The sequence below is a fragment of the Kitasatospora sp. NPDC004615 genome (assembly GCF_042873545.1).
In the GTDB taxonomy this organism is placed as follows: domain Bacteria; phylum Actinomycetota; class Actinomycetes; order Streptomycetales; family Streptomycetaceae; genus Kitasatospora.
In genome coordinates this window covers 226,143-282,645 of the sequence record NZ_JBIALQ010000002.1, presented here as the reverse complement: position 1 = coordinate 282,645, position 56,503 = coordinate 226,143, and the positions used below count along the sequence as shown (strand labels likewise).

Here is a 56,503-nt window from a genome sequence, read left to right as displayed (position 1 = left end):
GAAATGGTCGATGTGCAGCTGGCCGCGGGCCGCGCGGGTCTCGCCGTACGCCTCATGGCGGCCGAACTGCTCGGCCAGGTCCGCGGAGCGCTCGTACGCGGTGAGCATGATGCGCTCGGAGATCAGCGTGGAGAGCGCCTTCGCCTCGGCGGAGTCGAAGTCCAGCCGGAGCTTGAAGAAGACGTCCTGCAGGCCCATCACGCCCAGGCCGACCGGGCGCCAGCGGGAGTTGGACGTCCCGGCCTCGGTGGTCGGGTAGAAGTTGATGTCGATCACGCGGTCGAGGAAGGTGACCGCGGTGCGCACGGTGGCGTCCAGGCGGTCCCAGTCCATCGCGTTGATCAGGTCGTCCGCCGAGGCGCCCGGGGCGACGTGCGCGCCCAGGTTGACCGAGCCCAGGTTGCAGACCGCGGTCTCGGAGTCGTCGGTGACCTCCAGGATCTCGGTGCACAGGTTCGAGGAGTGCACCGTGCGGCCCGGCAGCGCGGTCTGGTTGGCGGCGCGGTTGGAGGCGTCCTTGAAGGTCATCCAGCCGTTGCCGGTCTGCGCCAGGGTGCGCATCATCCGGGCGTACAGCGTCTGCGCCGGGATGGTGCGGACGGCCTTGCCGGCCAGTTCGGCCTTGCGGTAGGCCTCGTCGAAGTCGGCGCCCCACAGGTCGACCAGCTCGGGGACGTCCGCCGGGGAGAACAGCGACCAGTCCTCGTTGGCGTTCACGCGGCGCATGAACTCGTCCGGGATCCAGTGCGCCAGGTTCAGGTTGTGGGTGCGGCGGGCCTCTTCGCCGGTGTTGTCGCGGAGCTCCAGGAACTCCTCGATGTCGGCGTGCCAGGTCTCCAGGTACACGCAGGCCGCGCCCTTGCGCCGTCCGCCCTGGTTGACCGCCGCCACGGAGGAGTCCAGGGTGCGCAGGAACGGGACGATGCCGTTCGACTTGCCGTTGGTGCCGCGGATCAGCGAGCCGCGGGAGCGGATCCGGGAGTAGGACAGGCCGATGCCGCCGGCGTGCTTGGACAGCCGGGCGATCTGCGCGTAGCGGTTGTAGATCGAGTCCAGGTTGTCCAGCGGCGAGTCCAGCAGGTAGCAGGAGGACATCTGCGGGTGCCGGGTGCCGGAGTTGAACAGCGTCGGGGAGCTGGTCAGGTACTCCAGGCGGCTCATCAGCTTGTAGAGCTCGGCCACCTCCAGCACCGACTGCTCGGAGTTGCCGACCGCCAGGCCCGCCGCCACGCGCAGCAGGAAGTGCTGCGGGGTCTCGACCACCTTGCGGGTGATCGGGTGGCGCAGCAGGTAGCGGGACTGCACGGTGCGCAGGCCGAAGTACTCGAAGCGGTCGTCGCCGGCGGCGTCGATCAGCGAGTCGAACAGCGCGGTGTGGGCGGCGACGAACTCGGCGGTCGCGTCGCCGATCAGGCCCTCGGCGTGGCCGACGGCGATCGAGGCGGAGAACGAGGTGACGCCCTGGGTGGCGGCCTCGTCGGCGATCTCCATCGCCAGCAGGCGGGCGGCCAGCTTCGAGTACTGCGGGTCCTCGGCGATCATCGACGCGGCGGCCTCCACGGCCAGCCCGCGCAGCTCGGCGAAGTCCGAGCCGGCGTGGCGGCCGCGCAGCGCGGCGGCGGCGACGTGGCCGGGGTCCACCTGGGGGAGGTCGGTGCTGCGGTCGGTGAGCAGCCGAAGCAGTGCCGCACCGGGGTCGGTGAAGGCGTCGGCGGAAGCCTGGGACGGCAGGGTGACTGAGGCGGCGACGGTCAAGGCGCACTCTCTCCTGTGGCGGCGGCGGACGTGGCTCAAGGTGTCCGGTGGCGCGCGTGCGGCAGGGGAGGACGGCACGCCGAAAACGCTTGATCGGCGCGCGAAAGACCCACCCCCGGCCCGCCCGCGAGGCCGGACGGCAAAACAGTGCTGCATGGCGTCTGCGGGGATGCCGTGTCGCACACCGTCGGTCAGGTCCTCGGACTGCGCGGGCGTTGCTACAGCCCGCTCACCGTTGCGGGGCAGTCCCGGATTCGCACCGGGTTCCCCTGCTTCGACAGCGAGGTCGAGCATACATGTTGTGGCGGCTGGAGCTGGCGGCACCAGATGTAGTAGCGCGTGTCGCGTTGGAGGTGCCGCGCGTAGACAACGGAAACCGCGCCGGAGCCGCCTCGGAACGGCCGCAGAACCGCCTCAGAACCGCATCGTGTAGACCATCAGGTCCACGCCCGGGGCCGCCTCCCAGTCCCGTCCGGGGGTGCGGAGGAAGCCCAGAGCATCGTAGATCCGGTGCGCCGCGGTCATCTCCGGCCGGGTGGAGAACGCCATCCCGGCCAGTCCCAGTTCCCGGCTGCGGTCCATCGCCGCGCGGACCAGCGCCCGTCCGACGCCGCGCCCGCGGGCGGCCGCGCCGACCGCCAGCATCCGGATCTCGCCCTCGTCTGGGAGCGCGACGTCCGCCCAGGGGGTGCCGCCTGCGGCGAACGTCACGCAGCCGAGGACCGTCCCGTCGCCGTCGACGGCGACCAGCAGCTCGGCCTCCCGGTTGCGGCGTGCGGTGTCCCTCAGCAGTTCGACGTAGCCGGACGCGGGGTCGGTGTGGCCGTCGCCGACGAAGGCTTCGATGCTGACCTCCCCGGCTCCGGCGAGGTCGTGGTCGAGGGCGCGGCGGACGATCGGGGAGTGCATCCGGACAGTGTGCCGGACCGCGTCCGGCGCGGGTCGGCCAGGTCCGGGTCGAAGGGGTAGCCGGTCGGGCGGTGCCGTTCGGGCCGGCCCGGGCGGCCGTTGCGGTTCAGGTCCCGGCCGACCAGAACGCCGAGGAGTCCGAAGCTGCCGATGAGGCCCAGCAGGGCGAGCGCGGAGGTCATGGCCCCACTCTCCGCGCCGCCGCACCCCGTCACGAGTGGCAGGAACGCAGCATTGCCACGAAATCCTGCCACTGCCATGCTGGACGGATGCTGAGGAACGTCGCGGTGATCGTGCTGGAGGAGATCCACCCCTTCGAACTGGGCGTGGCCTGCGAGGTGTTCGGCCTGGACCGCAGCGACACCGGCCTGCCGGTGTACGAGTTCGGCCTGGTCGGCGACCGGCCCGGCCCGATGCGCACGCACGCCGGCTTCGACGTCCACGTGCCGTACGGCCCGGAGCGGCTCGCCGAGGCGGACCTGGTGATCGCCACCGCCACCGGCATCCGCGACCACTACCCCGAGGCGCTCTGCGAGGCCCTGCGGGCCGCCCACGCGCGCGGCGCCCATACGCTGTCGATCTGCTCCGGCAGCTTCCTGCTCGGCGCCGCCGGCCTGCTCGACGGCCGCCGCAGCACCACCCACTGGCGGTACGCCGACGTGCTGGCCGAGCGCTTCCCGCTGACCACCGTCGAACCCGACGTGCTGTACGTGGACGACGACCCGGTGATCACCTCGGCCGGCACCGCCGCCGGCATCGACGCCTGCCTGCACCTGGTGCGCAAGGTGCAGGGCGCCGAGGTGGCCCGGGAGATCGCCCGCCGGATGGTGGTCGCCCCGCACCGCGACGGCGGGCAGGCGCAGTTCGTCACCCGCCCGCTGCCCGAGGGCGACGGCGAGTCACTGGCCGGGACGCTGGAGTGGATGCGCCACCGCCTCGACCGGGAGACCAGCGTGGACGACCTCGCCCGGCACGCCCACATGTCCCCGCGCACCTTCGCCCGGCGCTTCCAGCAGGAGACCGGCACCACCCCGCACCGCTGGCTGACCGGCCAGCGGGTGCTGTTCGCGCAGCGCCTGCTGGAGTCCACCGACGAGAGCGTGGACGCGGTCGCCGCCCGCTGCGGCTTCGGCAACGCCGCCACCCTGCGGCACCACTTCGGCCGCCGCCTCGGCACCACCCCGCAGGCCTACCGGCGGGCCTTCGGCGGGCCCGGCGGCCTCGGGCGGGCTGCCGAGCGGCAGCCCGCCTGACGGCCGCTCAGGACAGGTGCGAGGTCTGGTTCCAGCCGGACGGCCGCAGCCGGCCCTCGCGGGCCCGCCACAGGCTGGTCGAGCAGTTGCCCACCGGCGGCAGCGCCAGCAGCTCCTCCTCGCCCAGCCGGTCCAGCACGTGACGCAGCATCAGCACCGTGCAGTCGTGGGCGACCAGCAGCACCGGCCGGCCGGCCTCCTCCTCGTTCAGGTCGCGCAGCAGGCCGCGCACCCGCAGCGCCACGTCCAGCCAGGACTCGCCGCCGGGCGGCCGGTAGTACAGCTCGCCCATCCGCCGTCGGCGCTCCGCCTCGGCGGGGTGGTCGCGTTCGATGGCGGCCTTGGTGAGCATCTCCAGCACGCCCAGCTCGCGGTCGCGCAGCCGCTCGTCGTAGCGGATCGGCAGGCCCACCGGGACGGCGCCCAGCCCGGACGCCTGGGCGAGGGCGATTCTCGCGGTCTCCGCGGTGCGCACGTACGGGGAGCACCACACCGAGCGGGGCCGGTCGGCGGGCGGCAGGGCGGCCCACCAGCGGCCCAGGTCCTGGGCCTGGGCCTGGCCGCGCAGGGAGAGCGGGATGTCGGCGTCGCGGCAGGTGATCGGGACGGTCAGGGCACCGGTGGAGTCCGCGTGCCGGAACTCCACGTTGGCGGTGGACTCGCCGTGCCGGGTGGCGATCAGGACCGACGGCAGCCGCCGTCCGCCGTCGGCCTGGGTGCGGTGCCCGTTGCGTACCGTGGTGAGGTCGGTCATGGCGGTGGCTCCCCGTTGTCGGTGCTGCCTCGGTGGTGCTCGTCTCTCCCGTGTCTCTCCCGAAAAGGGCGGTCATAACAGATGATCGCGCCGTCACCCCAGTGTCGATCGAGGCAACGGCGCGACCCAAGGGCGCAAACGGGGGCGGGTTGCGCCCCCGCACGCGTCAGTGCGCCAGCGTGGGCTGCGGGGCACGCTCCACAGCCTCGTCACCGGCCTCCGCGGAGTAGTCGGCCTTCGAGGTCTCGTCGACGCCCTCCGGGGCCTTCAGGGCCCGCAGCACCAGCGTCAGCACCACCGCGACGAGCAGGTTCAGCACGAACCCGGTCAGGCCGATGTAGCCGATCTCGCCGATCACCGGGATCTTCGCGGCCGACCCGCCGAAGTGCTTGGTGGCCGGCGAGGACACCCCGTACGCCCGCCAGGTGCCGTAGATCATGCCGGTCGCCCAGCCCGCCAGCAGCGCCCAGCGGTGGAACCACCGGGTGAACAGGCCCGCCACCAGCGCCACCGCGGTCTGCAGGATCCACACGCCGCCCAGCAGTTGCATGTTGATCGCCGCCTGCTTGTCCATCACCAGCACGAACGCCAGCGCGCCGACCTTCACCAGCAGCGAGGCGATCTTCGCCACCCGGGTCTCGTCGGCCGGCGTCGCGTCCGGCTTCAGGAACTCCTTGTAGACGTTGCGGGTGAACAGGTTCGCCGCCGCGATCGACATGATCGCGGCGGGCACCAGCGCGCCCACCCCGATCGCCGCGAACGCCACCCCGGTGAACCAGCTCGGGAACATGTCCGCGAACAGCTGCGGAACGGCCAGCTGGGCGTTGAAGTGCTTGTCGCCCTTGCTCACCCCCGCGGCGATCGCCATGAAGCCCAGCAGCGCCAGCAGACCCAGCATCAGCGAGTACGTCGGCAGGATCGCCATGTTGCGGCGCACCGTGTTGCGGGACTTCGCCGCCAGCACGCCCGTCACCGAGTGCGGGTACATGAACAGCGCCAGCGCCGACCCGAACGCCAGCGTCGCGTACGACCACTGCCCGGCCGGCCCGACGAGCATCGACCCCGGGGCCTTGCCGGTCACCGGATCGGGCTGGAACTTGTGCGCCGCCGCGTCGAAGATGTGCCCGTAGCCGCCCAGCCGCATCGGAATGTAGATCACCGCGACCAGGATCACCACGTACACCAGGGTGTCCTTGACGAAGGCGATCAGCGCCGGCGCCCGCAGGCCCGACGAGTACGTGTACGCCGCCAGCACGCCGAACGCCAGGAACAGCGGCAGGTCCTTCAGGAACCAGTTCCCGGTGCCGCCCACGCCCAGCACGTCCAGTACGGCCTGGATGCCCACCAGCTGCAGCGCCACGTACGGCATGGTCGCCAGGATGCCGGTCAGCGCCACCGCCGCCGACAGCCCGCGCGACCCGTACCGTCCGCGCACGAAGTCCGCCGGCGTCACATAGCCGTGCACCCGCGACACCGACCACAGCCGGGGCAGGATCAGGAACACCAGCGGGTACGCGATGATCGTGTACGGCACCGCGAAGAAGCCCGCCGCGCCCGCGCCGTAGACCAGGGCCGGCACCGCGATGAACGTGTACGCGGTGTACAGGTCGCCGCCCAGCAGGAACCAGGTGATCCAGGTGCCGAAACTGCGGCCGCCCAGACCCCACTCGTGCAGGTGCTCCGCGTTGTCCGCCCGGCGCCAGCGCGCGGCCAGGAAGCCCATCACGGTGACCGCGGCGAAGAACAGCAGGAAGACCGTCATCGCGGTCCAGTCCACGTGCTTCACAGCTGCTCACCCCCGTCCGGCTGGGCGGGCACGGGGAGCGGCCCGGCCGAGGCGGCGGCCTTGCGGGCCGCCTCGTCACGGCGCAGCAGCAGGTACGCGGAGGTGGTGAACACCGCCGACAGCGGCACCCACATCAGCTGGTACCAGTAGAAGAACGGCATACCGCCGAGCGCCGGGTCGGTCTTGCTGTACGACGGCACCCACAGCACCACCACGATCGGCACCAGCAGGCACAGGCCGGCCAGCACCCGGGCGGGGGAGACCGCGGGCAGTGCGCCCGCGGATGGCGTTTGAGACGACACGAGCGGCTCCCGGATGACGAGGAGTCACCTCACTGGCACCGCACCGCACATTGCTGTACGTCCGCCGAGCAGCACCTTCGGTGATCGAAAGGTCTCCGCGAGAGTAGGGCAGGGGAGTGACTTGTGTCACTACCCTGTCAACTTCGTGTTACGCCGCGCCTATGCGGGCCGCTGCAGCCTGGTCGTGAACTTGTACCGGTCCCCGCGGTAGATCGACCGCACCCACTCCACCGGCGCGCCGTCCGCGTCGAAGGAGTGCCGGGACAGCTGGAGCATCGGCAGGCCCAGGTCGGAGCCGAGCAGGCCGGCCTCGCGCGGGTTGGCGAGGGTGGTCTCGATGGTCTCCTCGGCCTCGGCGACCGTCACCCCGTAGACCTCGCGCAGCGCGGTGTAGAGCGAGTTGTGCTTGGCGAGGTTGCGTCGGAGCGCGGGGAAGCGCTTGGCCGACAGGTGCGCCACCTCGATCGCCATCGGGTCGCCGTTCGCGAGCCGGAGGCGCTCGATCCGCAGGACGCGCCCGCCGGGCTTGATGTCCAGCAGCGGGGCGAGCCGCTCGTCCGCGGAGATGTACGCGACCTCGACCAGGCGGGAGGTCGGCTCCATGCCCTGGGCGCGCATGTCCTCGGTGTAGGAGGTCAGTTGCAGCGCCTGCGCGACCTTCGGCTTGGCGACGAAGGTGCCCTTGCCCTGGATGCGCTCCAGCCGGCCCTCGACCACGAGTTCCTGCAGTGCCTGCCGGACGGTGGTGCGGGAGGTGTCGAACTGGGCGGCCAGTGCCCGCTCCGGGGGCACCGGGGTGCCGGCCGGCTGGGTCTCGGTCAGCTGCAGCAGGTGCCGCTTCAGGCCGTAGTACTTCGGTACCCGGGCCGTGGTGGTGGCAGGGCCGGTCTGGATCGGCACCGTGGAGCCCTCGGCGAGCGCCGAATCCCTGTCGCCACTCATGGCAGCTCTCACTCCTCGTTGGAGACGGGTCCTTAAGGGACCCCTAAGTCCTATGTAACAGCACATGTTTGCACGCACGGGTGAGCAAGCGGGAGCACCTGCGGGCAAACCGGCATGCGACGGGCCCGGAACGGAGCGACTGGCGTCCGGCCCGGGCCCGTACCCGAGTGTCTCAGCCCGCGGTCGCCGCGGTCACCGCGAGTCCGGCCAGCGCCTCGGCCGCGGCTGTCCCGCCGACCCGCGAACCGCCGTACGTGGCAAGGGTGGTGACGCCGAGCGGGGCGAACAGCCCGGACAGCCCGTGGGCGGTGCCGATCTCCACCACGACCGCGTCGGGGCGGTGCTCCACCAGGGCGAGCGCGGCCCGGCGCATCCAGGAGTGGCGGTGCACGTCGCGCACCACCAGCACCAGCGGACGGCCGATCGCGGCGCCGAGCAGCGGGGCGGTGTCGATCTCGGCGTCCTCGGCGGCGACCGCCACGTGCAGCAGGCCGGAGCCCTCGGTGACGGTGGCCGGCGGGGAGACCCGGCTGGAGGTGGTGCCGGGGATCAGCTCGGTCAGCGGACCGGCCACGCCCCACGGGGTGTCCTCGCCGGCCGCGATGTTCGCGCCGGGGGAGAACTCGACCACGTGCGGCACGCCGTTCAGCGGGCGGAGTTCGCCGGTGATCCGCAGCGCCCGGCGGGCGGCGGCCAGGCCGACGCCGGCCTCGCCCCGCTGTCCGAGCTGCGAGGCCCGCAGGGCGGCGGACCAGCGGGCCACCGCGCGGTTGCGCTCGGCGGCCTCGTGCAGCCGTTCGGCCGGCAGCCGGCCCTCGCGGACCGCCCACACCAGCGCGTCGCGCAGGTACACGAAGGCGTCCTCGTCCTGCAGGCCGCCGCCGACGCAGATGGTGTCGGCGCCGGCCGCGACGGCCCGCACCGAGCCGGCCGCGACGCCGTGGGTGCCGGAGATGGCGCCCATCTCGATGCCGTCGGTGACGATCAGTCCGTCGAAGCCCAGTTCCTCGCGGAGCAGCCCGGTGAGGATGCGCTGCGACATGGTGGCGGGCAGCTGGGCGTCGTAGGCGTCGAACAGGATGTGCGCGGTCATGATGCTCTTCACGCCGGCCGCGATGGCGGCCTTGAAGGGCAGCAGGTGCTGGCCGAACTGCTCGGCGGCCAGGTCGATCCGGGGCAGTCCGAGGTGCGAGTCGCCGGCCGTGTCGCCGTGGCCGGGGAAGTGCTTGGCGCAGGCCGCGACGCCGGCCGACTGCAGGCCGCGGACGTACGCGGCGGTGTGACGGGCCGCCAGTTCGCCGTCGCCGCCGAAGGACCGGACGCCGATGACCGGGTTGTCCGGGTTGGAGTTGACGTCCGCGTCGGGCGCGTAGTTGAGGTTGACGCCGACGCCGGCCAGGTCGAACCCGATGGAGCGGGCGACCCGCTCGGTGAGGTCGGTGTCGTCGACCTCACCGAGCGCCAGGTTGCCGGGGTAGGAGGACCCGCTGGTCACTTCGAGGCGGGTGACGTCGCCGCCCTCCTCGTCGGTGGCGATCAGCAGGTCGCCGTTGAGCGCGTACATCTCACCGGTCAGCGCGGCGACCTGCTGCGGGGTGCGGATGTTGCGGCCGAACAGGGCGACGCCGCCGAGTTCGCCGTCGCCCAGTCTGCGGCGCAGCCACTCGGGTGCGGTCAGACCGGCGAAGCCGGGCTGCAGGACCGCTCCGGCGTCGCGCAGGAGTTCGGCGCTTTCCGTACCGGGCATCGCCATGGTTCCTTCCCTGGGGGTGGAGGTGCTTCAGGTGCGATTGGGGTGAGGAAGGGACCTTAGCCCTTGACCGCACCGGCGGTGAGACCCGCCGACACCTTCTTCTGGAAGAACACGAACAGGATGATGACGGGCAGCGAGACCAGCAGACCGCCGGCCATCTGCGCGCCGTAGTCCGCACCCCGGGTGGGGGTGGTGGAGTAGAAGGTCAGCCACATCATCGAGGTGTGAGCCTTGCTGCTGCCCAGCAGCACGTTGGCGACGATGAACTCGTTCCACGCCTGGATCCAGCTGTAGACACCGGTGGTGATCAGGCCGGGCAGGGTGAGCGGCAGGATGATGCGGAAGAACGCGCCCCACTGGGTGCAGCCGTCGACCATGGCGGCCTCGTCCAGCTCCGCCGGGATGTTCACGATGAACGAGCGCAGCGTCCAGACCACGTACGGCACGGTGAAGACCAGGTACGCGATGATCACACCGAACAGGGCGTTGGTCAGCCCGGCGTTGTTCATCACCACGAACAGCGGAATGATGATCGCCAGCAGCGGCACCATCTGGACGACCAGCATGGTGATGATGAAGAAGTTGCGGCCGCGGAAGTTGAACCGGGCCACGGCGACGGCGGCGAGGAAGCCGACCACCACGCCGAGCGCCACCGCGCCGAGGGTGAGGATCAGGGTGTTCTGCAGCGACGGCAGGAACTCGGGGTCGTCGAAGATCGTCTTGTAGCTCTCGAACGAGAAGGTCGAGGGCCAGAAGGTCGGGTCCTGGGCGATCAGGTCCTTGTTCGTCTTGAACGTGGTGATGATCATCCAGTAGATCGGGAAGGCCATCACCACGGCGACGCCGATGGCGAGGATGTTCCAGAACCAGGTCATCACCGGGCTGCGGCCGACGGTGCGGGCCTTGACCTTCTTCTTCGGCTTGGCGGCCTCGGGCGCCAGCGGCGGCCCGGACGGGTGCGTCGTCGTCGCGGTCATCGCTCGTTGGCTCCGATCTTGAGCATCTGGCGGATGTAGAACACGAGTACCGCCAGCATCATGACGATCATGATGATCGAGATCACCGAGCTCTCGCTGTAGCGCGAGCGGACGATGCCGTTCATGTACAGGTAGATGCCGATGGTCCAGTAGCCGGGCTCGGGCGAGGAGTTGCGCAGCGCGAAGATCTGCGCGAAGACCTGGAAGTCCCAGATGAAGCTGAGCGCGGCGGAGATCATCAGGAACGGCTTGATGACCGGGAGGGTCACGTGCCGGAAGACCTGGAGGTTGTTGGCGCCGTCCAGCCGGGCGGCCTCGGTCAGCTCCGGCGGCACCTGGGTGAGCGCGGCGTACAGGCCGAGGACCAGGAACGGCAGCGCGCCCCAGATGATGACCGCGGCGCCGACCACGAACAGGCCGACGGTCGGGTCGGCGAACCAGTCGTAGTGCTTCCAGGACTCGTCACCGGTGACCAGGAAGGCCAGGTAGTCGACCACACCGCCGTTGGCGGAGAACAGCCAGCGGAACACCTGGCCGTTGACCAGCGCCGGGATCGCCCAGACGAACATCATCACGGTGATGACGGTGACCCGGACCCAGTTGGACACCCGGTTCAGGAGCAGCGCGATCGCCATGCCCAGCACCAGCGAGAGGATGACCAGCTCGGCGGTGAAGTAGATCGAGCGGAGCACGACCTCCCAGAACTGGTCGTCCCCGAGGATCTTGCTGAAGCCCTCGAAGCCGATGTACTTCGCCATCTCGGGGTGCGCCAGCAGCGCGTACCGGTTGACGTTCTGGAACGACAGGTCGAACAGTCTGAACAGCGGATACGCCAGAACGCCCACCAGTACGACGACGGCGGGCAGCAGAAGCGTGTAGGGGATGTACTGGCCGGCCGCGAAGAATCCGCGGCGCTGCGGCTTCCCCGCCGGGGCAGGTCCCGACTTTTCGGACCGGGTCACGGTCTCGTTGGTGGTCACACTCATCAGGGTCCTTCCCGGGCCCGCGGGTTCTGGTCGGTCCTGGCGCACGGGTGGGCAGTCCGCGTGATTGCGGACTGCCCACCCCCTGGGCCTGTCCGGCCTTCTGGCGCTCAGTGCGGTGGTCCGCCCGGGAGCGGACTCCCGGGCCGACCGCGGATCAGCTGGGTCAGCCGTTCAGGTCCTTGACGATGACGTCCTGGGCCTTCTTGAGCTCGGTGGCCGGGTCGCCACCGGCGGCGATCGCGCTGAACGCGGTCTTCAGCGCGGTCTCGTCGGCGCCGGACCACAGCGGCGAGTTCGGGATGAACCAGGTCGCGCCCTCGGCCGCCTCACCGGTGGCCTTGTTCGCCGGGTCGGCCTGCTTGTAGGCGGCGACCAGGTTCTTGGCGTTCGGGATGGCGTGCTTGGCGAGCAGGGTCTGCTGCGCGGTGTTGGTGTAGATCTGCAGGAAGGTCGCGCCCAGGCCCGGGTTGGCGGCCTTGGACGGGACGGCCAGGTCGGAGCCGCCGAGGAACGCCGGGGTCGGGGTGCCGGCCGCGGTGCCCGGGAGGGCGATGGTGGCGAGCTTGTCCTTCAGGGTCGGGTCGCCGATCTTCGGGTCGGCGACCGAGCCGACCTCCCAGCTGTTGCCGATGATGGCGGCGATGTTGCCCTTGGCCATCATCGCGTCCTGGGTGGCCTCGTCATTGGTGGTGCCGCCGACCGAGAAGTCCTTCTGCAGGTCGCCCCAGGTCTTGACGCCCTCGAGGAACTTCGGGTCGGTCAGGTTGCCGGCCCACTTGTCGCCGTCCTTCTTGGCGATGACACCCTTGACACCGAACTGACCGGCGCCGAAGGCGACCGCGGAGTACCAGTTCTGGCCCGGCATGTAGAGGGCCGAGAAGTTGGCGGTGCCGGCGTTGGCGGCCTTGACCTTGGTCAGGGCGGCCTTCAGCTCGTCGATCGTGGTCGGGGCCTGGGTGACACCGGCGGCGTCGAACAGGTCCTTGCGGTAGATCAGGACGCGGGCACCGGCGTAGTACGGGACGGCGTAGGTCTTGGTGCCGTCGGCCGACTGGCCGGAGGCGGCGACCGAGTCCAGCCACTTGTCCGAGTTGTCGAACTGGCTCTTGACCCCGGTCAGGTCGACGAAGGAGCCGGCCTCGATGTACTTGGCGGCCTGGGTGTTACCGACCTCCAGCGCGTCCGGCGCGTTGCCGGAGAGCAGGGCGGTGTCGAGCTTGGTGGTGTAGTTGTTCCAGGTCTGCCACTGAACGTCGACCTCGGCGCCGGTCTGCTCGGTGAACTCCTTCTTCGCCGCGTCGACGACCTCGGGCCAGCCCTTCTGGGCGTCCTGCATCAGCCAGACGGTGATCTTCTTGCCCTTGCCGTCCTTGCTCAGGGTGGCCTTGTCACCGCCGGAGCCGGACGAAGACGAGGAGCAAGCCGAGGCGACGAGCACGGTGGCGACAGCGGCCACGGCTGCGATCTTGCGGTTCAAACCATCCTCCAGGGATGAGCAAGGTGGGGCACCGGGCCGCCGGGCCATGGGCCCTGAAGCTGCGTCGTGCCGTAAGGGGGAACGTCACCGGGTGACACGGACACGAACTGCCGGGGCAGGCGGGCCGATCCGTGAGGTGGAGTAGACCATTGGTTTAGACCAACGCCTGGAGATTGGCATGGACCAATGACGAGCGTCAAGGGATCGAAGAGCGTCTGCACAAGCCGTTATCAACGCTTGACTAGGCCGTGTTGGACTGGACCAAGTCGGGGGGCGGATCCGGATATGACGGGACGAATCGGCCACATCGGAACGCTCGCCTCCGGTTACTCAATGTGGCCTGAAGTGAACCTTAAGTGAGCCTTAAGGGGCATACCCACCCCGGTATTGACGTGAGCGGGGCGAAATCAGCAACGGATCGACAACAAGCGGGACTTGTAATCATCACGCGCGTTGACGCTGCAAATGGTCTGGGCCAGTATCCGGAAAGCTGGTCTGTACCACTCGCGCAGACCTCCCCCACCTGATTCGGAGGATTTGCGTGAAGCGTCAGGTTCTGGCCACGCTCGGCACCGCCGTTCTGCTGGCCACCGCCGTCGGCTGCTCGTCCGGCGGCTCGGCCGCGTCGCCGGGCGGCGCCGACCCGAAGACCGCGACCGGCAGCGTCACGGTGTGGCTGATGGACGACGCCCAGAAGAGCTGGCCGGAACTGGTGCAGCAGGTCAACGACCAGTTCGCCGCGAAGTACCCCAAGGTGGAGCTGAAGCTCAGCTACCACTCCTGGAAGGACAAGATCGCCGAGCTGGACGCCGCGATCGCCACCAACCAGGCGCCCGACGTCGTCGAACTCGGCAACACCGAGACCACCAAGTACATGGTGAACGGCACGCTGGCCGGACTCGACCGGACCGGATTCGACAACTCCGACAACTGGATCAAGGGTCTCGCCGACACCTGTACGTACAACCAGAAGCTTTACTGCGTTCCTTATTACGCGGGCGCCCGGGTCGGCGTCTACAACGCGAAGATGTTCCAGGACGCCACCGGTTCCGCCGATCTCCCGCAGACCGAGGAAGAACTCACCGCCGCCCTCGACAAGGTGGCCCTGCGCAACAAGAGCACCGCCGGATTCTCCGCGCTCTACCTGCCCGGCCCGTACTGGTACGCCGCGATGTCCTACGTCACCGCGTACGGCGGCTCGATCGCCAAGTTCGACTCCAGCGGCGTCTGGCACGGCACCCTGCACGATCCCAAGTCGCAGGCCGGCCTCCAGCACTTCGTCAACCTGGTGAAGACGTACAACAAGGGCGATCTGAAGGTCAACGAGGCCAAGCAGGCGGGCGTGCTCGGCCACGAGAAGGCCGCGCTGATCTACGCCAACGGCTGGGAGCTGAGCGACGCGGTCGCCCCGATCACCGGCACCCCGGCGCTCAAGAACTCGCTGAAGATCGTCACCATGCCCGGCCCGAACGGCAAGCCGCTGCCCTCCTTCATCGGCGGCTCCGACCTCGCCGTCACCGCCAAGTCGCAGAACGCCGCGATCGCCACCGACTGGGTGCGGATGTTCACCAGCACCAAGTCCGAGCAGGTGCTCGCCGACAAGGACACCCTGCCGAACAACCTGACCCAGCTGGCGCCGCTGAAGAACAAGCCCGCCACCGCCGCGGCCGCCAACGCCGTCCAGGACGCCTGGTTCACCCCGGCCGCCCCCGGCTGGGGCGCGGTCGAGAAGCAGAACGTCCTGGTGAACATGCTGGACTCGATCTTCAAGGGCAAGAGCGTCGACGACGCCACCAAGGAAGCCGACGCGCAGATCGACCAGCTGATCAACAACCCGAGCTGATTCCCGCGGACCGGACGCCGACGCACCGTCACGACGTGTGCAGCGGCGCCCGGTCCACGTAGGATCGGCACAGCACAGTTCCACGCAGCGAGGGTGCGGACTCGCCGCCGTTCCAGAGGTCCCCGTCGGGCATCCCGCCCCACGGGGTAGAACCATCTCTCCACGGAGGCACCCCCGATGTCCGACCCGCAGACTGTTTCCGCACCCGGCAGGATCATGTCGGCGGAGATGGCCGAGCAGCCGGCCGTCCTGCAGCGCATCCTCGACGAGGGTGCGCCCGCGATCCGTGAGATCGCCAAGCAGATCGCCGCCCGCAACCCGCGGTTCGTCCTGCTCACCGCCCGCGGCACCTCCGACAACGCCGCGCTGTACGCCAAGTACCTGATCGAGGTGCTGCTCGGCAAGCCCGCCGGCCTCACCTCGATGTCCACCACCACCGCGTACGGCGCCAAGCCGGACCTCACCGACTGCCTGGTCATCACCGTCAGCCAGTCCGGTGGCTCGCCCGACCTGGTCGCCTCCACCAAGGCGGCCCGCGAGGCCGGCGCGATCACCCTGGCGGTCACCAACAACGCCGGCTCGCCGCTCGCCGAGGTCTCCGAGTTCCACATCGACGTGCTGGCCGGGCCGGAGAAGGCGCTGCCCGCCACCAAGACCTACACCGCCGAGCTGCTCGCGCTGTACCTCTTCATCGAGGGCCTGCGCGGCAACGACGGCGACGCGGCGAAGGTCCTGCCGGAGCTGGCCGCCGGGATCCTGGCCCGCCAGGCCGAGGTCAAGGCGCTCGCCGAGCGGTACCGGTTCGCCCAGCGCCTGGTCATCACCTCGCGCGGCTACGGCTACCCGACCGCCCGCGAGGCGGCGCTGAAGCTGATGGAGACCACCTACATCCCGGCCTCCCCGTTCTCCGGCGCCGACCTGCTGCACGGCCCGCTGGCCATGGTCGACAACGTCTCGCCGGTCATCGCGATCGTCCCCGACGGCCGCGCCGGCGAGGCCCTGCAGCCCGTCCTGGACCGCCTGCGCGGCCGGGGCGCCGACCTGGTCGTCATCGGCCAGCAGGACCAGGTCGACGCCGCCAGCGCCGGCTTCGCCCTGCCGGGCGGGGTGCCGGAGGAGGTCCAGCCGATCCTGGAGATCCTCCCGCTCCAGCTCCTCGCGTACGAGGTCACCATCGCCCGCGGCCAGGACCCGGACGCGCCGCGCGCTCTCGCGAAGGTCACCGAGACTCACTGACGTCGGTCAACACGAAAGGCCGCTTCCACCAGAAGTTCAGTGGGGGCGGCCTTTCGTGGGTGCGAAACCCAGGACGTGCACCACCAGGGGCGCGGGGAACTGCGCGACAAGCGCAGACGCAACGGTCAGGTCGCGATCAACGGCAAGTCATTGCCCGCGTTGCGATCTTGCTGTGAGGGCGTTCCCCTTCGCGCAGTTCCCCGCGCTCCTGGTTTCGCACCCGTCTGCTGGCGCGGAGAAACACTACGGGCCACGGCGCCGACACAGGACCCTCAACCTGTGCGGCACCGTAGCCCGGAGCTGTATGTCGGAGGCGGGGACCGTCCGAGAGTTGTGCGGGACCCTCGAACGACGCCTCCGACCGAGGAGCGGCCTCGCGCGGTCAGGGCAGTTGCGCGGGGGGCCTCTCCTTGGTGCACCTTCATTGTGGACTAGACCAATCTGCGTTGTCCAGAGGCCCGGGTCGATTGGTCTGGACAACATGCCCCGGGGTGGTCGGAGATACCCTCACGGTGTGCCCTCGCTGAACGAACTCGTCCGCCGCCACACCACCCTCACCGGTGCCGACGTGGAGTGGCTGCATCTGCTGGTCTCGGAGTGGCAGCTGCTCTCCGACCTGTCCTTCGCCGACCTGGTGCTGTGGATCCCCACCTGGGACGGCATCCGCTACGTCTCGGTGGCCCAGATGCGGCCCAACACCGGACCGACCTCGTACCAGGACGACATGGTCGGCCACCTGGTGCCCCGGGGCCGCCGGCCGTTGTTGGACGCGGCGTACGACGAGGGGCGGATCGTCCGGGAGGGCGACCCGGAGTGGCGGGAGGAGGTGCCGGTGCGGGTGGAGTCCATCCCGGTGCGACGGGACGGCAAGGTGCTGGGCGTGATCGCCCGGAACACCAACCTGCTGACGGTGCGCACCCCGAGCCGGCTGGAGTTGACCTACCTGCAGAGCGCCAGCGATCTGGCGCAGATGATCGCCGCCGGCACGTTCCCGTTCCCGGGCGCCGAGCAGGCCGACATGGACGCCGCGCCGCGGGTCGGCGATGGCCTGATCCGGCTGGACGCGGAGGGCGTGGTGACGTACGCCAGCCCGAACGCGCTGTCGGCGTACCACCGGCTGGGCCTGACCACCGACCTGGTGGGCAGTCATCTCGGCCAGGCCACCGCCGAGTTGGTGCCGCCGAGCCGCGGCAAGGTGCACGAGGCGATGGTGAAGATGGCCAGCGGCTGGGCGCCCCGGCAGACCGAGGTGGAGGCGCAGGGCGGCGTGGTGACCCTGCGGACCATCCCGCTGAAGCCCAAGGGGACGCCCACCGGTTCGCTGGTGCTCTGCCGCGACGTCACCGAACTCCGGCGCCGCGACCGCGAGTTGATGACCAAGGACGCCACCATCCGGGAGATCCACCACCGGGTGAAGAACAATCTGCAGACGGTCGCGGCGCTGCTGCGACTGCAGTCCCGCCGGATGGACTCGGATGCCGGCCGGGCCGCGCTGGACGAGGCGGTGCGCCGGGTCGGTTCGATCGCCATCGTGCACGAGACGCTGTCGCAGGCGCTGGACGAGCAGGTGGCGTTCGACGAGATCGCCGACCGGGTGCTGGCGATGGTGATGGAGCTGTCCCAGGACGGCCGGGTGGCGACCCGCCGCAGCGGCTCGTTCGGCATCCTGTCGGCCGAGGTGGCCACTCCGCTGGCGATGATCCTCACCGAGCTGACCCAGAACGCGCTGGAGCACGCGTTCGGCCCGTCCGCCTCCGGGAAGGTCGAGGTGAGTGCGCTGCGCGGCCGCGCGCCGGTGTCCGGCAAGGGCTGGTCGGACAGCTGGAACAGCGGGGCCCGGCCGGAGGAGTACCTGCTGATCACCGTGCAGGACGACGGCCGCGGCATGCCCGAGGGCTTCGACCCGCAGCAGGCCGGCAACCTCGGCCTGCAGATCGTCCGCACCCTGGCCACCGGTGAGCTCGGCGGCACCTTCGACATGGTGGCCGCGCCGGGCGGCGGCACCAAGGTGGTGCTGGAGATCCCGGTCCGCTGACCGGCGCACCCGGGCCAACGGAAACAGCCCGGGGAAACAGAAACGAGACCCTGCCGACCGGGGGGGGTGGGTCGGCAGGGCCTCTCAACCCGGTCCGGCCGTCGGGGGGAGTCGGCCGGAACGGGGGCTCTGGGGTGGCGCGACGCTCGCCTCGTGTGTTGCACACGGTGAGCGCCACAGGTCCACGATATTGCTCTAAGTGAACAGTATCAAGTGCCTGGGCGGCTCGCGTCGTCGGCCCCGCAGTTGGAGCGGGGCCCGTGCGGGAAGGCTCGGCCGGCCGAATGCGGCCGAACCCTTGATCGTGGGTTGATCCGTACTGCTTCTGATGCTGCGTCAGGCGGTGCGGGCGCGGTTGCGGGCGGCGCGGCGCTTCATCGCGCGACGCTCGTCCTCGCTCATGCCGCCCCAGACGCCGGCGTCCTGGCCGGTCTCGAGCGCCCACTGCAGGCACTGCTCCATGACGGGGCAACGGCGGCACACGGCCTTGGCTTCCTCGATCTGCAGCAGAGCAGGACCGGTGTTCCCGATCGGGAAGAACAGCTCCGGGTCCTCTTCGCGGCAGACAGCGCGGTGGCGCCAGTCCATGGTCGTCCAACTCCTCCGGTCACGGACGGTGCCCGCGACTCACTCGTATGGCTTGTGAATGTGAACGCTTTCACGAATCCCGTAACAGCAAAAGGGACCAAAGGCCCACCGGGCCCGGGAGGTCTTTGCTGGAAGGGGTTCGGCGATTCGAGGGACTCTGCCGCGATGTCGTCTGCGGTGTGTCCCGATCGCCATGTAGAGGTTCGCAAACCTCGAAGCCGGATACAACCCCCTTCGGCAAGAAATTTTTGATTCTTCGGTGTCGCCTACCTCACAGGCGGTACTTCTATGGGGTGAAGGGGCTCGAACGTTCGAGTGCAAGGTGAAGACCCCCTTCTGGTCACACAATCACACGCAGTGCCCGTCGTACGCCTGTGAAACTGACGCGACTCCTGTCTCCAAGGTGGTCCCCGTCGACCTGAAACGGCACCGGTTCCTGTGAAACCAAGGTGAAGTGTCTGACGTCGTGATAGGAGACGAGATGCTTTCCGGTCGGGCCGGCAGGGCGTGCGCCGTCCTCTGCCGAGGGCTGCGGGCGCAGGATCTGACGGACCGTCCGGGCGGTGCGGAACGCCGTCATTCGAGTGATGCCGAAGATGTCCAGATCGGTTTCGAACGATGCCGAGGGGGACGGAAAGACCGGACGGGAGCCCAGATAGGTCCACGGAGAGGTGTTGGAGACTATGGCCATCACCATGCCCGGCACCGGTTCCCGGCCGCTGATCTCCAGGGAGATCGGGCCCGAACGGCGGCGCTCACGCTCGGTCACGTAGTGCCGCAGCGCCTCCATGACATAGAGCGCGTGAGTGGATTTGCGCCCCGCCCGGCGCTGACGCTCCACCCGGCCGACCACGCCCGCGTCGAACCCCAGTCCGGCGGTGAAGGTGAACCAGCGGTCCGGCTCGCCGGCGCTCAGCGCCTTGCCCAGACCGATCGCGCGCTCCCGCCGGTGCTCCAACGCGTCCAGGAGTGCGCCGGTGGCCTCCACCGGATCGTTGGGGAGCCCCAGCGCGCGGGCGAACACATTGGTCGACCCGCCCGGCACCACCGCCAGCCGCGGCACCCGCTCGCCCGGACCGTGCGCCAGCAGGCCGTTCACGACCTCGTTCACCGTGCCGTCGCCGCCCAGCGCCACCACCAGGTCCACCGAGCCGTCCTCGGCCGCGTGCCGGGCCAGATCGCCCGCGTGCCCCCGGTACTGGGTCTCCGCGACATCCAGCTTCAGATCGCTGCGCAGGGCATGGATCAGGACGTCCCGGGTCCGGCCACTGGTGGTGGTCGCCTTCGGGTTCACGACCAGGAGAGCGCGCATGGCGATCAGCCTACGACCCGTCCGACGTAAGACGACCGTTACCCTGGCCCGGTGACCGCTGAATCCGCTCCCGCCACCACCACCGCCCCCGACCGGCCCGTCCCGCTGCTCGTCGGCGCGGGCATCACCGCGCTGGAGGGCGCGGCGATGGCGGGTTGGGGAATCTACGACCTGATCTCCGGCTTCCTCGGCTCGGAGGCCGCCTTCGGCCGCGCCGAGATGGGCGGCGCCGTGCTCGTGCTGATGGGCCTGCTGCCGCTGCTGGCCGGCCGCGCGCTGCTGCGCGGGCAGAAGTGGGGCCGCAGCCCCGCCGTGCTCACCAACTCGATCTGCCTGCCGGTCGCGTACTACATGTGGCAGTCCGGCGGCGGCATGGTCGCCGTCGGCGCCGCGGTCGCGGTGATCGGCCTGGCCGGCATCGTCGCGCTGCTCAACCCGCGGGTCACCGCGGTGCTCTACGGCGAGCAGTAGCCGCCCCCTACGCACGGCGCAGGGCCCGCCCCCGGGATCGGGGACGGGCCCTGCGGCGTACGTGCGAGGGGTGGTTACTCCTCGACCAGCAGCTTTTCGCGCAGCTGCGCCAGGGTGCGGGCCAGCAGCCGGGAGACGTGCATCTGGGAGATGCCGACCTCGGCCGCGATCTGCGACTGCGTCATGTTCCGGAAGAACCGCAGCACCAGGATCTTCTGCTCCCGGGGCGGGAGTTGGGCCAGCAGCGGCTTCAGCGACTCGCGGTACTCGACGCCCTCCAGGGCCTCGTCCGTGGCGCCCAGGGTGTCCGCGACGGCCGGCGACTCGTCGTCGCTGTCCGGCACGTCCAGGGACAGCGTGGAGTACGCGTTGGCGGACTCCAGGCCCTCCAGCACGTCCTCCTCGGAGATGCCCAGGTGTTCGGCCAGCTCGTGCACCGTGGGGGAGCGGCCGTGCCGCTGGGACAGCTCGCTGGTCGCCGTGGTCAGCGACAGCCGCAGCTCCTGCAGCCGGCGCGGCACCCGCACCGCCCAGCCCTTGTCGCGGAAGTGGCGCTTGATCTCGCCGACGATGGTGGGCGTCGCGTAGGTGGAGAACTCGACGCCGCGCTCGTGGTCGAAGCGGTCCACCGACTTGATCAGGCCGATGGTGGCGACCTGGGTCAGGTCGTCCAGCGGCTCGCCGCGATTGCGGAACCGGCGGGCCAGGTGCTCGACCAGCGGGATGTGCATCCGGACCAGCTGGTTGCGGATCTCCACCCGCTCCGCCGACCCCTCCGGCAGCTCGGACAGCCGCACGAACAGGGCCCGGGCCGCCTCGCGGTCGGGCGCGCCGCTGCGGTGCCCCTGTGCCGGGACGGTCGAGCGGACGGCCTCGGCGGCGGCCGCCGGGCCGCCCTCCTCGGGCTCGGCCGCGGGCCGCTCGGGCTTCGGGTCGGTCGGCTGGCTCATCCGGCTGGGGTCCTTCGGGAGGGCTTCGTCAGGGGTGGCGGTGCGGGCAACGCTGGCCTGCGGAGGTACGACGGCAACTGTGCGGTCCAGATCACTCACGGCGATCACCCGTTCCGTTCCGAGAACACGTCACTACCTACGGCTGGCCCGGCGACCCGCCGCGCTTCTTGTGCAGGCTGATGGAGACGGTGTTGTCCGCGGCCACCGTGGAGTCCACCTCGCCGGCCAGTGCGGAGAGCACCGTCCAGGCGAAGGTGTCCCGTTCCGGGGCCCGCCCGTCGGTGGTCGGGGCGGACACGGTGACCCGCAGCGCGTCCCCGACCAGGCGGAACTCGCAGCTCAGGATCGAGCCAGGAACGGCCTGTTGGAGCAGGATCGCGCACGCCTCGTCCACCGCGATGCGGAGATCCTCGATCTCGTCCAGGGTGAAGTCCAGCCGGGCCGCGAGGCCGGCCGTGGCCGTCCGCAGCACCGAGAGGTAGGCGCCCGCCGCGGGCAGGCGGACCTCGACGAAGTCCTTCACTCCGGGCTCGCTGTCGATCTGGGACACCCTCACCTCCTGGGCAACGCTCGGTGCTTGGGGGTCCGGAGACCCCGGCACCACCACTGGCAATGGTTCAACTGCCTTGTGCCCCGAGACGTTACCGCGCCCGGGGCCGGTCTGTCGTGATCTCCGTCCACCGTCACGGGAACGAGGGACCGGTGTTCGAAATGCGCTGCGCTCAGCGGGGCGTGGAACCCAGCTCGGTGAGCGCGTCGTCGGTGAGCCGGAAGACCGTCCACTCGTCCATCGGGACGGCGCCCAGCGACTTGTAGAAGCCGATCGACGGCTCGTTCCAGTCCAGCACCGACCACTCCAGCCGGTGATAGCCGCGCTCCACGCAGATCCGGGCCAATTCGGTGAGCAGCGCCTTGCCGTGGCCCCCACCGCGCTTGTCGGGGGAGACGTACAGGTCTTCCAGATAAATGCCATGAGTGCCGCGCCAGGTCGAGAAGTTGCGGAACCACAGCGCGAAACCGGCCGGCACGCCCGACTCGTCCTCGGCGATCAGGCCGAACAGGGCGGGGTGCTCGCCGAACAGCGCGTCGTGCAGCTGCTCCTCGGTGGCCCGGGCCTCGTGCAGGGCCTTCTCGTAGTCGGCGAGCTCGCGGATCATGGCGTGGATGACGGGAACGTCGGCGGGAGTCGCGGTGCGGATCATACGATCGAGCGTACTCATCTCCCCCCTCCTTCCGGAAAGCCCCAGAGGCCGGGAAATTGCTGTATGCCCGGGAGGAACCTGGGAAAACCCCGGGCCGGGCCGGGGCCGGGCCGGGGCAGGGTCGGGGCCCGGAAATGCGGAACCCGACCGCCGGGGCCCCGGGGCGGGGGCGGTGGCGGCCGGGTTCCGGCAGACGCAACTGGCGTGGCGTCAGGCCTTCTTGGTCTCCCAGAAGATCGCGTCGATCTCGGCGATCAGGTCCAGCAGGGCCTGGCCGGTCGCCGGGTCGGTGGACGCCTTGGCGGCCGAAGCGGCCTTGCCGGCACGGTTGAACAGGTCGTGCAGGCCCGGGTAGGCCTCGAAGTGCGGGGCCTTGAAGTAGTCGGTGTGCAGCACCGAGAGGTGGTGCTTGACCAGCTCGGCGCGCTCCTCCTTGATGACGATCGCACGAGCGCGGAACTCGGCGTCCTCGTTGGCCTGGTACTTCTCCTGAGTGGCCTTCACCGACTCGGCCTCGATGCGGGCCTGGGCGGGGTCGTACACGCCGCAGGGCAGGTCACAGTGCGCGTGGGCGGTGACCCGCGGAGCAAACAGACGAGAGAACATGGGGGTCCTTCCTTAGATCGTCTTCCCGGGCCCGACATTACCCTCACGGCGAGCCGAATTCGCCGTCGCCCCGGGGGCCTAGGGCAAAAGAAGGAGTCATAAATCGTGCGATATGGGACACCGTTCGGCGTCGCCGACATCGCCGGACCGTCGATGCGCCGGCTGCTGTCCGACGGGGACCGGGTGCTGGTGCGCTACGGCGCCCCGCTGCGGCCGGGCGCGATCGCGCTGTTCAGGCACCCACTGCAGCAGAATCTGCTGGTGGTGAAGCGGGTCGCGGGCCGCCGGCCGGGCGGCTGGTGGATGCTCTCCGACAACCCGCTGGTGCACACCGACAGCCGCGAATACGGCACGGTGCCGGACGAGTTGGTGCTCGGCCGGGTGCTGCTCCGGCTGGCGCCCCGGCCGGCCTGGCTGGCGCCGGGGCGCGGCCTGGAGCGCGCGCTGCGCGGCCGCCCGGCGTGGCTGGCCGAGCGGCTGGGCGTCAGCGCGCCGGTGGAGACGGAGCTCTGATGCTGCCTCAGGCTTGGGCGGCGGCCAGTGCGCGCTGCGCCTCCTGGCGCTTGCGGGCCCGGTAGGCGGCCACGTTGGCGCGGGTGGCGCAGCGGTCCGAGCAGTAGCGGCGGGAGCGGTTGGTGGAGGTGTCCAGGTAGGCGTTGCGGCAGGGCGAGGCCTGGCAGATGCCGAGCCGGTCGACGCCGAGTTCGGTGAGGTGGATGGCCAGCCCCATGCAGGCGACGGCGGCGTAGTTGGCGGCCGCGGTGGGCGCGTTGTCGGCCAGGTGCAGGTGCCAGTTGGGGCGGCCGGTGTCGTCCAGGTCGTCGTGGCCGGAGACCAGCGGGCTGACGGGGTACTCCACCATCAGGCTGTTCAGCAGGTTGACGGCGCGGAAGTCCTCGCCCTCGGCGGCGGCCTCGAAGACGCCGCGCAGCCGGGTGCGGACGCCGCGCAGCCTGGGGAGGTCGGACTCGTCGGCGAGCGCGGAGGCCCGGGCGGAGGTGCTGCCGAACAGGGCCCGGACGGCGTCCACCGAGGTGAGGCCGTCGGTGCCGCGGTCCGGCTCCTCGCTGTTGACCAGCCGGACGGCGAAGTCGGCGTACGAGGCGAGATCCACGGGGGTCCTTCCGAGGCGGGATGTAACGGGTCTACTGGCTCCAGGGTATTACAGGCCGGTGGGCGGACATGCCGGTGCCCGCCGCATGTGGGGCGTGCGGCGGGCACCGGGGGAGTGCGGCGGGGTCAGAGCACCTTGGACAGGAACGCCCGGGTGCGCTCGTGCTGCGGGTTGGTGAGCACCTCGCGCGGGTGGCCGGACTCGACCACCACACCGCCGTCCATGAACACCAGGGCGTCGCCGACCTCGCGGGCGAAGCCCATCTCGTGGGTGACCACGATCATCGTCATGCCCTCCTCGGCCAGGCCGCGCATGACGTCCAGCACCTCGCCGACCAGTTCGGGGTCGAGCGCCGAGGTGGGCTCGTCGAACAGCATCAGCTTGGGCTGCATGGCCAGCGCCCGGGCGATCGCCACCCGCTGCTGCTGACCGCCGGAGAGCTGGGTGGGGTAGTTGCCGGCCTTGTTGGCCAGCCCGACCCGCTCCAGCAGGACCATGGCCCGCTCCTTGGCGGCCGCCCGGTTCTCCTTCTTGACCTGCACCGGCGCCTCTATGACGTTCTCCAGCGCGGTCATGTGCGGGAACAGGTTGAACCGCTGGAACACCATGCCGATGTCCTGGCGCTTCAGCGCGACCTCGCGGTCCTTCAGCTCGTACAGCCGGTCGCCGCGCTGCCGGTAGCCGACCAGTTCGCCGTCGACGTACAGCCGGCCGGCGTTGATCTGCTCCAGGTGGTTGATGCAGCGAAGGAAGGTGGACTTTCCGGAGCCGGACGGGCCGACCAGGCAGAACACCTCGTTCTGCTTCACCTCCAGGTCGATGCCCTTGAGCACCTCGACCTGGCCGTACGACTTGTGCACGCCCTCGGCCTTGACCATCGGCTGGTCGGTGGCCTGCGGCTTGGTCAGGTCGGTCATGCGTGGCTCCCTCCGCCCGGCACCTCGGTGTCAGCGGGGGCGGCCTTCGGGGCGGACTTGCCCGCGAACATGGCCTGCACGCGCTGGATCGGGGTGGGCGGCAGCGTCCGGTTGGCGCCCCGGGCGTAGTGCCGCTCGATGTAGTACTGGATGACCGTCAGGATCGAGGTCATCAGCAGGTAGTACATGGAGACGGCGATCAGCACCGGGATGGTCTGGAAGGTGCGGGCGTAGATGTCGTGGCCGGCGGTGAACAGCTCGACCAGCGCGATCACCTGGACCAGCGAGGTGGTCTTCAGCATCGAGATGGTCTCGTTGCCGGTTGGCGGGATGATCACCCGCATCGCCTGCGGCAGCACGATCCGGCGCATGGTGGCCAGCTTGGACATGCCGAGCGCGTGCGCCGCCTCGGTCTGTCCCTCGTCCACCGACTGGATGCCGGCCCGGACGATCTCCGCCATGTACGCGGCCTCGTTCAGGCCGAGGCCGAGCAGCGCGGCGGTGAACACCGGGATCAGGGTGTTGGAGCTCTCGGACCAGAACGACGGGCCGAACGGGATGCCGATCGACAGCGTCGGCCAGAGCGCGCCGATGCTGTTCCAGAACACCAGCTGCACCAGCACGGGAGTGCCGCGGAAGATCCAGATGTACACCCAGGCGGTCCCGGAGAGCACCGGGTTCGAGGAGAGCCGCATGACGGCCAGCAGCACACCGCCGACCACGCCCATCAGCATGGACAGGACGGTCAGCTCCAGGGTCACCCAGATGCCGTGGACGACGGTGGGATCAGTGAGGGTCGCGCGGACGATGTCCCACTTGATCGCCTCGTTGGTGAGGAGGGCGTGGAGCAGCATGGCCGCGAGAACGGCGATGACGGCTACTCCGACCCAGCGTCCGGGGTGGCGGACCGGGACGGCCTTGATGGCCTGGTGCTGTCCCGATGTCACCGACCCCTGGTCGGTCTTGTTCACGTGTACCTCGTCAGGGGTTCGGGCGGGCGGAGGGTCAGCTCTTCGCGGCGTTGATCTCGGAGGTGGTGACGGCGCCGGCGGCGACACCCCACTTGTCGAGGACGGCCTTGTAGGTGCCGTCGGCGATGAGCGCGGTGATCGCGCCCTGGACGGCCTTGGTCAGCTCGGTGCCCTTGTTGACGATCACGCCGTACGGGGCGGAGTCGTAGGTGTCGCCGACCTTCTCCAGCTGGCCGCCGGTCTGCTTCAGCGCGTAGTCGACGACCGGGGAGTCGGCCAGCATGACCTGGTCGCGGCCGGCCATCAGGGACTGGGTGACGTCCGTCTGGAGGACGAACTTGTCGCCGTCGTTCGGGATGGCGGGCTTGCCGGCCTTGGCGCACGCCGGGTTCAGGGTGTCCTTGACCTCGTCGGCCTGGGTGGTGCCGGTCTGCACGGCGACCTTCTTGCCGCACAGGTCCTTCGGGTCGATCTTGTTCGGGTTGCCCTTCTTCACGGCGGCGGCGGAGCCGGCGGTGAAGTAGGTGACCATGTCGACGGTCTTCTCGCGCTCCTTCGTGTCGGTGAAGGAGCTCATGCCGAGCTGGTACTTGTTCGAGGAGATGCCCGGGATGATCGCGGTGAACTCGGCGTTCTGGACGTCCGCGGTGAGGCCGAGCTTCTGGGCGATGGCGACCCCGAGGTCGATGTCCATGCCGACGATGTTGCCCTTGTCGTCCTTGAACTCGTTGGGCGCGTAGGAGGCGTCCGCGGCGATCACGAGCTTGCCGGAGGCCTTGACGTCGGCCGGGAGGAGGGCGGCCAGCGCCGGGTCGGCGGAGGCGGCCGGGATGACCTGGGTCGGTATGGCCGCGGCGCCCGCGCCACCGCCGGAGCCGGAGTTGCTGGTGGTGCTCCCGCAGGCGGTGAGGAGCAGGGAACCGGTGGCGAGGACGGCGGCCGCGGCGATCAGCCGGGTGCGCGGGGTACGGGTCATGAGGGGATCCTCCTGGGGAGTCGGACGGGGTCAGCGCCGCTTGGGGGGAACGGTGCGGGGATACAGCGGGGTCGGTGCTCGCCACCCTCCGCCGAGGTGACACGTGGATCCGATGTGTGGGAATCCTGCCACCGTGAAGGCCTGATCAGGCGCCGGATCAGATCAAAATCGGATAACAGGACCACCATGTGTCCGCTATTCGGACTATTCGCCTGGCCATGTCACATTGTGCATAAGTATGCACCCATGGGCTGCCGGGGCCCAGGACCGCCACCGGCCCCGGGCCCCGTCCCACACGAGGCCCTAGAAGCCGCCGTTCACCACCGCGTTCTGCGCCGCACCCGCGGTCAGACCCCACTTCGAAAGGATCTTTTCGTACTCACCACTGCGGATCACCCGGTCGAGTGCCTTCGCCAAGGTGTCCCGCAGCGCGGTGTCCTCCTTGGACAGCACGATCCCGTACGGACCCGGCTGCATCTGCTCGCCCACCACCTGGAACTGCGCACCCGCGCGCCCCTGCTGCGCCGCGTACGCCGCCGCGGGCGTGTCACTCAGGTCGGCGACCGCCTTGCCCTGCGCCACCAGCGCGAGCGCCTGGTCGTCGGTGTCGGTCTGCTGCACCGTCAGCTTCTTGCGGGTCTTCTCGCACACCGGGACCTGACGCTCGGCCAGCGCCGCCTGCACAGTGCTGCGCTGGAGAGCCACCGTCCGCCCGCACAGGTCGTCCAGGGTGGCGATCTTCTGCGGGTTGCCCTTGGCCACCACGATCGAGGTGCCGGTGACGAAGTAGTCGATGAAGTCCACGCCGGAGTTCATCTTCATGCCCTTGGCGTCGGTGCCGTCCCGGCGCTGCAGGTTGTCGGTCATCCCCGACATCACCACGTCGAACTCGCGGCCCTGCAGCCCCAGGAACAGCCGGTCGAACGGTGTCTGGCTGAACTCCACCCGCACGCCCAGCGCGCGGCCCAGCGCGTTCGCCAGATCGACGTCCAGGCCGTCCGGCTTGCCCTCGGCGTTCTTGAACCCGATCGGCGCGTAGCCCAGGTCGGTGCCGACCCGCAGCACCCCCGCACTGCGCACCGGGTCGGGCAGCTGCCCGTGCAGGTCGGGGGCCGCGGAATCCCCCGAGGGGGACGTGCTGGTGCAGGCCGCCAGCAGCAGTGAACCGGCCACCGCGGCGAGGCCGAGCCGCTGACCTGCACGCGGTCTCGCGTGCGGTCCTTCCTGCGGTCTCGCCGAGGGAGCGGAGGGGTGGGTGGCGAACGACATGAGGGATCCTCCTGTGGAGAGGTGGCGCGGGCCGGCGCCGGTGCGCGGGTGTGCGCGACCGGGCGCGGGGGCGGGCCTCCGGACGCGGAGCGGAAAGGCGTGGGAACGTCCGGACAACGGTGGTCGAACTCCGGATACTGCCATCCCACCCGGACGACCCCGGTGGCGGGTGTGTCAGAATCTGCTATCGGGTGACCCCCGACGCAGAACTCAGACCGCCGGTTCGCCACAGGGCCGGGGGTGCGCAGGAACGGAAGCCGTCACCGGCTCCGTATCCGAAGCACCAGCTCCCTTGCGTGTCTGCGTTCACTCCTGCGAGTGCCTGCGGACCCCTCGCTATCGGGGGCCACGCGGAACAAGACGGACCCGGTACATGTTGCGAAGCCGGTGTCCCGACGAAAGCGCAGAACACCGAAAACCCTCACCCGAGGGCGCCCGCCCGACGGCAGCGCCCCGACCCGGCCACGGGTACGCCACCGACGGCGTGCCCGTCTTCGCGCATCGGCGCGCGAACGGGTCGAAGTCCGTCGGAAACGCGCCTTCGCTGATATGACGAAGAGGTCATTGTGGCAGCGGAGATCATCACCGACACCCAGAGCACGGACGACCCGGTCGACGCCGTCTTCGCGCTGCACCGCGGCGGCAAGATGGAGATCCGGGCCACCGTCCCGGTGCGCGACGCGGACGACCTGTCCCTCGCCTACACCCCCGGCGTCGCCCGCGTCTGCACCGCGATCGCGGAGAAGCCCGAGCTGGTCAACGACTACACCTGGAAGGCCAACACCGTCGCCGTCGTCACCGACGGCACCGCGGTGCTCGGCCTCGGCGACATCGGCCCCGAGGCCTCGCTGCCCGTCATGGAGGGCAAGGCCATCCTGTTCAAGCAGTTCGCCGGCGTCGACGCGGTGCCGATCGCGCTCGCCTGCACCGAGGTCGACGAGATCGTCGAGACCGTGGTCCGGATGGCCCCGTCCTTCGGCGGCATCAACCTGGAGGACATCTCCGCCCCCCGCTGCTTCGAGATCGAGAAGCAGCTCCAGGAGCGGCTCGACATCCCGGTCTTCCACGACGACCAGCACGGCACCGCGATCGTCAGCACCGCCGCCCTGTGGAACGCCGCCAAGGTCACCGGCCGCGAGATCGGCGACCTGCGGGCCGTCATTTCCGGCGCCGGCGCCGCCGGCATCGCGATCGCCAAGATGCTGGTCGCCGCCGGCATCGGCGACGTCGCCGTCTGCGACCGCCGCGGCGTGGTCTACGAGGGCCGCGGCGACCTGACCGACGCCAAGGCGGAGATCGCCGCGCTCACCAACCGCACCGGCCTGAAGGGCAGCCTCGTGGACGCCCTGAACGGCGCGGACGTCTTCATCGGCGTCTCCGGCGGCACCGTCCCCGAGGAGGCCGTCGCCACCATGGCGCCCGGCTGCTTCATCTTCGCGATGGCCAACCCCACCCCGGAGATCCACCCCGAGGTCGCTCACCGCTACGCGGCGGTCGTCGCCACCGGGCGCTCCGACTTCCCGAACCAGATCAACAACGTGCTCGCCTTCCCCGGCATCTTCGCCGGCGCGCTGTCGGTCCGGGCCAGCCGGATCTCCGAGGGCATGAAGCTCGCCGCCGCGAAGGCCCTGGCGGGCGTCGTCGCCGACGAGCTGACCCCGCAGAAGGTCATCCCGTCCCCCTTCGACGAGCGCGTCGCCCCGGCGGTCACCCGCGCGGTCGCTGACGCGGCGAAGGCGGAGGGTCTCGCGCGAGTGTGAGAACAGGGGCGCGGGGAGACTCGCGCGAGCGGCGGGGTGCGAAACCAGGGGCGCGGGGAACTGCGCGACAAGCGCACACCTGTCCGTAAGGTCGCGATCAATGGCAAGGCATTGCCTGCGTCGCGATCTTGCGGTTGGGGCCTTCCGCTTCGCGCAGTTCCCCGCGCCCCTGATGTTGCCCTCCTGTATGGTCCCGGGCATGTTTGCTGCCTATGCCGCCCGTATCAGTCCTGACGATCCGTTGAGCGCGCTGGAGCTGGGGGAGTTGCCCGAGCCCGAGGTGCGGCCGGGGTGGAGCGTGGTGACGGTGAAGGCCGCCACGTTGAACCACCATGACCTGTGGTCGTTGCGGGGGGTGGGGCTGCCGGCCGAGCGGCTTCCGATGATCCTGGGGTGCGACGCCTCGGGCGTCGATGAGCACGGCAACGAGGTAGTGATCCACTCGGTGATCGGACAGAGCGGTCACGGGGTGGGGCCGGACGAGCCGCGGTCGATTCTCACCGAGCGGTACCAGGGGACGTTCGCGCAGCGCGTCGCGGTGCCGACGTGGAACCTGCTGCCGAAGCCGAAGGAACTGAGCTTCGAGCAGGCGGCGTGCCTGCCGACGGCGTGGCTGACGGCGTACCGGATGCTGTTCACCAATGCGGGCGTGAAGCCGGGTGACACGGTGCTGGTGCAGGGGGCCGGTGGCGGGGTGTCGACGGCGCTGGTGGTGCTGGCGAAGGCGGCGGGGCTGCGGGTCTGGGTGACCGGGCGGGACGAGGCCAAGCGGGCCCGGGCGGTCGAGTTGGGCGCGGATGCCGCGTTCGAGAGCGGTGCCCGGCTGCCGGAGCGGGTGGACGCGGTGATGGAGACGGTGGGCGCGGCGACCTGGTCGCACTCGGTGAAGTCGTTGCGTCCGGGCGGCACCATCGTGATCTCGGGGGCGACCAGCGGGCCGAGCCCGAAGGCGGCCGAGCTGAACCGGATCTTCTTCCTGGAGCTGAAGGTGGTCGGTTCGACCATGGGGTCCAAGGAGGAGCTGGCCGGCCTGCTGGCGCTGTGCGCGAACTCCGGGGTGCGTCCGGTGATCGACTCGGTGCGGCCGTTGGCGGAGGCCCGGGAGGCGTTCGAGCAGCTGGAGCGCGGGCAGGTGTTCGGCAAGCTGGTGCTGACCCCCTGACAGCCTGACCCCCTGAGCAGGCGAAGAGCCCCTGACCTTCCTTCAGGTCAGGGGCTCTTCGGGCTCATCGGCGCTCGTGCAGGGCGCGGGCCGCGGCGGCCAGGGCCTGTTGGGCGCGGGCCAGGCCGGCGGCATCCACACCGCGGTCGCGGGCGGTGTCGCGGACGTGGTCGCGGAAGCGGTCGAGCAGGCGCTCCAGTTCGCGGGCCGGGTCGCCGGCCGGGTCGGTGCGGGCCCAGTCCGGCAGCTCGGTGTCGGACTTGTCGAGGTCGATCCGGACGGGCTCTTCCGGGGCCGGCGTCTCGGTGGCCGGTGTCTCGTGGGAGCCCCAGCGGGCGGCGTCGGCGAGTGAGCCGAGGCCGCGGGTGAGTTCGGCGAGGCCCTCGGCGAGGCCGGTGGACCAGTCGCCGTGCGAGGTGTGCTCGCGGACCTGTTCCTCGATCCGGCGCTTGAGCCGCAGCGCTTCCTGCTGGGCGGCGGTGCGGGCGGCCTTGGACTGCTCGCGCAGCCGCTTGGCCTCGGCCTCGGCGGCCTTGGCCTGCTGCCGGGCCGCCTTCTCCTGTTCCTTGGCGCGCCGGGCCTGTTCCTTGGCCTCGGCCTTGAGCTGGGCGAACTGTTCCTTGGCGCGCTGCCAGGACTCCTTGTCCCGCCAGGGTGCGGCGAACGGGTCGCCGCCGGCGGCGGGGGTCTGTTCGGCCTGCTGCCAGAGTTCGGCGCGCAGGTCCTTGGCGCTGTCCCGGACGTCCTGCCGGATGGCGCCGGCCAGCTGGCCGACGGAGTCGTGGATCTCGGCCTCCAGGGACGTCAACTCGTCCTGGCGGGAGGCGAGTTCGGTGCGCCCGGTGTCCGTCAGCCGGTAGACCTTGCGGCCGCCCTCGGTGGTGTGGCTGACCAGTCCCTCGGCCTCCAGCTTGGCGAGCCGGGGATAGACGGTGCCCGCGGAGGGCGCGTACAGGCCGTGGAAGCGCTCCTCCAGCAGGCGGATCACCTCGTACCCGTGCCGGGGGCTCTCGTCGAGCAGCTTCAGCAGGTACAGGCGAAGCCGGCCGTGGCCGAACACCGGGGTCATTTCAGGCCTCCTTGGTCAGGTCGAGCGGGCCGGAGGTCCGTTCCTTGGCCGGCCGGTCCTCCTCGGCGTCGGGACGGCGCTGGACGGTGACCGCGCCGGTGACGGTGGTCACCTGGAGGCGGCCGGCGCCGGAGCCGAGCTGGCCGGAGAGCTTCTTGGATCCCCAGCCGCCGCCGACGGCGAGCTCGGCGAAGGCGCTGGAGAGGGTTCCGCTGGTGGTGCCGGCCTCGACCTTGGCGTCGGCGAACGAGGGCAGCCGGACGCCGACCGCGCCGGAGACGGTGGTCACGCCGATGTCGGTGGGGGTGGCGGCGTCCAGGTCGAGGGTGACCGCGCCGGACACCGAGTGGGCGCGGATCCGGGTGGCGCTGCCGGCCACCAGGGTGACCGCGCCGGAGACCGTGTTGACCTTCAGCTCGCCGGACAGGCCCTCGGCGTCCACGTCGCCGGAGACGGTGTTGGCGGAGACCGGGCCGGTCAGCCCGGCCAGCGTGGTGTCGCCGCTGGCGCCGTTCACCGCGACCTCGCCGGTGATGCCGGAGACGGTGGCGTGCGCGGAGACCGTGCCGACCTTGACCGCGGCGGCGGCCGGGACGGCCACCGTGATCTCGGCCCGGCGCTTGCGGCGCAGGCCGGAGAAGTACGACTTGACGGTCTCCACGGACTTCACAGCCACGCCGACCTCGGCCCAGCTGAGGTCCTTGTAGCTGACGGTGAGTACGCCGTCGATCAGGGTCACCTCGAGCGGTTCGCCCTCCAGGGCGGCGACTTCGAGGCGGGCCGGTCCCTCGGTGGGGACCACGTTCACGGTGCCGTCGACGATCCGGACGTGCAGGATGTGCGCGGCCTCGTCGAAGGTGATGGTCTCGGTGCTGTCTACCGTCTGCTGGAACATGTCCGGCTCCCCGTCCTCCCATACGCGATGTATCGCGTCCTCTTTAATATTTACGATATATCGCGTCGGGTGGAAGTCAAGGAGATCCGACCCCGATCCGGACCCGGAGCGCACCCCGGCCGACCCCGACCCCACCCTGAAGGGCGACCCCGGGACCGCCCGGAAAAGCCGGCGGCCCGGGAGGCGAGAACGCCTGCCGGGCCGCGCTGCTGAGGGCTTGTCAGTCCTCGTCGTCCTCGTCGTCCAGCCGGGCCAGCCAGGTGGCCAGCCGCTCCACCGGCACCTCGAAGTCCGGGTTCAGGTCGACGAACTCGCGCAGGCGCTCGGCCAGCCACTCGAAAGTGACCTCCTCCTCGCCACGCCGGCTGTCCAGCTCCTCGATGCCGCGGTCGGTGAAGTACACGGTTACTCGCTCCGGTGGGTGGTTCTGGTACGCCGCCGCCCAGGATAGTGCGCCGCCCGGGAACGGGTGCGGCCCCCGCCCCCGGAGACCGGGGACGGGGGCCGACAGGGCCGGGCGGGCGTCAGCGCGTCAGAGCGCGAACACCTCGTCGACCAGAGCCGCCTGCTCGGCGGCGTGCCGCTTGGCCGAGCCGACCGCGGGGGCCGAGGAGGCCGTGCGGGCGACGCGGCGCAGGCGGGCGCCACCGTTGGCGGAGCGGCCGATGACGACCTGCAGGTGGTCGACCAGGTTCATCGCGATGAACGGCCAGGCACCCTGGTTGGCCGGCTCCTCCTGCGCCCAGACGAACTGGACACCCTCGCCGTAGCGGGCCAGCTCCTCCTGGAGCTCCGCGATCGGCAGCGGGTACAGGCGCTCGACGCGGACGATCGCGGTGTCGGTGACGCCACGCTCGGTCCGGGCCGCCTCCAGGTCGTAGTAGAACTTGCCGGAGGTGATGACCACCTTGCGGACCTGCGCCGGGTCCACCGTGCTGTCGCCGATCACCGGGCGGAACGAGCCGCTCATGAACTCGGACGACGAGGACGCCGCGGCCTTCAGACGCAGCATCGACTTCGGGGTGAAGACGACCAGCGGCTTGTGGTGCGGGTTGTGCGCCTGCCAGCGCAGCAGGTGGAAGTAGTTCGACGGCAGGGTCGGCATGGCGACCGTCATGTTGTCCTGCGCGCACAGCGCCAGGAAGCGCTCCGGGCGGGCGGACGAGTGGTCCGGGCCCTGGCCCTCCATGCCGTGCGGCAGCAGCAGGGTGACGCCGGAGTGCTGGCCCCACTTCTGCTCGGCGGACGCGATGTACTCGTCGACCATGGTCTGCGCGCCGTTGACGAAGTCGCCGAACTGCGCCTCCCACATGACCAGCGCGTTCGGGCGGGTCAGCGAGTAGCCGTACTCGAAGCCCATCGCCGCGTACTCGCTGAGCAGCGAGTCGTAGACGGTGAAGCGGGCCTGGTCCTCGGTCAGGTACATCAGCGGGGTGTAGTCCTCGCCGGTGTTCCGGTCGATCAGCACCGCGTGGCGCTGGCCGAAGGTGCCGCGGCGGGAGTCCTGGCCGGCCAGCCGGACCGGGTGGCCCTCCATCAGCAGCGAGCCGATGGCGAGCGCCTCGCCGGTCGCCCAGTCGATGGTGTTGTCCTCGATCGAGGCGGCGCGGCGCTGGAGCTGCGGCAGCAGACGCGGGTGCACGGTCAGCCAGTCCGGCAGGTTGACCTGCGAGGCGGCGATCCGCTTGATCATCTCGGCGGAGATGCCGGTCTGGATGGACACCGGGAAGTCCGCGACCGGGCGGCCGGTCTCGGCCGGCGCCGGGGCGGCGGTGGCCTCGCGGACCTCCGCGAACACCTTCTCCAGCTGTCCCTGGAAGTCCTGGAGCGCCTGCTCCGCCTCTTCCATGGTGATGTCGCCGCGACCGATCAGCGCCTCGGTGTACAGCTTGCGCACCGAACGCTTCTTGTCGATCAGGTCGTACATCAGCGGCTGGGTGAACGACGGGTTGTCGGCCTCGTTGTGACCGCGGCGGCGGTAGCAGATGAGGTCGATCACGACGTCCTTGTGGAACTGCTGACGGAACTCGAAGGCCAGCCGCGCGACGCGGACCACGGCCTCCGGGTCGTCGCCGTTCACGTGGAAGATCGGCGCCTCGATCATCCGGGCGACGTCGGTGCAGTACATCGACGAGCGCGAGGAGGTCGGGGCGGCGGTGAAGCCGACCTGGTTGTTGACCACGATGTGCACGGTGCCGCCGGTGCGGTAGCCGCGCAGCTGCGACATGTTCAGGGTCTCCGCGACCACGCCCTGGCCCGCGAAGGCCGCGTCGCCGTGGATCTGGATCGGCAGCACCGGGAAGGTCGTGCCGCCGAAGTCCAGGATGTCCTGCTTGGCGCGGGCGATGCCCTCGACGACCGGGTCGACCGTCTCCAGGTGGGACGGGTTCGCGGCCAGCGACACCTTGATGGTCTCGCCGTCCAGGCCGGTGAAGGTGCCCTCGGAGCCCAGGTGGTACTTCACGTCGCCCGAGCCGTGCATCGACTTCGGGTCGAGGTTGCCCTCGAACTCGCCGAAGATCTTGCCGAACGGCTTGCCGACGATGTTCGCCAGCACGTTCAGGCGGCCGCGGTGCGCCATGCCGATGACGGCCTCGTCGAGGCGGTGCTCGGCGGCGGCGTCGATGGTGGCGTCCAGCAGCGGGATGAGCGACTCGCCGCCCTCCAGCGAGAAACGCTTCTGCCCGACGTACTTGGTCTGCAGGAAGGTCTCGAACGCCTCGGCCGAGTTCAGCCGGCGCAGGACGCGCAGCTGCTCCTCGCGCTCCGGCTTGGTGTACGGCTTCTCCAGGCGCTCCTGCAGCCACTTGCGCTGCGCCGGGTCCTGGATGTGCATGTACTCGATGCCGACGGTGCGGCAGTACGTGTTGCGCAGCAGGCCGAGGATGTCGCGGAGCTTCATCATCTTCTGGCCGCCGAAGCCGCCGACCGCGAACTCGCGCTCCAGGTCCCACAGGGTGAGGCCGTGCGTGGTGACGTCCAGGTCGGGGTGCTTGCGCTGCATGTACTCCAGCGGGTCGGTGTCGGCCATCAGGTGACCGCGGACCCGGTAGGAGTGGATGAGCTCCATGACGCGCGCGGTCTTGTTGACCTCGTCGTCGTGCGTGGTCGCCACGTCGGTGGCCCAGCGCACCGGCTCGTACGGGATCCGCAGAGCCTCGAACACCTCGTCGTAGAAGTTGTTCGCGCCCAGCAGCAGCTGGTGGATCGAGCGGAGGAACTCGCCCGAGGCCGCGCCCTGGATGACCCGGTGGTCGTAGGTCGAGGTGAGCGTCATGATCTTGGAGACGCCCAGGCGGGCCAGGGTCTCCGGGGAGGAGCCCTGGAACTCGGCCGGGTACTCCATCGCGCCGACGCCGACGATGGTGCCCTGGTTCTGCATCAGGCGCGGCACGGAGTGCACGGTGCCGATGCCGCCCGGGTTGGTCAGCGAGACCGTGACGCCGGTGAAGTCGTCCATGGTCAGCTTGTTGGCGCGGGCCCGGCGGACGATGTCCTCGTAGGCCTGCCAGAAGCCGAAGAAGTCGAGCGTCTCGGCCTTCTTGATGGCCGCGACGACCAGCTGGCGGTCGCCGTTCGGCTTGACCAGGTCGATGGCGAGGCCCAGGTTCACGTGCTCGGGCTTCACCAGGTAGGACTTGCCGTCCTCCACCTTGTAGCTGTAGTTCATGCCCGGGTTGGCCTTCACGGCCTGAACCAGCGCGTAGCCGATCAGGTGGGTGAAGGAGACCTTGCCGCCGCGGGCGCGCTGCAGGTGGTTGTTGATGACGATGCGGTTGTCGATCAGCAGCTTGGCGGGCACCGCGCGCACCGAGGTGGCAGTCGGAACCTCCAGCGAAGCATCCATGTTCGACGCGACGGCCTTGGACGGGCCACGCAGCTGCACCAGCTCCGGGCCCTCGGTGGCGGCCTTCGCGGCGGCGGCCGGGGCCGGAGCCGGGGTCGCGGCCTTCGGCGCGGGCGGCGCGGCGGGAGCGGCGGCCAGCGGCGCGGGGGCCACCGGCTGCGCGGGCGCCGGGGTGGCGGCCATTGGAGTGGCATCGGCCGGAGAAGTCGCGGCCGGAGCAGCGGCAACAGGAGCGGCAACGGGGGCCGGCTGGGCGCCGACCGGGGTTGCGGCCTGGGTCACGGGAGTCACCTCGGTACCGGGCTTGTAGTCGGCGAAAAAGTCCCACCAGGCACGGTCGACCGAAGCCGGGTCCTGGAGGTACTGCTGGTAGATCTCGTCGACGAGCCACTCATTGGGGCCGAAGCCAGTGGAGCTTGCCGAGCTGGGGGTTTCTTGGTGTGGCGACACGGGGCAACCGCCCTCTTCCGCTTCCTTTTGGGATGGTGGACAGCGGGGATTAAGGCTACGCCTCCGACCAGTGATCGCGCAGTCCCCGATGGTCAGGCGTCGCCCAGATCACATCGGTGGACCGGATTTTGGCTGGAACTGTGCGTTAGAGATGCCGGAAAGCAGGGAACCCGCGGCCGGGGCGATCACTGCCATACCGAGTGAAAATCGGACGAACAGGCGGGCCGGGACGGTCCGTTGACTGTCCCGGCCCGGCCTCGAACGCGGTTTGTACCGGTTCCGCCACAAACTAGACGGCGATCGCGCTTTCACCCGGCAGGGTGACCTCGATCCGGCAGCCCGCGGCGGCCTCCGCCACCCGGATCCGGCCGCCGTGCAGGTCCACCGCCCAGCGGGCGATGGCCAGCCCGAGGCCGGTCCCGCCGTCACTGCCCGGGCCGAGCGCCGTCGGCGAACCGCTGCGGCCGAACCGCTCGAACACCCGCTCCCGGTCGGCGACCGGAATGCCCGGACCCTGGTCCTCCACCTCCAGCAGCAGCCCGCCGCCCTCCGCCGCCCGGGCCCGCACCGTCACGGTGCCGCCGGCCGGCGAGTGCTTGCAGGCGTTGTCCACCAGATTGGCCACCACCTGGTGCAGCCGCTCCGCGTCCGCCACCGCCGACAGCTCGGCCGGCTGTACGTCGACCGCCAGCCGCACGTCCTCGCGCCGGGCGTACGCTCCGCCCGCCGTCGCGCCGTCCACCGTCACGCCCCGCAGCACGCCGTCCAGGAACTCCCGCACCTGGAACGGGCGGCAGTCCAGCGGGACGACGCCGTCGTCCAGCTTCGACAGGTCCAGCAGGTGGGTGACCAGCCGGCCCAGGCGTTCGGTCTGCTCCAGCGCGGTGCCCAGGTTCTTCGGGTCCGGCTTCACCACGCCGTCCACCACGTTCTCCAGCAGGCCGCGCAGCGCCGCGATCGGCGTGCGCAACTCGTGCGAGACATTGGCGATCAGCTCGCGGCGGTGCCGGTCGGCGGCCTCCAGGTCGCCGGCCATCCGGTTGAAGGTGTCGGCCAGCTCGCCGATCTCGTCCCGGGAGGACACGTCCACCCGGGCGGTGTAGTCGCCCTCGGCCATCGACCGGGCCGCCGCCGTCATGTCCCGCAGCGGCGCGGTCAGACCGTTCGCCAGGAACTGCATGAACAGCAGCGAGGCGATCAGCGAGAAGATCATGATGATCCGGATCTGGGTCTCCGACCGGATCGCCACCACCACCATGCCGGTGGCCAGCACCACCGAGACCACCACCAGCATCGCCAGCTTGCCCTTGACCGAGCGCACCGGATCGAACGGGCGGATGTCGGCCCACACCCGGCGCGCGGCGCGCACCGCCAGCGGGGGCTGCGGGGTCGGCTCGGCTTCCCCGTTGCGTTGCTGTGGAAAGGTCATGTGTCCCCAGAACTCGTCCCCCGTGCACGACCGGACCGCCGCGCGGGCCCCCCGGAGGCCCGGACCGGCGGCTCCGGGTCAGGACAGCGGAGCCTCCAGCGCGTAACCCACGCCGTGCACCGTACGGATCCAGCTCGCACCGATCTTCCGGCGCAGCGCCTTCACGTGACTGTCGACCGTGCGGGTGCCGGACGCGTCGGTCCAGTCCCACACCTCGGCCAGCAGCTGCTCGCGGGTCAGCACCGCACGCGGCTGCGCGGCCAGGCAGGCCAGCAGGTCGAACTCGGTCGGCGTCAGGTGCACGTCGCCCGAACCCAGCCGGACCCGGCGCTGCACGTGGTCGATCTCCAGCTCGCCGAAGCGCAGGCTGCCGAGAGCCGGCGTGCGGGCCGCCTGCTGGGCGCGCTCCACCCGGCGCAGCAGCACGTTCACCCGGGCCGCCAGCTCGCGCATCGAGAACGGCTTGGTCATGTAGTCGTCCGCGCCGACGCCCAGACCGACCAGCAGGTCCGTCTCGTCGTCCCGCGCGGTCAGCATCAGCACCGGCACCGGGCGCTGGGCCTGGATCCGGCGGCACACCTCGAGGCCGTCGAAGCCCGGCAGCATGATGTCGAGCACCACCAGGTCGGGCTGCCAGGTGTGGAACCCGTCCACTGCGCCCGGCCCGTCGTGGGCCACCGCCACCTTGAAGCCCTCGGCTCCCAGGCGCGCCGCGATCGACTCCGCGATGGTCGGCTCGTCCTCCACGACGAGCACCCGTCGCTGGGTACCCACCGGGCCACTGCTGATCGTCTCTTGCTGAATCTCTGTCACGGTCACGCCACCGCCCCCAGGGCTGCGGGCCGGCCGTCTGTGGGGACGGCGGGCTCCGCGTCGTAGTCGTCTCAATCCGTCTTGGGCTGTTGCCCCGCCCGCCGGCGCTGCTCCTGGCAGCGTACGGACGCCGTCCCCGCCCGGGTGGGCTGACCGGATGATTCCGGCCGGGACCGTCATGCTTGGCAGGTCCCCGATCGGACGGGCACGGGCCAGTACCTTACCCAAAGCACTTGCGACCTGTAACGGTACGTGTGCGAGCGGCATATGCACGGACAGTGGTCTTCACAGGACTTACCCAGACACCTCTCACCTGCCACCCGTATCGTGGGGCGGACGAAGCGTTCGGGAGGCACGATGACCAGCGCGGAACTGCGACGACGGCTGATCCGGCCGGGCCTGCGGGCCGTCCCCACCCCCCGGGCGAACCCGTTCGCGCTCGGTTACCTCGGCCTGCTGCTCGGCACCACGCTCTACGCCCGCTTCGGCGACCCCGACACCGTGCACCGGCTCCAGTCGGTGTCCTCCACCGACGCGCACAACCTGCTCGTCCACCCCGTGGTCTCCCTCATCGGCAGCGGCCTGTGGGTCGCCGGCTCGGTCTGGGCGCCCTACTTCTGGGCCTTCCTCTGCACCGTCGCACCTCTTGAACGACGGGCGGGGGGAGTCCGTGCCCTCGGCGTCTTCGGGGCCGGGCACATCGGCGCGACGCTGCTCTCGCAGGGGGTGGCCGTGGCGAGTGTGGCCGGCGGGGCGGCCGGGCCCGATGTGCTGGACGCGATGGACATCGGCGTCAGTTACGGGGTGCTGGCCTCGCTCGGCGGGCTGGCCGGACTGCTGCCGCGGCCCGGGCGGGCCGTCGCGCTGGGCGCGGGGCTGGCGTTGATCGGGCACCAGTTGTTCTCCGACCCCGATCTGGTGACTTCGGTCGGGCACCCGGCGGCGTTGCTGTTGGGTGTGGCGATGTGGCCGTGGCTGAGGCGCGGCAGGGGGCCGCGCGGGCCGGAGCGGGTGTGGGCGTGGAAGCGCTCGACGGCCGTCGCGGAGGGCTGAGACGTCCACCCTGAGTCCCCTTCGCTCAGGGTGAACACCCGGAGGGGAACAACCGAGGCGTGCCAAACCTTAGTCAGGTCAGCTCAACTTCACTGACTGGGGAGAGATCATGGCATCGACGTCCATTCCGCTCACTCTGCCCGTGCTGCCCCTCGACGACGAGGTGGTGCTCCCTGGCATGGTGGTTCCGCTGGAGCTTTCGGATCCGGAGGTGAGGGCTGCCGTGGAGGCGGCCAGGGCGGGGAGCAACGGGGGGAAGCCGCAGGTGCTGCTGGTGCCGCGGCTCGACGGGTCGTACGCGGCGGTGGGTGCGCTGGCGACGGTCGAGCAGGTCGGGCGGCTGGCGGACGGTGACCCGGCGGCGCTGGTACGCGCGGTGCGCCGGGTGCGGATCGGCAAGGGGACGACCGGGCCGGGGGCGGCGCTGTGGGTGGAGACCACGCCGTTCCAGGAGTCGGACGCCGGGCTGCCGGTGGCAGGTCGGGCGGCCGAGCTGGCCAAGGAGTACAAGGCGCTGTCCACCAAGTGGCTGCGCAAGCGCGGGGCATGGCAGATCGTGGACCGGGTGGCCGCGATCGAGGACATCGGCGAGCTCGCGGACAACATCGGGTACGCGCCGTTCGCCACCGCCGAGCAGAAGCTGAAGGTGCTGCTGGAGGCCGACCGTCAGGCCCGGCTGGAGTACGCGCTGGGCCTGCTGCGCGAGCACCTCGCGGAGGAGGAGGTCAACGACACCATCCGCAAGGACGTCGAGGAGGGCGTCGCCAAGCAGCAGAAGGAGTTCCTGCTGCGCCGCCAGCTGGAGGCCGTCCGCAAGGAGCTGGCCGAGCTGAACGGTGAGGCGGGTACTGAGGAGGATGACTACCGGGCGCGGGTGGAGGCGGCCGAGCTGCCCGAGAAGGTCCGGGAGGCGGCGCTCAAGGAGGTCGACAAGCTGGAGCGTTCCAGTGATCAGTCGCCCGAGGGCTCGTGGATCCGCACCTGGCTGGACACCGTGCTGGAGCTGCCGTGGAACGAGCGCTCCGAGGATTCGTACGACATCGCCGCCGCGCGTGCCGTGCTGGACGCCGACCACACCGGCCTGGCGGACGTGAAGGACCGGATCGTCGAGTACCTGGCGGTCCGCAAGCGCCGGGCCGACCAGGGGCTCGGCCAGATCGGCGGCCGGCGCGGAGGTGCGGTGCTGGCGCTGGTCGGCCCGCCCGGTGTCGGCAAGACCTCGCTGGGCGAGTCGGTGGCCCACGCGATGGGCCGGTCGTTCGTCCGGGTGGCGCTGGGCGGCGTCCGGGACGAGGCGGAGATCCGCGGCCACCGGCGGACGTACGTGGGCTCGATCCCCGGCCGGATCGTCCGGGCGATCAAGGAGGCCGGGACGATGAACCCGGTGGTGCTGCTGGACGAGATCGACAAGGTCGGCTCGGACTACCGGGGCGACCCGGCGGCGGCGCTGCTCGAGGTGCTGGACCCGGCACAGAACCACACCTTCCGGGACCACTACTTGGAGGTCGAGCTCGACCTGTCCGACGTAGTGTTCCTGGCCACCGCCAACGTGCTGGAGGCCATCCCGGAGCCGCTGCTGGACCGGATGGACCTGGTCCGGCTGGACGGTTACACCGAGGACGAGAAGGTCTCCATCGCCCGCGACCACCTGCTGCCCCGCCAGCTCGCCAAGGCGGGCCTCGCCGCGGAGCAGCTGACGGTGGACGAGGAGGCGCTGCGCCGGCTCGCCGCCGAGTACACCCGGGAGGCGGGCGTCCGGAACCTGGAGCGGTCGATCGCGCGGATCCTGCGCAAGGTCGCCGCGCAGACCGAGCTGGGCGAGCGCGAGCTGCCGGCCGCGATCGGCCCGGACGACCTGCGGGCGCTGCTGGGCCGGCCGCACCACGTGCCGGAGTCGGCGCAGGAGCCGACCGAGCGTCGCACCGCGGTGCCCGGGGTGGCGACCGGCCTGGCGGTCACCGGGGCCGGTGGTGACGTCCTCTACATCGAGGCGTCGCTGGCGGACGCGGAGACCGGCTCGACCGGGCTGACGCTGACCGGGCAGCTGGGCGACGTGATGAAGGAGTCGGCGCACATCGCGCTCTCCTACCTGCGTTCGCGCGGCGCCGAGCTGGAGCTGCCGGTGACGGGCCTGCGCGAGCGGGGCATCCACCTGCACGTGCCGGCCGGCGCGGTGCCGAAGGACGGCCCGAGCGCGGGCATCACGATGACCACGGCGCTGGCCTCGCTGCTGTCGGGGCGCAAGGTGCGTACCGACGTGGCGATGACCGGCGAGGTGTCGCTGACCGGCCGGGTGCTGCCGATCGGCGGGGTCAAGCAGAAGCTGCTGGCCGCGGACCGGGCCGGGGTCACCACGGTGATCATCCCGAAGCGCAACGAGGCGGACCTGGACGACGTCCCCGCCGAGGTGCTGGAGCGGCTCACGGTGCACGCCGTGTCCGACGTCCGGGAGGTGCTGCGGCTGGCGCTGGAGCCGGCGGAAGTGCTGGTCGCGGCGGCCTGATGACGGCCGAGGGGCCGGGGAGTGTCCACTCCCCGGCCCCTGGTGGTTGCCGATTGTGGCCCATGGCAGACTTCCGGCATGCCGTCCCCTACGCAGCGCGCGCTGACCGCAATGCCGGAGAACTTCCGTCCGTTCCTGGTCAAGCACCGCAAGTTGGTGAAGTTCCTCGTGGTCGGAGGAACCTGCTTCGTGCTCACCATGTTGATCAACTTCGCTCTGAAGATGACCGTCTTCGAGGCCAAGCCGCTCGTCGCCCTGACCGTCGCGACCGTGATCGCCACCGGCGTCTCGTACGTGCTGAACCGGCAGTGGTCCTTCCGGGCCGCCGGCAAGCATCGCGAGGCTGTCCTGTTCGTCGTGGTCAGCGCTCTCGCGGTCGGTGTCAACGACCTTCCGCTGGCGGCCTCGCGCTACCTGTTCGACCTGCGGGAACCGCACGTCACCCACATGACCCAGGAGGTCGCCGACTTCCTCAGCGGCATGATCCTGGGCACCCTGCTGGCGATGGTGTTCCGCTACTGGGCGATGAACCGGTACGTGTTCACCCGGTTGTCGGACCGGGTGAACGAGGAGCAGGGGCGGGCGACCGAGCGGGTCTGACCCCGCCCCTTTCCGTGACGGCCGCTCACGCCTCCGCGGAGGCGGGGCGGCCGACGAGCGGACGGCGGGCCGCCGCGACGAAGGTCACCGCGACACCGATCGCGGCCCAGACCGCCAGCACCGTCAGCGGCATCGCCATCGCGGACGAGCCCAGGTAGGCGATGGAGCGGGTGGCCGAGGTGCCGGCGCCGTTCGGGATCCACTCGCCGATCGCCCGCCAGAACGTCGGCAGCAGCGGCGGCGGGTAGACGCCGCCCGCGCTGGGGTTGCCCAGCACCACGAACACCAGCACGGCCACGCCGATGCCGATGATGTCGAACAGGCACTGCAGCGCCATGGTGAACGCGCCGACCGAGAACACCACGAGCGCGCCGATCGCGGACAGCGCCAGGATCGAGCCGGGCAGCGCGTCCAGGATCGGGCCGGTGATCAGCGTGCCGCCGAAGCCCGCGGCGATCGAGTACAGCGCCAGGGTGCCCAGGCGCACCGCGGCCCGGTTGGCGTTGGCGGGGCGGGCACCGGCGCTGACGCCGAGGATCGAGGCGACCAGGTAGCCGCCGACGCACCAGCCGACCACCAGGTAGAAGCTGGACAGGCCCTTGCCGTCGCCGGAGGCCAGCGGAATGGTGTCCTGCACCTCGACGGTGCGGTGCTGGGCGGCCGCGACCTTGGTGACGATCAGCTCGGCGGCGCCGGAGGCGGCCGGGCCGCGGGCCTCGGCGACCAGCAGGGTGTCCTGGGTGCCGGCCGGGTCGAACACCCAGGCCGCGTAGATCTTCTGGTCCTTGATCCGGGCCTTCGCGGTCTCCGCGTCGGGCACGACGGACGCGCGCACCGCGTCGTCCGGGACGGACTCCAGGGCGGCGGTCAGCTTCGGAGCGACCTCGGGCGGGGCAACCACTGCGATGGACAGCTGGTGCGGCTTCGGCTGGTGGAGAGCACCCACGTACGAGGTGATGAAGCCGAGCTGGAGCAGCAGGACGGCGACAACCAGGAGGAACGCGCGTGGTGTCACCGCGTCCTTGAGGTCGGCGACGAATCCCTTTGCAGGCTCTGCCATGGGCGGGCATCTCCCTATCAATCCGGTACCAGTACACAAATCGGATACTTAATATCATGAAACAGTTGCGCCCCGGAGAACGTGCAGGCTGCGCGATACTGAGCGCCATGAACGACCCCGCGGCAGAGCCGAACGCCGCCGAACTGGCATTTCTCGCGGTCGAGCGCGAGGTGGCGACGCTGTTCCGGCGCAGCAGGGCCCGGGCCGCCGAGGTCTCCCGGCAGGTGCACCCCGAGCTGGAGGCCGGGGCGTACGTCCTGCTCTCCTTCATCCGGGAGTCCGGGCAGGCGCGGGTGACCGACATCGGGCTGCACTTCGGCGTGGGCAAGGCCACGGTGAGCCGGCAGATCCGGGCGATCGAGGAACTGGGGCTGCTGCGGCGGGAGACCGACCCGCTGGACCGGCGGGCCTCGCTGGTGTCGCTGACCGAGGAGGGCGAGCGGCGGTTCGCGGCCGCCCGGGAGGCGCGGATGGCGCGCTTCCGGGCCTCGCTGGAGGCGTGGGAGGTGGGCGAGTTGGAGCAGTTCGCGCGCCTGCTGGAGCGGTTCAACGAGCTGACCGAAGGGGTCTGACCCGTTCTGACCTGGGCCTTTGAGGGGGCCCTTTACTTTGACTTGAATAAAGTTGTCTTAGTCAACTATCGGCGTATAGTTGCTTGAGGCAACGAATTTTTAGTCGAAGGAAACGCATGTCGACGACCCCCCAGACACTCCCGCAGGCCCAGATGTCCCACCGCCAAGTGCTCGAAGCCCTCTCGGGCCTGCTGCTCGGCCTGTTCGTGGCCGTGCTGTCCTCCACGGTCGTCTCCAACGCGCTCCCGCGGATCCTCCACGACCTGCACGGTGGCGAGTCCGCCTACACCTGGGTGGTCACCGCCGCCCTGCTCTCGATCACCGCCGCCACCCCGCTCTGGGGCAAGCTCTCCGACCTGGTCAGCAAGAAGCTGCTGGTCCAGATCGCCATGGCGATCTACGTGCTCTCCTCGGCACTGGCCGGTCTGTCGCAGAGCATCGGCATGCTGATCTTCTGCCGCGTGCTGCAGGGCATCGGCGCCGGCGGTGTGATCGCGCTCGGCCAGATCTGCCTGGCCGCGATGGTCCCGCCGCGCGAGCGCGGCCGGTACAGCGGCTACTTCGGCGCGGTGTTCGCACTCGCCACCCTCGGCGGCCCGCTGATCGGCGGCGTCATCGTGGACACCTCCTGGCTCGGCTGGCGCTGGTGCTTCTACGTCGGCGTCCCGTTCGCCCTGCTCGCCATCCTGGTGCTGCAGCGCACCCTGAAGCTCCCCGAGCAGACCGTCCGCAAGCCGAAGATCGACTACCTGGGCGCGGTGCTGATCACCGCCGCCGTCAGCCTGCTGATGATCTGGATCTCGCTGGCCGGCAAGAACTACGACTGGGTGTCCTGGCAGACCGCGGTGATGGTGCTCGGCGGCCTGGCACTGGCCGGACTGTTCGTCGCCGTCGAGAAGCGCGCCGCCGAGCCGCTGATCCCGCTCGACCTGTTCCGCCACCGCACCGTCGCGCTCGCCTCGGTGGCCTCCGCCTTCGTCGGCGTCGGCATGTACGGCACCACCACCTTCCTCGGCCAGTACTTCCAGCTCGCCAAGGAGAAGACCCCCACCCAGGCCGGTCTGCTCACCCTGCCGATGATCCTCGGCCTCGCGGTGTCCTCCACGGTGGCCGGAAAGCTCATCACCAAGTACGGCAAGTGGAAGGGCTACCTGGTGGGCGGCACCGTGATGCTCGCCGTCGGACTCGGCCTGATGGGCACCGCCCGGGCCGGCACCTCGTACGGGCTGCTCGCGCTCTACATGGCGGTGGCCGGTATCGGCCTCGGCCTGACCAGCCAGAACCTGGTCCTCGCGGTGCAGAACACCGTCCCGCGCCACGAACTGGGCGCGGCCAGCTCGGTGGTCACCTTCTTCCGCACCATGGGCGGCGCGATGGGCGTCTCCGCGCTCGGCGCGCTGCTGGGGCACAAGGTCGCCTCGTACATGGCGGAGAACTTCGTCAAGGCCGGTCTGCCCGCCCCCGCGGGCGGCGGCGACGGCATCCCGGACCTGCACGCGCTGCCCGCCCGGATCGTCCCGCTGGTCACCGACGCGTTCGGGCACGGCGTCGGCACCGTGTTCCTGGTCGCCGCCCCGTTCGCGGTGGTCGGCTTCCTGCTGGTGCTGTTCATCCGCGAGGTGCCGCTGCGCACCGCCGACGACGACCGGGCCGCCGCCCCGGCCGCCAAGGCCGCGGAGCTGGTCACCGACTGATCGCTGCCGACATGCGTGAAGGGCCCCGCCGGATGGCGGGGCCCTTCGTCGTGTCTGCTCGCGTTACTTGGCGGCGATCAGCGAGATGCCGTACGCGACCACCGCGGCGCAGGCGGTGAAGCACGCGACCGCGGCGGCCAGGGCCGGGACGCCCTTGCCGGTGCCGGCCTCGACGGCCGCCTCGCGGCGGGTCAGTGCCAGGTTGCCCAGCGCGAAGACGGTGACGACGGCGAGGGTGACGGCCAGGCTGACGCCCGCGGTCTCGGCCAGAGCGGCCCACTTGATGTGCATGATTCGTAGTCCTTTCAGGCCGCGATGGTGGTCTGGCCGGTCGGGCTGCCGGTGACCGGCAGGTCCACCGTCTCGCTGTCGTGCACGTTGCCGGCGTGCACCGGCTGGCGGCGGGAGATCAGCCACATCGAGCCGGCGCCGAGCACCAGCGCCACGCCGACCACGGCCACGCCCCAGTCGCCCTGGTTCGCGATCAGGGCGGCCAGGCCGGACACCGCGGCGGCGGCCGGCAGGGTCAGGCCCCAGGTGTAGACCATGCGGCGGACCATGCCCCAGCGCAGCTTGCCCGACGGGCCGCCGAGGCCCGCGCCCATGATGCCGCCGGAGCAGACCTGGGTGGTGGACAGGCCGTAGCCCATGTGCGAGGAGGTCAGGATCACGGTCGCGGCGGCGGTCTCCGAGGCGAAGCCCTGCGGCGGCCGGATGTCGGCCAGGCCGGAGCCCATCGAACGGATGATCCGCCAGCCGCCCATGTAGGTGCCCAGCGCGATCGCCAGACCGGCGCTGATGATCACCCAGGTCGGCGGGCCGTCGCCCTTGTGCAGCTGGCCGGCCGAGATCAGGGTCAGCGTGATGATGCCCATGGTCTTCTGCGCGTCGTTGGTGCCGTGCGCCAGCGAGATCAGCGAGGAGGAGAAGATCTGGCCCCGCCGGAAGCCCTTCTCGGTGCTCTTCTTCGGGCTGCTGCCGGCGATCAGGTAGGCCAGCTTGGTGGCGCCCCAGGAAGCGACGCCCGCGATGATCGGGGAGGCCACCGCCGGGATCAGGATCTTGGAGACCACGACGCTGAAGTTGACGCCGCCGATGCCGGCGCCGACCACGGTCGCGCCGATCAGGCCGCCGTACAGGGCGTGCGAGGAGGACGAGGGCAGGCCCTTGAGCCAGGTCAGCAGGTTCCACAGGATCGCGCCGACCAGGGCGGCGAAGATGATCGAGGGTTGCAGTCCGGCCTTCTCGTTGACGATGCCACCCGAGATGGTGGTGGCCACCTTGACCGAGAGGAAGGCACCACCGAAGTTCAGCACCGCGGCGATGGCCACGGCGACCTTGGGCTTGAGGGCGCCGGTGGCGATGGAGGTGGCCATCGCGTTGGCGGTGTCGTGGAAGCCGTTCGTGAAGTCGAAGGCGAGCGCCGTGATGATCACAACGGCCACCAGGAACGTGATGTGTTCCATACCCAAACAATCGTCGAAGGTGTCGGACTGACGTTGCTGTCCTCGGTGACCGTAGGAAGCGATGGTGAACGGGAGGTTAACTCGGCACGGAGTTGTGGTTCCTTGGGTGGCGCGGGAGTTGCCGGGGCGTCGGTTTTCCATGGAGATCGCGGAATCCGATGAGAGGGTTGTCACACTCCCGCGCGGATGAGAATTCACTTCACGCCCCCCTGGGCATCTGCCGGGAACTCCCTCCGCATGGCAGGATCGGTCCGATCGCCGACGGGAACCAGGGGAGGGCCGGCCGATGGGGGCAGGGCAGCGCGCGGAGTCGACCGGGATGCGGCCGTGGGTACGCGCCGCACTGCGTTGCGGGGCGGTGCTCGCCGTCGCCGCACTGACCTTGCCGTTCGCCTCCGCCGCGTACGCCGCGCCGGACCCCGGAGCCTCGACCTCCGCCCCCGGGGCCGACCCGCTGGCCGAGGCCAAGCGGACCCTCGGCCCGCTGCTGGAGCAGCTGCACACCCTGTACCAGGAGGCCGAGGCCGCCACCGAGCAGTACAACGGCACGGTGGCCCGGCTCGCCGAGCAGCAGGCCAACGTCCAGGACCTGAACGCCCGGGTGACCCGGCAGCAGGAGGCCGTGGACACCGGCAACGACCTGGCCGCCCAGCTGGCCGGCGCGCAGTACCGCAACAGCCAGATATCCGGGTACGCCGAGATGCTGCTGGCCAAGGACCCGTACGAGGCGGTGGTGATCGCCGGACTGCTGGACTCCGCCGGGCGCTCGCAGAAGGAGTTCCTGGAGCGGCTGAAGTCCGACCGGGACACCCTCGCCGCCGCGCAGCTGGCCGCCCAGCAGGCGCTGACCGAGGCGCAGACGCTGGCCGGTCAGCAGGAGCAGCAGAAGAACACCGTGGCCAAGAAGCTGGCCGACGTGGAGACCCTGGTCGGCTCGCTCACCGGCGCCCAGCGCAGCGAGCTGGAGGCGCTGGAGAAGCAGCAGGCCGACCAGGCGCAGCTGACCTTCCTGGCATCCGGCGCACTCGGCAAGGGCGAGCGCACGCCGTCCGCGATGGGCCGCAAGGCGGTGCAGTACGCGCTCCAGCAGCTCGGCAAGGACTACGTGTGGGGCGGTGCCGGGCCGGACGTGTTCGACTGCTCGGGCCTCACCTCGCAGGCCTGGCTGCACGCCGGGAAGGCCATCCCGCGCACCAGCCAGGAGCAGTGGGCGCAGCTCAAGCACGTGGCGCTGAACGAGATGCGCCCCGGTGACCTGGTGGTCTACTACGGTGGCGCCACCCACATCGGGATGTACATCGGCGGCGGCCTGGTCGTGCAGGCCCCGCGCACCGGCGACGTGGTGAAGGTGTCGAAGGTCGGCGCGATGCCGATCCTGGGCGCCGTCCGGCCCGACCCGGAGGACTCGGCGGACGACGCGGGCGGCGAGTGGAAGGTGCCGGACGTGAAGGCCGGCGAGTCGAAGATCGGGCCCGCCAAGCCGTCCACGCTGCCGCCGGCGCCGAGCACGCCCGCGCCGAGCACGCCTGCGCCGAGCACCCCGGGCCCGAACGTCCCGGGGCCGGGCACGAAGCCCAGCAACCCCGGCACCACCCCGTCGCAGCCCGGTGGCAGCGGCTCGCCGAGCACCGGTTCGAGCAGCTCGCCCAGCGGATCGGCGAGCGGTTCGGCCTCCGGCTCGCCGTCCGGCGCCGCGTCGGCCTCCGGGTCGGGTTCGGCCGCGCCGACGGGCAACTGACCGACCGGGCCGCCGTCGCAGGACGGCGGCCCGGGCGGCCCAGGCGGGTCGGACGGTCAGGCGGTTGGCTCCAGGCGGACCACCACGGCCTTGGAGGTCGGGGTGTTGCTGATGTCCGCGGTGGAGTCCAGTGGCACCAGCACGTTGGTCTCCGGGTAGTAGGCGGCCGCGCCGCCCCGGGCCACCGGGTAGTGCACCACCCGGAAACGCGGGGCGCGGCGCTCCACGCCGTCCTTCCACTCGCCGACCAGGTCGACGAACTGCCCGTCGGTGAGGCCGAGTTCGGCGGCGTCGGCGGGGTTGACCAGGACCACCCGGCGGCCGCCCTTGATGCCCCGGTAGCGGTCGTCCAGGCCGTACACGGTGGTGTTGTACTGGTCGTGCGAGCGGAGCGTCTGGAGCAGCAGCCGGCCCGGCGGGACGTCGGGGGCGGTGAGCGGGTTGACGGTGAAGTTGGCCTTGCCGGTGGCGGTGGGGAAGCTGCGGCTGTCGCGCGGGGCGTGCGGCAGGGCGAAGCCGCCGGGGCGGCGGACCTTGGCGTTGAAGTCGTCGAAGCCGGGGATCACGCGGGCGATCCGGTCCCGGATCAGGTCGTAGTCGCGGGCGAACTCCTCCCACGGCGTGGGGTCCTGCGGGCCGAGCGCGGCGCGGGCCAGCCGGCTGACGATCGCCACCTCGGAGAGCAGCTCGGGCGCGGGCGGGCGCAGGCCGCCGCGCGAGGAGTGCACCATGCCCATCGAGTCCTCGACGCTGACGAACTGCGGGCCGAGCGTGCTGACGTCCCGGTCGGTGCGGCCCAGGGTGGGCAGGATCAGCGCGCGGGCGCCGGTGATCACGTGCGAGCGGTTCAGCTTGGTGGAGACGTGCACGGTCAGCCGGCAGCGGCGCATCGCGGCCTCGGTGGCGTCGGTGTCGGGGCTCGCGGAGACGAAGTTGCCGCCCATCGCGAAGAACACCTTGACCCGGCCGTCGCGCATCGCCCGGATGGTGTCGACGGTGTCGAAGCCGTGGGCGCGCGGCGGCTCGAACTCGAACTCCTGGCCCAGGGCGTCCAGGAACGCGGTGCTCGGGCGTTCGAAGATGCCCATCGTGCGGTCGCCCTGCACGTTGCTGTGCCCGCGCACCGGGCAGACGCCCGCGCCGGGGCGGCCGACGTTGCCGCGCAGCAGCAGGAAGTTGACCACCTCGCGGATGGTCGGCACCGAGTGCTTGTGCTGGGTCAGGCCCATCGCCCAGCAGACGATGATCTTCTGCGAGGAGAGCACCAGGCGGTGCAGTTCCTCGATCTGCTCCCACGGCAGGCCGGTGGCGGCCAGCGTGGCCGGGCGGTCGAGGTCGGCCGCCTCGGCGGTGAACTCCTGGTACCCGGCGCAGTGTTCGGCGACGAACGCCTCGTCGACGGCGCCGGGGGTGGTGAGCAGCAGGTGGTTCAGCGCCCGGAACAGCGCCAGGTCGCCGCCGAGGCGGATCTGCAGGAACAGGTCGGTGAGCTTGGTGCCGCCGCCGACCAGGCCGCGCGGGGTCTGCGGGTTCTTGAACCGCTCCAGGCCGGCCTCGGGCAGCGGGTTGACGCTGACGATCTTCGCGCCGGCCCGCTTGGCGCGCTCCAGCGCGGAGAGCATCCGGGGGTGGTTGGTGCCCGGGTTCTGGCCCGCGACGATGATCAGGTCGGCCTGGTACAGGTCCTTGAGCGAGACGCTGCCCTTGCCGACGCCGAGTGTCTCGGTGAGCGCCGAACCCGAGGACTCGTGGCACATGTTGGAGCAGTCGGGCAGATTGTTGGTGCCCAGCCGGCGGGCGAACAACTGGTAGGCGAAGGCCGCCTCGTTGGACGTCCGGCCGGAGGTGTAGAACGCCGCCTCGTTCGCGGATCCCAGCGCGGTGAGCTCGGCGGCGATCAGCGCGAACGCCTCGTCCCAGCCGATCGGCGCGTAGTGGGTGGCGCCCTCGTCGAGCAGCATCGGGGTGGTGAGGCGGCCCTGCTGGCCGAGCCAGTAGCCGGAGCGCTCGGCGAGGTCGGCGACCGGGTGGGCGGCGAAGAACTCGGGGGTTATCCGCCGCTCGGTGGCCTCCTCGGCGACCGCCTTCGCGCCGTTCTCGCAGAACTCCGCCAGGTGCGGCTTGTCCGGGTCGGGCCAGGCGCAGCCCGGGCAGTCGAAGCCGTCCTGCTGGTTGACCTTGCGCAGGGTGGAGAGTACCCGGCCCGGGGACATCTGGTCGGCGGCCATCCGCAGGGTGTGACCGATCGCGGGCAGACCGGCGGCGGCGTGCGCCGGAGGTCCGACGTGCGGCGCGTCCTGGGCGGGGTCGCGGTGCGGGGGCTGCTTGGCCATGGCGGACTCTCCGGAGGGCTCGGGGTGCTTGGAGCGTATCCGGTACGACCGCGGGTGTCGTGGGGCGGAGGGCCGGGCCGGTCACCAGCCGTGCGGGATGCGCTCCAGCACCCCGCCCGCGAACACGTCGTACAGCGGCAGCGACTCCAGGTGCACATAGCCGATGTGGCAGTCGCACTCGCCCAACGGGCAGGCGCGCGCCCGCAGTTGGGCCCGGTAGGAGTCGTCGTACAGGTTGCCCAGCGGCGGTCGGACGAAGTGGCAGCGACGCACCGTGCCGTCCCCGTCCACCGACACCACGCTCTCCCCGGTGCGGCACGGCAGGCCCGCGCTGCGGTGCGGGTGGCGGCTGTAGCCGAACAGCGGGTCCAGCTCCGTCCACTCGGCCGCCTCCGCGTCGGTGTACGTGAGCCCGTCCGCCGCGTTCACCCACAGGTAGACGGACGCCGGCAGCGCCGCGCGCAGCCGGCGGGCCGCCGCCAGGTGCTCCGGCTGCCCGACCACGCCGACGCTGAACCGCACGCCCAGTGCCGTCAGTTCGGCGCACTTGGCGAGGAAACGCTGCTCCGTCACCTGGCCCGGGTGGTACGTCACCCAGAGCGCCAGCTTCGACAGGTCCGCCTCGGCCAGCCAGCCGGTGCGGCAGCTCGCGTTGGTCTGGATCGCCACCCGCTCCAGGTGTGGCAGCCGGCTCAGCTCCACCATCGCCCGCCGGTACCAGGACCGCACCAGGCCCTCGCCCCACGGCGTGAACAGGACGGAGAGACGGCCGTGTTCGTACCGGGACGCCCAGGCGGTGAACCGCTCCAGCGCGGCCCGGTCGGTGCGCAGCAGCTCCGGGGGGTCCCGCCGCTTGGCGAACGGGCAGTACGGGCAGTCGTAGTCGCAGGAGGACAGCGGGCCCCGGTACAGGACGGTCAGTGCGCTCATTTCGGCGAGTACCCCGCCATCCGCTCGCGCACCCCGGCGGAGAACAGCCGCGGGCCGATCGCGTCCGACCAGGCCAGGCCCTCCGCGGTGAGCAGCAGCCGGTCCGCGCCGGCCGCCAGCCAGTTGTTGGCGGCGAACCCGGCCAGTTCGGACGGGAAGTCCTGCTCGGGGCTGCTGCCGAAGCGCTCCCGGTAGGCCGCCAGGTCGACGCCCTCGCCCTGCAGCAGCGACTGCACCAGATGGCGGCGGCGGGTCTCCTCGTCCGTCATCTCCCAGCCCAGTTCGGCGCGCGAGAAGTCCGGCGCCGCCACGTAGTCGTCGATGATCCGGCGGACCTCGCGGGCGTCCACCGCGTAGTCGAAGGAGTAGTGCAGCTTCGAGGTGTACGAACGCGCCCCGCAGCCCAGGCCCACCATGCCGTCGGTCTGGCAGGCGTACTCGCCGGCGCTCGCGCAGGCCGCGCCGGAACGGCGGAACATCCGCATCGACACCTGCTCGTAGCCGTTCGCCAGCAGGTGGTCGCGGCCGGCACGGTAGAGCGTCAGGCGCTGGGCGTCCCATTCGGGAGACGGCGCGTTGTCGGTGTGCCGGTTGTCGGCGTGCCGGCCGAGGCCGGTCAGCGGGCGGATGTACAGCGGGTACAGGTACAGCTCCTCGGGCTGCCAACTCAGCGCTGCGTCAAGGGACTTGATCCAGCTGGCGACCGTCTGGCCGTCGATGCCGTAGATCAGGTCGATGTTCAGCACCGGGAAGCCCGCGTCCCGGACCCGGCCGAGCGCCGCCTCCACCGCCGCCCGCTTCTGTGGCCGGACCGCCGACCTCGCCTCCTCGTCCAGGAACGACTGCACGCCCAGGCTCAGCCGCGTCGTGCCGCGCTCGGCCAGGACCTGGAGGCGGTCCGCGGTGGCGGTGTCGGGGGAGGCCTCGACGGAGAGGGGGATGGACCGCAGATCCGCGCCCATCCGGTGCTCGGCGATGTCGCAGAGACGCTCCAGCTCGGCCGCCGTCAGATAGGTGGGCGTGCCGCCGCCGAACGCCGCGAGAGCGAATTCGGCGCTGCCGGAGAGGGCCTCCCGGGCCTGGCCGGCCTGCCGCTCCAGCGCGTCCAGGTAAGCAGTGGTCAGGCCCTCCGGGCTGCCGATCCGGGTGAACAGATTGCAGAAGCCGCAGCGCACCTCGCAGAACGGGATGTGCAGATAGAGGGAGAGCGCGTCCTGCTTCTCGCCCCGCCACAGGTCCGCCAGCGGCGGGCGGTCGGGCAGCGGGCGATAGGCCGTTTTGTGCGGGTACGCGTAGACGTACGACTGGTACGGGGACTCGGCGAGCGTCATCGGTGCTCCTGGGTGGTCGCCGGGAGGGTGAAGTGCGCGTACGGCACCGTCCAGACCACCTCGTGGCCGATCCGGTGACCGGTGTAACCGTCCTCGCCGTACGCGGTGCCGTGGTCCGAGCAGACGATCGCGAAACACGGACGGCGGGCGGACATCGCCGCGAACAACCGCCCCAGATGCGCGTCCACGTACTCCAGCGCGGCCGCGTGACTGGCCCGGGAGTCGCCGTCCTCACGGGTCGCGCCCGGGAGGTGGAACCAGTTCGGCTGGTGCAGCGCGGAGACGTTGATGAACAGGAACAGCGGCTGGTCGGACGGCTGCTCTGCCGCGACCCGCTCGGCCACCGCCACCTGCGACTCGAACGAGGTCGGGGACGGGACACCCAACTCCGGTGCCCAGTGGCTCTCCTGGAACAGGCCGGGGAGAACGGAACCCAGCGGGCCCTGCTTGTTGAAGAACCCGACGCCACCGATGCAGACCGTGTGGTAACCGGCCGCGGCGAGAGCCGTCGGCAGATCGGGCGCGTCGAACACCCAGGTGCGGGACTCGGTCGACTCGGAGCCGGCGAAACGCGCGGCGAACAGACGCGGGTGCGGGCCATTGGGGGACGCGGGCGTGGGGAGGAAACCGGCCAGGATCGCCTGGTGCGCGGCGTACGTGAAGCTGCCGGGGGAGTGGCGGCGCTCCCAGGCTCCGTTCGGGATCACCCGGGCGAGATTGGGGAGGCGGCCGGCGGCGAGAAGCTCTTCGGCGACGTCGTAGCGGAGGGTGTCGATGGTGACGAGGAGGAGATCGTGGGTGCCGACGATCTCGTTCATGTTCGGTATGCCGTGCTGCAAGGGAGTTCCTTCGGGGTTACGCCGCCGGGGTGTCAACTGGCTGCGGGGTGGACGGATCCGGCCGGTGCTGCCCTTCCGTCTCGCGCAGTTCCGCCCCCTCGGCTTCGCCTGGGGGTACCCCCAGCGGCCCCTGGCGGGGCGTGGAGGCTGATTGCGGAGCTTGGGCCGCCGGGGCGTCAACTGGCTGCGGGGTGAGCGGATCCGGCCGGGGGAGCTCTTCCGCTTCGCGCAGTTCTCGCCCTAGTCCTGGCGGGCTGGGCGGTGCCCCCACGCGCCCCTGGTTTCGCACCCGCTCGCGCTCCCCGCCGGGGGCTGGGAAAAGCGCCTCCCGGTACTTCGGCGAAGCCAACTGCGCCGCGTAGGTGTCGAGCCCCGGGGCCGGGCCGTCCGGCAGGCCCGGGAGGTTGGGGAGGAGGTCGCCGAAGGCGTTGACTTCGCCGATCAGGGTGCGGCGCCAGCGGGCGTGGGGGAGCAGGTCGACGCCGACCATCGGGGCGTGCGGGAAGCAGCTTGCGGCGGCTTCCGCGGTGGCGAGCAGGGTGGGCCAGGTGTCGCCGGCGGCGGCGCGGACGGCG

49 protein-coding genes and 1 riboswitch (2 of these 50 only partly in view) are annotated in these 56,503 nt (G+C 70.8%); of the genes, 14 read left to right on the top strand and 35 right to left on the bottom strand.

Annotated features, from left to right (window positions below):
- A protein-coding gene (locus ACFYS8_RS08160) for a ribonucleoside-diphosphate reductase subunit alpha (protein WP_387637456.1) crosses the window boundary here: on the bottom strand, positions 1–1,755 show its 5' portion. It extends 678 nt beyond the left edge of the window; 1,755 of the gene's 2,433 nt are visible here — the first part of the coding sequence; the start codon lies at positions 1,753–1,755; its stop codon lies beyond the left edge, outside the window.
- Positions 1,756–1,927: 172 nt separating this feature from the next.
- Positions 1,928–2,060, bottom strand: a riboswitch (cobalamin riboswitch).
- Between the two features lie 109 nt (positions 2,061–2,169).
- Entirely contained in the window at positions 2,170–2,664 is a 495-nt protein-coding gene (locus ACFYS8_RS08155; RefSeq protein WP_387637454.1) for a GNAT family N-acetyltransferase, read from the bottom strand.
- A gap of 269 nt (positions 2,665–2,933) precedes the next feature.
- Here ACFYS8_RS08155 and ACFYS8_RS08150 point away from each other — a divergent pair, with 269 nt between their 5' ends.
- Positions 2,934–3,917, top strand: coding sequence for a helix-turn-helix domain-containing protein (locus tag ACFYS8_RS08150; RefSeq protein WP_387637451.1), 984 nt, complete (start codon positions 2,934–2,936; stop codon positions 3,915–3,917).
- 7 nt (positions 3,918–3,924) lie between these two features.
- Here the strand turns inward: ACFYS8_RS08150 and ACFYS8_RS08145 are convergent, their stop codons facing one another.
- From ACFYS8_RS08145 to ACFYS8_RS08110, 8 genes are all read right to left on the bottom strand, one after another.
- Positions 3,925–4,671 (bottom strand): histidine phosphatase family protein, encoded by a 747-nt coding sequence (locus ACFYS8_RS08145; RefSeq protein WP_387637448.1) that lies wholly within the window; start codon positions 4,669–4,671, stop codon positions 3,925–3,927.
- 166 nt (positions 4,672–4,837) lie between these two features.
- Positions 4,838–6,433, bottom strand: coding sequence for a monocarboxylate uptake permease MctP (mctP, locus tag ACFYS8_RS08140; protein ID WP_387638855.1), 1,596 nt, complete (start codon positions 6,431–6,433; stop codon positions 4,838–4,840).
- Between the two features lie 20 nt (positions 6,434–6,453).
- On the bottom strand, positions 6,454–6,759 hold the full coding sequence (locus tag ACFYS8_RS08135) for a DUF3311 domain-containing protein (protein ID WP_387637446.1): 306 nt from the start codon (positions 6,757–6,759) through the stop codon (positions 6,454–6,456).
- A 159-nt stretch (positions 6,760–6,918) separates the two neighbouring features.
- A complete protein-coding gene (locus ACFYS8_RS08130) occupies positions 6,919–7,701 on the bottom strand; it encodes a GntR family transcriptional regulator (protein ID WP_387637443.1) in 783 nt (260 codons plus the stop codon).
- Positions 7,702–7,873: 172 nt separating this feature from the next.
- Positions 7,874–9,448, bottom strand: coding sequence for a glycoside hydrolase family 3 protein (locus ACFYS8_RS08125; RefSeq protein ID WP_387637441.1), 1,575 nt, complete (start codon positions 9,446–9,448; stop codon positions 7,874–7,876).
- A 62-nt stretch (positions 9,449–9,510) separates the two neighbouring features.
- The gene (locus ACFYS8_RS08120; RefSeq protein WP_387637438.1) at positions 9,511–10,431 is read right to left on the bottom strand and encodes a carbohydrate ABC transporter permease; all 921 of its coding nucleotides are present in this window, start codon (positions 10,429–10,431) and stop codon (positions 9,511–9,513) included.
- Positions 10,428–11,417, bottom strand: coding sequence for a carbohydrate ABC transporter permease (locus tag ACFYS8_RS08115; protein ID WP_387637432.1), 990 nt, complete (start codon positions 11,415–11,417; stop codon positions 10,428–10,430). Before ACFYS8_RS08115 ends, ACFYS8_RS08120 begins: the two co-directional genes overlap by 4 nt.
- Positions 11,418–11,580: 163 nt before the next feature.
- A complete protein-coding gene (locus tag ACFYS8_RS08110; protein ID WP_387637429.1) occupies positions 11,581–12,894 on the bottom strand; it encodes an extracellular solute-binding protein in 1,314 nt (437 codons plus the stop codon).
- 541 nt (positions 12,895–13,435) lie between these two features.
- Here ACFYS8_RS08110 and ACFYS8_RS08105 point away from each other — a divergent pair.
- The 3 genes from ACFYS8_RS08105 (at position 13,436) to ACFYS8_RS08095 (ending at position 18,008) form a co-directional block, all read left to right on the top strand.
- Positions 13,436–14,737 carry a sugar transporter gene (locus ACFYS8_RS08105; protein WP_387637427.1) on the top strand — a complete coding sequence of 434 codons (1,302 nt, stop codon included), beginning with the start codon at positions 13,436–13,438 and terminating at the stop codon, positions 14,735–14,737.
- Positions 14,738–14,914: 177 nt separating this feature from the next.
- The gene (locus tag ACFYS8_RS08100; protein WP_387637424.1) at positions 14,915–15,973 is read left to right on the top strand and encodes an SIS domain-containing protein; all 1,059 of its coding nucleotides are present in this window, start codon (positions 14,915–14,917) and stop codon (positions 15,971–15,973) included.
- A 514-nt stretch (positions 15,974–16,487) separates the two neighbouring features.
- Entirely contained in the window at positions 16,488–18,008 is a 1,521-nt protein-coding gene (locus ACFYS8_RS08095) for a sensor histidine kinase (RefSeq protein ID WP_387637421.1), read from the top strand.
- Positions 18,009–18,344: 336 nt separating this feature from the next.
- Here the strand turns inward: ACFYS8_RS08095 and ACFYS8_RS08090 are convergent, their stop codons facing one another.
- Positions 18,345–18,596, bottom strand: a complete 252-nt coding sequence (locus tag ACFYS8_RS08090) for a WhiB family transcriptional regulator (RefSeq protein ID WP_014138019.1) — start codon at positions 18,594–18,596, stop codon at positions 18,345–18,347.
- Positions 18,597–18,936: 340 nt separating this feature from the next.
- Positions 18,937–19,908 (bottom strand): diacylglycerol/lipid kinase family protein, encoded by a 972-nt coding sequence (locus ACFYS8_RS08085; protein ID WP_387637417.1) that lies wholly within the window; start codon positions 19,906–19,908, stop codon positions 18,937–18,939.
- Positions 19,909–19,959: 51 nt separating this feature from the next.
- Between ACFYS8_RS08085 and ACFYS8_RS08080 the strand changes: the two genes are divergently transcribed.
- Positions 19,960–20,379, top strand: a complete 420-nt coding sequence (locus tag ACFYS8_RS08080) for a hypothetical protein (RefSeq protein WP_387637414.1) — start codon at positions 19,960–19,962, stop codon at positions 20,377–20,379.
- A gap of 74 nt (positions 20,380–20,453) precedes the next feature.
- On the opposite strand, the gene ACFYS8_RS08075 is transcribed toward ACFYS8_RS08080, so the two are convergent.
- The 4 genes from ACFYS8_RS08075 to sodN all read right to left on the bottom strand — a co-directional run bounded on the left by ACFYS8_RS08075 (position 20,454) and on the right by sodN (position 23,137).
- Positions 20,454–21,428 (bottom strand): RNA polymerase sigma factor SigF, encoded by a 975-nt coding sequence (locus ACFYS8_RS08075; protein WP_387637411.1) that lies wholly within the window; start codon positions 21,426–21,428, stop codon positions 20,454–20,456.
- A gap of 37 nt (positions 21,429–21,465) precedes the next feature.
- Entirely contained in the window at positions 21,466–21,879 is a 414-nt protein-coding gene (locus ACFYS8_RS08070) for an anti-sigma regulatory factor (protein ID WP_387637409.1), read from the bottom strand.
- Between the two features lie 172 nt (positions 21,880–22,051).
- Positions 22,052–22,531, bottom strand: coding sequence for a GNAT family N-acetyltransferase (locus ACFYS8_RS08065; RefSeq protein ID WP_387638852.1), 480 nt, complete (start codon positions 22,529–22,531; stop codon positions 22,052–22,054).
- Between the two features lie 210 nt (positions 22,532–22,741).
- Entirely contained in the window at positions 22,742–23,137 is a 396-nt protein-coding gene (gene sodN, locus ACFYS8_RS08060) for a superoxide dismutase, Ni (protein WP_030457790.1), read from the bottom strand.
- Between the two features lie 105 nt (positions 23,138–23,242).
- Here sodN and sodX point away from each other — a divergent pair, with 105 nt between their 5' ends.
- Positions 23,243–23,650, top strand: coding sequence for a nickel-type superoxide dismutase maturation protease (sodX, locus tag ACFYS8_RS08055; RefSeq protein WP_387637406.1), 408 nt, complete (start codon positions 23,243–23,245; stop codon positions 23,648–23,650).
- Positions 23,651–23,657: 7 nt separating this feature from the next.
- Here sodX and ACFYS8_RS08050 read toward each other — a convergent pair whose 3' ends face one another.
- The 5 genes from ACFYS8_RS08050 to ACFYS8_RS08030 form a co-directional block, all read right to left on the bottom strand.
- Complete coding sequence (locus ACFYS8_RS08050) at positions 23,658–24,251, bottom strand: CGNR zinc finger domain-containing protein (RefSeq protein WP_387637404.1); 594 nt, start codon at positions 24,249–24,251, stop codon at positions 23,658–23,660.
- A gap of 125 nt (positions 24,252–24,376) precedes the next feature.
- The gene (locus tag ACFYS8_RS08045) at positions 24,377–25,129 is read right to left on the bottom strand and encodes an amino acid ABC transporter ATP-binding protein (RefSeq protein ID WP_387638849.1); all 753 of its coding nucleotides are present in this window, start codon (positions 25,127–25,129) and stop codon (positions 24,377–24,379) included.
- A gap of 35 nt (positions 25,130–25,164) precedes the next feature.
- Entirely contained in the window at positions 25,165–26,139 is a 975-nt protein-coding gene (locus ACFYS8_RS08040) for an amino acid ABC transporter permease (RefSeq protein WP_387637401.1), read from the bottom strand.
- A 34-nt stretch (positions 26,140–26,173) separates the two neighbouring features.
- Positions 26,174–27,115 carry an ABC transporter substrate-binding protein gene (locus ACFYS8_RS08035; RefSeq protein ID WP_387637399.1) on the bottom strand — a complete coding sequence of 314 codons (942 nt, stop codon included), beginning with the start codon at positions 27,113–27,115 and terminating at the stop codon, positions 26,174–26,176.
- Positions 27,116–27,418: 303 nt separating this feature from the next.
- On the bottom strand, positions 27,419–28,288 hold the full coding sequence (locus ACFYS8_RS08030) for an ABC transporter substrate-binding protein (protein WP_387637397.1): 870 nt from the start codon (positions 28,286–28,288) through the stop codon (positions 27,419–27,421).
- A 662-nt stretch (positions 28,289–28,950) separates the two neighbouring features.
- Between ACFYS8_RS08030 and ACFYS8_RS08025 the strand changes: the two genes are divergently transcribed.
- A complete protein-coding gene (locus ACFYS8_RS08025) occupies positions 28,951–30,144 on the top strand; it encodes an NADP-dependent malic enzyme (RefSeq protein ID WP_387637394.1) in 1,194 nt (397 codons plus the stop codon).
- Between the two features lie 199 nt (positions 30,145–30,343).
- Positions 30,344–31,306 carry a zinc-binding dehydrogenase gene (locus tag ACFYS8_RS08020; RefSeq protein WP_387637392.1) on the top strand — a complete coding sequence of 321 codons (963 nt, stop codon included), beginning with the start codon at positions 30,344–30,346 and terminating at the stop codon, positions 31,304–31,306.
- Positions 31,307–31,370: 64 nt separating this feature from the next.
- On the opposite strand, the gene ACFYS8_RS08015 is transcribed toward ACFYS8_RS08020, so the two are convergent.
- The 6 genes from ACFYS8_RS08015 to ACFYS8_RS07990 form a co-directional block, all read right to left on the bottom strand.
- The gene (locus ACFYS8_RS08015; protein ID WP_387637389.1) at positions 31,371–32,375 is read right to left on the bottom strand and encodes a PadR family transcriptional regulator; all 1,005 of its coding nucleotides are present in this window, start codon (positions 32,373–32,375) and stop codon (positions 31,371–31,373) included.
- Position 32,376: 1 nt separating this feature from the next.
- Positions 32,377–33,270, bottom strand: coding sequence for a DUF4097 domain-containing protein (locus ACFYS8_RS08010; protein WP_387637387.1), 894 nt, complete (start codon positions 33,268–33,270; stop codon positions 32,377–32,379).
- A gap of 220 nt (positions 33,271–33,490) precedes the next feature.
- Entirely contained in the window at positions 33,491–33,673 is a 183-nt protein-coding gene (locus tag ACFYS8_RS08005) for a DUF6104 family protein (RefSeq protein WP_387637385.1), read from the bottom strand.
- A gap of 129 nt (positions 33,674–33,802) precedes the next feature.
- Positions 33,803–37,567 (bottom strand): multifunctional oxoglutarate decarboxylase/oxoglutarate dehydrogenase thiamine pyrophosphate-binding subunit/dihydrolipoyllysine-residue succinyltransferase subunit, encoded by a 3,765-nt coding sequence (locus ACFYS8_RS08000; RefSeq protein WP_387637383.1) that lies wholly within the window; start codon positions 37,565–37,567, stop codon positions 33,803–33,805.
- A 289-nt stretch (positions 37,568–37,856) separates the two neighbouring features.
- On the bottom strand, positions 37,857–38,996 hold the full coding sequence (locus ACFYS8_RS07995; RefSeq protein WP_387637380.1) for an ATP-binding protein: 1,140 nt from the start codon (positions 38,994–38,996) through the stop codon (positions 37,857–37,859).
- Between the two features lie 78 nt (positions 38,997–39,074).
- Positions 39,075–39,809, bottom strand: a complete 735-nt coding sequence (locus ACFYS8_RS07990; RefSeq protein WP_014138042.1) for a response regulator transcription factor — start codon at positions 39,807–39,809, stop codon at positions 39,075–39,077.
- A 357-nt stretch (positions 39,810–40,166) separates the two neighbouring features.
- Between ACFYS8_RS07990 and ACFYS8_RS07985 the strand changes: the two genes are divergently transcribed.
- The 3 genes from ACFYS8_RS07985 (at position 40,167) to ACFYS8_RS07975 (ending at position 43,965) form a co-directional block, all read left to right on the top strand.
- A complete protein-coding gene (locus ACFYS8_RS07985; RefSeq protein WP_387637377.1) occupies positions 40,167–40,862 on the top strand; it encodes a rhomboid-like protein in 696 nt (231 codons plus the stop codon).
- Between the two features lie 109 nt (positions 40,863–40,971).
- Entirely contained in the window at positions 40,972–43,365 is a 2,394-nt protein-coding gene (lon, locus tag ACFYS8_RS07980; RefSeq protein WP_387637375.1) for an endopeptidase La, read from the top strand.
- Positions 43,366–43,443: 78 nt separating this feature from the next.
- Positions 43,444–43,965, top strand: coding sequence for a GtrA family protein (locus ACFYS8_RS07975; RefSeq protein ID WP_387637372.1), 522 nt, complete (start codon positions 43,444–43,446; stop codon positions 43,963–43,965).
- A 25-nt stretch (positions 43,966–43,990) separates the two neighbouring features.
- Here ACFYS8_RS07975 and ACFYS8_RS07970 read toward each other — a convergent pair whose 3' ends face one another.
- The gene (locus tag ACFYS8_RS07970) at positions 43,991–45,025 is read right to left on the bottom strand and encodes a DUF3533 domain-containing protein (protein WP_387637369.1); all 1,035 of its coding nucleotides are present in this window, start codon (positions 45,023–45,025) and stop codon (positions 43,991–43,993) included.
- Between the two features lie 107 nt (positions 45,026–45,132).
- Between ACFYS8_RS07970 and ACFYS8_RS07965 the strand changes: the two genes are divergently transcribed.
- Together ACFYS8_RS07965 and ACFYS8_RS07960 are read left to right on the top strand one after the other, a co-directional pair.
- Entirely contained in the window at positions 45,133–45,597 is a 465-nt protein-coding gene (locus ACFYS8_RS07965) for a MarR family winged helix-turn-helix transcriptional regulator (RefSeq protein WP_387637366.1), read from the top strand.
- Between the two features lie 116 nt (positions 45,598–45,713).
- On the top strand, positions 45,714–47,291 hold the full coding sequence (locus ACFYS8_RS07960) for an MDR family MFS transporter (RefSeq protein WP_387637364.1): 1,578 nt from the start codon (positions 45,714–45,716) through the stop codon (positions 47,289–47,291).
- A 63-nt stretch (positions 47,292–47,354) separates the two neighbouring features.
- Here the strand turns inward: ACFYS8_RS07960 and ACFYS8_RS07955 are convergent, their stop codons facing one another.
- Positions 47,355–47,582 carry a hypothetical protein gene (locus ACFYS8_RS07955; protein ID WP_387637362.1) on the bottom strand — a complete coding sequence of 76 codons (228 nt, stop codon included), beginning with the start codon at positions 47,580–47,582 and terminating at the stop codon, positions 47,355–47,357.
- 14 nt (positions 47,583–47,596) lie between these two features.
- The gene (locus ACFYS8_RS07950) at positions 47,597–48,757 is read right to left on the bottom strand and encodes an anion permease (RefSeq protein WP_387637359.1); all 1,161 of its coding nucleotides are present in this window, start codon (positions 48,755–48,757) and stop codon (positions 47,597–47,599) included.
- A 286-nt stretch (positions 48,758–49,043) separates the two neighbouring features.
- Here ACFYS8_RS07950 and ACFYS8_RS07945 point away from each other — a divergent pair, with 286 nt between their 5' ends.
- Positions 49,044–50,495, top strand: a complete 1,452-nt coding sequence (locus ACFYS8_RS07945) for an NlpC/P60 family protein (RefSeq protein ID WP_387637356.1) — start codon at positions 49,044–49,046, stop codon at positions 50,493–50,495.
- Positions 50,496–50,551: 56 nt separating this feature from the next.
- On the opposite strand, the gene ACFYS8_RS07940 is transcribed toward ACFYS8_RS07945, so the two are convergent.
- The 5 genes from ACFYS8_RS07940 to ACFYS8_RS07920 all read right to left on the bottom strand — a co-directional run.
- Entirely contained in the window at positions 50,552–52,828 is a 2,277-nt protein-coding gene (locus ACFYS8_RS07940) for an FdhF/YdeP family oxidoreductase (RefSeq protein WP_387637353.1), read from the bottom strand.
- An 81-nt stretch (positions 52,829–52,909) separates the two neighbouring features.
- Positions 52,910–53,758, bottom strand: coding sequence for an STM4011 family radical SAM protein (locus ACFYS8_RS07935; protein ID WP_387637350.1), 849 nt, complete (start codon positions 53,756–53,758; stop codon positions 52,910–52,912).
- Positions 53,755–55,089 (bottom strand): STM4012 family radical SAM protein, encoded by a 1,335-nt coding sequence (locus ACFYS8_RS07930; RefSeq protein ID WP_387637347.1) that lies wholly within the window; start codon positions 55,087–55,089, stop codon positions 53,755–53,757. The genes ACFYS8_RS07935 and ACFYS8_RS07930 overlap by 4 nt, the downstream gene beginning before the upstream one ends.
- Positions 55,086–55,907, bottom strand: a complete 822-nt coding sequence (locus ACFYS8_RS07925) for an STM4013/SEN3800 family hydrolase (RefSeq protein WP_387638846.1) — start codon at positions 55,905–55,907, stop codon at positions 55,086–55,088. The genes ACFYS8_RS07930 and ACFYS8_RS07925 overlap by 4 nt, the downstream gene beginning before the upstream one ends.
- Positions 55,908–55,944: 37 nt before the next feature.
- Positions 55,945–56,503, bottom strand: partial view of an STM4014 family protein gene (locus ACFYS8_RS07920; protein ID WP_387637345.1) — the 3' portion only. Its footprint extends 830 nt past the window's final position; the window shows 559 of its 1,389 coding nt (coding positions 831–1,389); the start codon falls outside the window, past its right edge; the stop codon is at positions 55,945–55,947.

Excerpts from the sequence above, each read along its gene's own strand:
- ACFYS8_RS07970 (WP_387637369.1), bottom strand. The coding sequence starts at position 45,025 with ATGGCAGAGCCTGCAAAGGGATTCGTCGCCGACCTCAAGGACGCGGTG.
- ACFYS8_RS08145 (WP_387637448.1), bottom strand. The coding sequence starts at position 4,671 with ATGACCGACCTCACCACGGTACGCAACGGGCACCGCACCCAGGCCGAC.
- ACFYS8_RS07955 (WP_387637362.1), bottom strand. The coding sequence starts at position 47,582 with ATGCACATCAAGTGGGCCGCTCTGGCCGAGACCGCGGGCGTCAGCCTG.
- ACFYS8_RS08090 (WP_014138019.1), bottom strand. The coding sequence starts at position 18,596 with ATGGACTGGCGCCACCGCGCTGTCTGCCGCGAAGAGGACCCGGAGCTG.
- ACFYS8_RS08035 (WP_387637399.1), bottom strand. The coding sequence starts at position 27,115 with ATGACCCGTACCCCGCGCACCCGGCTGATCGCCGCGGCCGCCGTCCTC.
- mctP (WP_387638855.1), bottom strand. The coding sequence starts at position 6,433 with ATGACGGTCTTCCTGCTGTTCTTCGCCGCGGTCACCGTGATGGGCTTC.
- ACFYS8_RS08155 (WP_387637454.1), bottom strand. The coding sequence starts at position 2,664 with ATGCACTCCCCGATCGTCCGCCGCGCCCTCGACCACGACCTCGCCGGA.
- ACFYS8_RS07930 (WP_387637347.1), bottom strand. The coding sequence starts at position 55,089 with ATGACGCTCGCCGAGTCCCCGTACCAGTCGTACGTCTACGCGTACCCG.
- ACFYS8_RS08045 (WP_387638849.1), bottom strand. The coding sequence starts at position 25,129 with ATGGTCAAGGCCGAGGGCGTGCACAAGTCGTACGGCCAGGTCGAGGTG.
- ACFYS8_RS07940 (WP_387637353.1), bottom strand. The coding sequence starts at position 52,828 with ATGGCCAAGCAGCCCCCGCACCGCGACCCCGCCCAGGACGCGCCGCAC.
- ACFYS8_RS08120 (WP_387637438.1), bottom strand. The coding sequence starts at position 10,431 with ATGACCGCGACGACGACGCACCCGTCCGGGCCGCCGCTGGCGCCCGAG.
- ACFYS8_RS07985 (WP_387637377.1), top strand. The coding sequence starts at position 40,167 with ATGACCAGCGCGGAACTGCGACGACGGCTGATCCGGCCGGGCCTGCGG.
- lon (WP_387637375.1), top strand. The coding sequence starts at position 40,972 with ATGGCATCGACGTCCATTCCGCTCACTCTGCCCGTGCTGCCCCTCGAC.
- ACFYS8_RS07960 (WP_387637364.1), top strand. The coding sequence starts at position 45,714 with ATGTCGACGACCCCCCAGACACTCCCGCAGGCCCAGATGTCCCACCGC.
- ACFYS8_RS07965 (WP_387637366.1), top strand. The coding sequence starts at position 45,133 with ATGAACGACCCCGCGGCAGAGCCGAACGCCGCCGAACTGGCATTTCTC.
- ACFYS8_RS08085 (WP_387637417.1), bottom strand. The coding sequence starts at position 19,908 with ATGCGCGCTCTCCTGGTCGTGAACCCGAAGGCGACCACCACCAGTGGC.
- ACFYS8_RS08065 (WP_387638852.1), bottom strand. The coding sequence starts at position 22,531 with ATGATCCGCACCGCGACTCCCGCCGACGTTCCCGTCATCCACGCCATG.
- ACFYS8_RS07945 (WP_387637356.1), top strand. The coding sequence starts at position 49,044 with ATGGGGGCAGGGCAGCGCGCGGAGTCGACCGGGATGCGGCCGTGGGTA.
- ACFYS8_RS07950 (WP_387637359.1), bottom strand. The coding sequence starts at position 48,757 with ATGGAACACATCACGTTCCTGGTGGCCGTTGTGATCATCACGGCGCTC.
- ACFYS8_RS08130 (WP_387637443.1), bottom strand. The coding sequence starts at position 7,701 with ATGAGTGGCGACAGGGATTCGGCGCTCGCCGAGGGCTCCACGGTGCCG.
- ACFYS8_RS07925 (WP_387638846.1), bottom strand. The coding sequence starts at position 55,907 with ATGAACGAGATCGTCGGCACCCACGATCTCCTCCTCGTCACCATCGAC.
- ACFYS8_RS08115 (WP_387637432.1), bottom strand. The coding sequence starts at position 11,417 with ATGAGTGTGACCACCAACGAGACCGTGACCCGGTCCGAAAAGTCGGGA.
- ACFYS8_RS08100 (WP_387637424.1), top strand. The coding sequence starts at position 14,915 with ATGTCCGACCCGCAGACTGTTTCCGCACCCGGCAGGATCATGTCGGCG.
- ACFYS8_RS07935 (WP_387637350.1), bottom strand. The coding sequence starts at position 53,758 with ATGAGCGCACTGACCGTCCTGTACCGGGGCCCGCTGTCCTCCTGCGAC.
- ACFYS8_RS07995 (WP_387637380.1), bottom strand. The coding sequence starts at position 38,996 with ATGACCTTTCCACAGCAACGCAACGGGGAAGCCGAGCCGACCCCGCAG.
- ACFYS8_RS08125 (WP_387637441.1), bottom strand. The coding sequence starts at position 9,448 with ATGCCCGGTACGGAAAGCGCCGAACTCCTGCGCGACGCCGGAGCGGTC.
- ACFYS8_RS08015 (WP_387637389.1), bottom strand. The coding sequence starts at position 32,375 with ATGACCCCGGTGTTCGGCCACGGCCGGCTTCGCCTGTACCTGCTGAAG.
- sodN (WP_030457790.1), bottom strand. The coding sequence starts at position 23,137 with ATGTTCTCTCGTCTGTTTGCTCCGCGGGTCACCGCCCACGCGCACTGT.
- ACFYS8_RS08020 (WP_387637392.1), top strand. The coding sequence starts at position 30,344 with ATGTTTGCTGCCTATGCCGCCCGTATCAGTCCTGACGATCCGTTGAGC.
- ACFYS8_RS08010 (WP_387637387.1), bottom strand. The coding sequence starts at position 33,270 with ATGTTCCAGCAGACGGTAGACAGCACCGAGACCATCACCTTCGACGAG.
- ACFYS8_RS08150 (WP_387637451.1), top strand. The coding sequence starts at position 2,934 with ATGCTGAGGAACGTCGCGGTGATCGTGCTGGAGGAGATCCACCCCTTC.
- ACFYS8_RS07975 (WP_387637372.1), top strand. The coding sequence starts at position 43,444 with ATGCCGTCCCCTACGCAGCGCGCGCTGACCGCAATGCCGGAGAACTTC.